This window comes from Oceaniovalibus sp. ACAM 378 (assembly GCF_008085915.1).
Classification (GTDB): Bacteria; Pseudomonadota; Alphaproteobacteria; order Rhodobacterales; family Rhodobacteraceae; genus Oceaniglobus.
In genome coordinates this window covers 1-42,257 of record NZ_VSJK01000025.1, presented here as the reverse complement: position 1 = coordinate 42,257, position 42,257 = coordinate 1, and the positions used below count along the sequence as shown (strand labels likewise).

Here is a 42,257-nt window from a genome sequence, read left to right as displayed (position 1 = left end):
TTGCCAAGTCGACACCGATAATAGTAACTTCGGACATGGATGCTCCTTCCTTTTGTGATGGCTTTAACACTCACCACAATGGCACATTGCGATGCCGTCGGGAGGGGCATCCACGCCATCAACAGAGCCGTTGTGCACGCAAAAACTGCGCTGAACTTCCGCTCGTCGCGTTGAAGCCACCCACTCTGTCCGTCGTCGGATAAAATGGAACAGCGGCTTGACTTTGATGTTGCAAGCGGTGTTGTTGGATTGTCTGTTTCTTGATCTTATCCCTTTTTCCGAGAATGGCTTTGTCCCGTCGGAAGCAGACGTCTGCCGGTGTGACGATGTTCAGGCTCTCGTGGTAGCGCTGGATGTTGTAGTAATCGACGAACGCATCGGCCCGCACAGATAGTTCTCGTAGGGATCGACCATCCAGTCGCCCGGCAGGCGTGGGCATTTCGTCGGAATTTCCCAGCCACGCTCGAGATTTCTCCGCGCCGTCTTCCTGTCGTATCCGCTGCACCTCTTGATCCCCTCTGGTCGCTGCAAGCAGCGACCAGAGGGGATCAAGGCTGAAGGTGAAGGCGAGTGCAACGCGCGCAAACATGGTGGTCCCAAACGCCGCCTTTGGCGCAAGATACATATAGGGATCGACGAGGAAACGCTGGAGATACGGGCAGTCGAGGTCAACAGCAGAGGGATCGGGGACGCACCCATGTTGCCTGACTTGCTCAATCAGATCCCACCGGATCCAGACCTCGGCAGTGTCACTGCCCCCTCTCATGCATGTAAACATGCACTGCCGGGCAGTGGATGGTGCTTACGACACCCGAAAATCCCACGATGCGATCGCAGCCCGAAATGCCCATGCTGTCATACCGCCGCGTCAGAACGCCAAGCTATGGAAGCCAGATACACCCGGGGCCAGAGCACGAAACGAAGCCGTGCGATCATCAAAGTATCTGGGTCGGGCACTGTGGCGACAGTTGACTGGATATCACCGCCGAAGCCGCGTCGAAACCAAGATGCACTGCATAAAATTACTCGGGCAGCGCCTCGCAGCCCGTGACTTTGATCGGCAGGTTGCGGAGATACAAATCCGCGCCGCGATCTTAAACGGCTTCACAGCGCTTGGCATACCACGCACCGTGGCCGCAGACTAAATCCGTCTGGGGGAAGGGGAAGCCCAGCCTCAAACTGATTTGTGCAACAAAGCCGATCAGGACCCCTTTTTCTTTGGCATGGCGATGATGATTCCGTAATTTTGGGCCCCTGTCGGAATGCTCTATGCGCTGGCGCGGATCAATAACTCGACCTTCCTTTCCCTGATCAGCTCACAACGTTACAATTTACGTGACTTGGTGTGATCACAGCGCGGTTGTCGAATGCGGCAATTCTGCCGGTCATCATGGTGGCGGGTATCGTTGGTGGTTTTGCCACCCTCAACCGAGGACGGAAGCCTTGCCATCGTCTATGCGGTGTTCATCGGGTTACATGTGGCTACCGCTGGCATTCGGATTGTAGCGGCACGATAGTTCGGTTGTTTTAGTCGCGAATGCTTGTTGATGCCTGCCATTAACCTCGAGCAAATTGGTTCCGGGTGATCCCGATCACGGCAATCTCGACCCGGGGGACCAGTACGATGTGCTGTTCGATGCCGGGCTAGGAATGTCCCCATGCGACGTTTGCGAAGCCGGGACGACTGGCGCCCCGGCTTCACCGAAATCACTTTACCAGACGGTCCCAGAATCGCAGGGCGGCGCAGGATCTGACGAAGGCTTTGGCATCTTCGGCGGCTCCAAGAGTCATCACACCGCCATCTGCGTCGACACCGGCGCGTTTCAAAAGCGCCTGCGCCTCTTTCGAGACGCCGATAAATTTGGCGTGGGCATGGGCGTCGGCCACAAAGCTGCGGGCCGGGTGCATGTCCGTCAGTTTCTCTGCCCCATCGGCTGTCGCGAGGATTGCGACCGCGTCATAAAGGACCGAAGGTGCGCCATCGATTTTCTGATCCGCCGGAATCCTAGAGCCGCCTTCGGTCACGACACCGCCGACGCGGGGTGCGACGATTTCGACGGTTCCGCCCGCCGCCTCAACCGCATCGATAAGGGCCGTGAGCACTTTATCATCGATGCCATCCGTAACAAGAAGGCCAAGTTTGCGGCCGGCAAAGCCGTCGGGGCCGTTCTTCAGGATCGATAGCGCGTCGGACGGGGCGAGATCGGTGATGGGATCGCGGGCCGCCTGATGCGGGTCCGGGACATGTTCCAAGCCAAGCCCGTCTGCGACCTTCTTTGCCAGATCCTTGTCAATATGAGGCAGGTGCGCGACCAGCCGTTCACGCACGGCCAAAGTCTCAACCTTGGACAGTTCAAAGACCAGCGCGTCGGCGATATGTCCCTGCTCGACCTTGGTCTGGCTGTGGTAGAACTGTCCTGCCTGACTGTAGTGATCGGCAAAAGTCTCGCTGCGGATCTTGCGTTTCTCGCCCGAAATCTCTTCGGGGAACGAATGGAAGCCGACCTTGGGATCGGCGCGGGGGCCGCCCTTGGCCCAACCGTTCGGTTCGTAATTTGCGCGCCCCTTGGGATTGTGCATCGCCATATGCCCGTCCTGCTGGAAATGATGCATCGGACAGCGCGGCGCGTTGATCGGGATGTGGGTGAAGTTTGGCCCGCCCAGACGTTTCGTCTGGGTGTCGAGATAGGAAAAGTTGCGCCCCTGAAGCAAGGGATCGTTGGTAAAATCGATGCCCGGCACGATGTTCTGGGTGCAGAACGCCACCTGCTCAGTTTCGGCAAAGAAATTATCGACCACGCGTTCGAGAACCATGCGCCCGATGATCCGCACAGGCAGGTCTTCTTCGGGGATCAGCTTGGTCGCGTCCAATACGTCAAAGGGAAAGCTGTCGGCGAAAGCGTCGTCGAAGATCTGCACGCCCAGTTCCCATTCAGGGAAATCGCCTTTCTGGATCGCGTCCCACATGTCGCGGCGGTGGAAATCGGGATCGGCACCGTTGATCTTGACCGCCTCGTCCCAGAGCACCGATTGCAATCCGCCCTTGGGTTTCCAATGGAACTTGACGAAAGTGCCGACGCCCTCGGCATTTACGAACCGGAAGGTGTGAACGCCGAACCCCTCCATGAACCGAAATGATCGTGGGATTGCGCGGTCCGACATGATCCACATGATCATATGCATCGCCTCGGGCATCAGCGAGATGAAATCCCAGAAGTTGTCATGGGCCGACTGCGCCTGCGGGAAGCCGCGATCGGGTGCTTCCTTGACGGCGTGGACAAGGTCGGGAAACTTCATTGCATCCTGAATGAAAAAGACGGGCATGTTATTGCCCACCAGATCCCAGTTGCCCTGTTCGGTATAGAACTTGACGGCAAATCCGCGCACATCACGGGCCAGGTCGAACGACCCCTTGTTGCCCGCGACGGTGGAAAACCGGGCAAAGACCGGCACCCGGCGACCGGTTTCGCCGAACAGATGCGCCGCCGTCAGATCAGGAATCGCGTCGGTCGTCTCGAAATAGCCATGCGCGCCGTAGCCGCGGGCGTGAACAACCCGTTCGGGGATACGCTCATGATCGAAGTGGAAGATCTTTTCGCGAAAATGGAAATCCTCTAGCAGCGCCGGACCGCGCGCGCCCGCCTTCAGCGTGTTCTGGTTGTCGGCGACGGGGATGCCTTGTGCCGTGGTAAGGCGCGTTCCATCGGCATCGGGGCGTTGATGCGTTTCGCCTCCGGTGCCCGGATGGCGCTTGCGCTCCGCAGTATCACCCGAGGACTGCGTGTCGGCGGTGGGTGGGTTGAATGGCAATTTCTGGTCCATGGGATTTCTCATTGATCTGAAGAAGGGACACCCCGGCCAACAGGCGCCGGGCACTTTGCGGTTTGGCCTATTTAAACGCGGATATGCTGTAGATGCGCTTGGCCTGCGCGTTTGCAGACAGGAGGATCTGCGGCTTTTGGAGATCGTGGGCTGTCAATTTATCCATGGTTTTAACCTATTCTCTGAGCCAGTCAGTGAAGGAGTCGCTTTAGGAGACGGGAGCGCATGTCGGACCAACGCCCGGATCGCCATCAAGGCCGAGGGAAGAAAACGGACGCGAAAGATCACCCCGAATATCGGGATGAGCAGAGAGCATAGAATTCCCAGCGCCATGGGCAGGACGACCGGCATGGTTCACCCCTAGGTGTTATTCATCTGTGATGTTCTGAAGCGAAAGCGCTTTGCTTCAGTGCATAAACCGCGCAGCATTGCAGAGGTTCCCGTCGAAGATTAAGTTTTCCGAAAGCCTGCGGGACACCGCTCAGAGGCTTGTGAATCAAGTAGATCGGGCCAGTCACGCCTAACTTCGGGTGGATCCTTCTCAGAAGTTTGTGCGTTGGTTGTTTGACGTCAATATTTCAAGGAAACTTCAAATGGCCCGTCGCGCACTCTGGAAAGGTCAGCTTCGCCTCTCGCTGGTCTCGATCCCCGTGGAATTATACGCAGCGCATGACTCATCGGCCCGCGTTTCGTTTCGCCAGATCCACAAGCCCAGCGGCAAGCGTATCCACTATGACAAGACGGTTTCCGGGATCGGGCCGGTGAAATCCGACGACATCGTCAAGGGCTATGAGATTGATGGAGATTACATTCTGCTCGACCCCGATGAGATTGATGCGATCAAGCTAGAGACCAAAAAGACGGTCGAATTGGTTCAGTTCGTCGGTGCCTGCGAGATACCACCACTGTATTTCGACAAGCCCTATTACCTCGTGCCAACCGACGATCTGGCCGAAGATGCCTACCGCGTGATCCGCGATGCCTTGCGGGCAAGCGAAAAGATCGGGCTCGGGCAGATGACGATGCGGGGCAAAGAGTACCTTGTCGCGATCAAGCCTTGCGGCGACGGTCTGCTGCTGGAAACGCTCTATTATGCGGATGAATTGCACGACAGCGAGCCGATGTTTTCCGAGATCAAGGACGCCAAGGCCGACGATGAGTTGCTCGACCTCGCCACTGCCCTGATCGAGAAGAAAACCGCGCCGTTCGACGCCGAGAACTTCACCGACCATTATGCCGAGGCGCTGACCGAGCTGATCGAGGCGAAGAAAAAGAACCGCAAGACACCGCGTGTCAGTGCCGATGAAGAGGATCGTCCGGCCGGAGAGAATGTGGTCGACCTGATGGCGGCGCTAAAGCAGAGCCTTGGCAGCGCTGGCACGAAGAAAAAGCCTGCCGGAAAGTCTGGCACAAAGACCGCCCCGAAAGGGCGGAAGAAAGCGTCCTGAATGTCCGGGCCGGGTGACAAACTGGCCGATTACAACGCGCGGCGCGATTTCTCACGCACCGCCGAGCCAGCGGGCGCGTCGGAAGGGACAAATGCCGCGGGTCTGCGGTTTTTGGTCCAGAAACATGACGCCACACGCCTGCACTACGATTTCCGGTTGGAGTGGAAGGGCGTGCTGCTCAGCTGGGCCGTGACCAAGGGGCCAAGTGCTGACCCGTCACAAAAGCGTCTCGCGGTGCGGACCGAAGATCATCCGCTTGATTACGGCAAATTCGAAGGCACCATTCCGAAAGGCGAATATGGCGGTGGAACAGTCATGCTGTGGGATGAAGGCGTTTGGCTGCCAAAGGGTGACCCTGACGAAGGGCTGGCATCCGGGAATCTCAAGGTTGTTTTGCACGGGGCTCGGATGCGGGGCGCGTGGGTTCTGGTGCGAATGAAACGCCGCAAGGGGGAAAAGCGCGAGAATTGGTTGCTGATCAAAGAGCGTGACAACCTGACCTCAGACGATCCTGACGGGCTGACTGAGGGGCACGCAGTTTCTGTTCGCACCGGTCGCACGATGGCGGAGATCGCGGCGGGTGCCAAGGCCAAGAAGCTGCGGCCAGCCGGGCAATCAGGCACGCGCCCCGCCTTTCGCAAGGTGCAGCTTGCCAAGCTGTATGACGAGGCGCCGGCGGGTGACGACTGGATCCACGAGACAAAGTTCGATGGCTATCGCTGCCTTGCCGCCTTGGGCAAGGGGGGCACGCGGCTCTATACCCGCAACGGCAACGACTGGACCGACAGGTTCGCGGCGTTGGGCAACGTATTCAATACGCTGCTCTGCAAATCGGCGTTGATCGACGGCGAGGTGATGGCGGCGCGAAGTTCCGGTTCGGCCTTTTCGTCCTTGCAGGGTGCACTGAAGGATGGTGGCCCACTGGTGTTCTATGCATTCGATTTGCTGTCGCTTGACGGAACCGATCTGACGAAACAGGATCAGATCGAACGCCGCGCGCGGCTTGCCGACCTTCTGGCCGGGGTGCCCGAAGGTGGTGTCTTGCGGATCAGTGAATATGTGCAGGGTCAGGGCCGCGAGGTCTTTGCCGCCGCATGCAAGGCTGGTGCGGAGGGGATCATCAGCAAACGTATCGATGCGCCTTATCGCGGTGCGCGCACCGGCGCATGGCGCAAGGTCAAATGCACGCGGCGACAGGAGTTCGTGGTTGGCGGATATTCCCCGTCTGACAAGCGTGGCCGCCCCTTTGCCTCGCTGCTGCTGGGTCAATTCGGTCCGGACGGGTTTGGGTATCGCGGGCGCGTCGGCACGGGGTTTACCGATACCGATTTCGACCAACTGACCAAGGCGCTGCGCACCCGCAAGACAAGTCCGTTCGATGCGGTTCCGAGCGACATTGCCCGCGACGCCACTTGGGTGACGCCAAATCTGGTCGTCGAGATCGACTTTGCCGAGTTCACCGCAGATGGGCACATCCGTCACGGAAGTTATTTGGGAATGCGCGAGGACAAGGAAGCAGACGCCGTGACACCCGAGAAACCCGAATCCAACGCGTCCAAGGTGGCAGGCATGGCGATCAGCAACCCGGATCGGCTGGTGTTCGACGCTTCGGGCCATACCAAGCTTGATGTCGCGCGTTACTACGAGAGGGCTGGCGAAAGACTGACCGAAATTGCCGGGCACCGGCCCCTGTCCTTGCTGCGGTGTCCCAGCGGTATCGCAGGCGAGTGTTTTTTCCAAAAGCACGGAAATGGCGCGATGCCCGCCGCGTTGCAGCGTATCTCGATTGAGGAAAGCGACGGCAAACACGCGGATTATCTCTATGCGACGCGCCCGCAATCTTTCGTTGCAGCGGCTCAGATGGGCACCATCGAATTCCATATCTGGGGGGCGCGCACCGACAGGTTAGAGCGGCCTGACAGGCTGGTTTTTGATCTGGACCCTGACGAAGGTCTGGGATGGAGCGACGTGCGCAAGGCCGCGCTGGACCTGCGCGGCTGGCTGTCCAATATCGGGCTGGAAAGCGGTGCGCTGGTGACCGGCGGCAAAGGCGTCCACGTCTGGGTGCCGCTGCGCCGCACACAAGGCTGGGACGCGGTGCGCGACTTTGCCAAGACAATCGCGCATGTTCTTGAGGAAAAGGAACCGAAGCGGTTCACTGCATCAATGTCGAAAGCGCGGCGCAAGGGGCGGATATTCGTCGACTGGTTGCGCAACGAACGCGGCTCCACCGCTGTCGCGCCATGGTCGCTGCGCGCACGTGCGGGGGCACCGGTCGCGGTGCCGGTCCCGTGGGACGAGTTGAAACAGCTCAAGACCGCAGCCGCGTTCACGCTTGCCAATATTAATGAACGGCTTGCCGCACCCTGTCCTTACCTTGCACAGGCACAACGCCACCAGACGCTCGATGCAGACACGGCGAAACGGCTTCAGGACTGGATCGACACCTAGGGGTTATCCGGTTGCGCCGGCGCCGCAATTGTCCAGGCCGTGCCGCCACACTGTCTGCAAGTGGCCGGGGTCTTGGCAACGCCTTCGACGATAGCTCCGCAATCGCAACACACCAGCTTTCCCGCATCGATCTCCGTCCCGGGACCGAGCATCCTCGGCGCGGAGACATCCCAGGCAGGTTCGATAGGCAGGCCGGGGCGTGCGGGTTTGGCCCGAAAAAAACTGAAGCGGCCAGAGGATTCCAGATAGGCCTGCCGCACTTCGCCAAGGTGGACATAGCCCTGTTCACGCAGGCTTTCGAACAGTTCGCTCTTACCGATCTTGTTGTCCCGCAGCGTTTTCGTGTTGATGACCCCGTCCGAAATGACTTCGGCCGTCTTGCCATCGAGAGCCTTTTCCATGGATTTGAACCGGTAGATCAAAATATCCAGCACCTTGTTGATTAAGACCACAACAGTGATGACCAGCATGGCATGAAGCAAAGGCACCTCGGGATAGAACATCGCGTCGCCCACTGCTGACCCCAAGGCGATGACAAGCAGGAATTCAACGGTCGACATCTGCGCGATGCCACGCCCGCCCACCCAACGGATCAACAACAGCGCATAGGTATAGACCACACAGGTCCGAACTACGATTTCGAGGTAGAACAATGCCGGATCGGTTCCGAAAAACATACGCGTTAGTTCAAGGGGAACGATGGGGTCTTCCATTGGGCGCAATCCTTCGGTGCAGTCCAAAAAACGCAATATTGTCGATTTTGTTCCTCAGCCGCATGGCTTTTTCCGCCACGACAAGTTTGCCGCAAGTCCCTGACCCGACAGCAATACTCATATAAGTGGTCGGCACACTTACGCATGCCGACCATGTCATTTGCAAAACTTCGAGATCGTTTAGTGGTGATGCTCGGGCAAGTCTTTCAACTGGTCCTTGGTCATCGTGGTCGTCGCATGCACCTTACCGTTCTCGTCCCGCATAAAGTTCAGACTTGAAACAGCCAAAGCGACCGACTTGGCTCCGAGTCCAAGGAAACCGCCGACATCCAAAACAGCCTGCGCGCTTTGACCCGTGCCATGCAGGTGGGACACATTGCCGATATCGTTGTCGTCCGGACCGTAAACATTCGCGCCTTCGACGTTGGAAGCATTCAGTTCGTCAGGACGCAGAGGAGTATGTTTTGAGTGATCCATGGGTAGCCTCACTTTGGTTGAAGTTTCCGATTGATTGTCCAACCATGTCGCGAACCCTCAGGTTCCACAGGCCGAAGTTGAAGGCTTTCACCGGGCGGAAAGCCGCGCAGTCCTGAGGACGGGCCCGGAGCATCGGAAGGTGCAAAAATGCGCCCGTCTGACCGCAATCCGTCAACCCCGCAAACCCCTGTCATTGGTTGATCGCGGCAGGCTGTGAAAAACACCCCTGCATCGCGGTTGATCTTCACGGTTTTGGACTATCTTGGATCGAGTAGTGTCAAAACAGCCGGGAAAAATCTGTGGAACACGTTTCAATCGACCTCTGGGCGGCCAATCTTGAGCCGGTGGTGCAGGATCTACCAACCTGGCTTGCCGGTCTGGAAGCGCGGGTCGCACAGACAGCGGCGCGGGGCGGGCATATGCTTGTCCTTCCCGAATTTGCCTGTGCCCAATGGCTGAGCTTTGCGCCGTTGGATTTGCCAAAGGCCAATATCATGGGGTGGCTGTTTGAGTGTGGAGAGATTGCGTTGGATGCGATCGCTGCCATGTCTGCCAAATATGGCATTTCGATTCTGGCGGGCACCATTCCTTTCGCCGCCGCGCCGATAGATGGCATCGCGACCTATCTGAATCGCGCGTGGCTGCTAACCCCCGACGGCATGCGCCATGCGCAGGACAAGTTGAGCCTGACCCCTCTTGAGGCCCATGGCGCAGGCGGTATCACCGTTCACGGCGAGACGATAAATGTCATCGAGTGGAATGGCTTGCGGATCGCCATGATCATCTGTCTGGACAGCGAATTTACGCATCTGTGGTCGCGGTTGGGAAAGCTTGATCTCGATCTGATCATCATTCCGGCCAAAACCGATATGATCACCGGTTATAACCGGGTTTTCAGCTGTGCGCGTGCGCGGGCGATCGAGCTTCAGACGGTTGTCTGCGTTTTGGGTGCGGTCGGCGTGCCTTTCGGTCAGGCTTTGACGGATACCGGAGTGGGCGGTGCCAGTGTCTTTCTGCCTTGTGACGTCAGCGTATCACTTGACGGGATTCACGCGAGTTTGCCGCCGCAGTCCGCCGCGATGATGACCGATCACGTTCTGATCGCGGCCGATATCCCGGTCGGAGCGTGTCGCCGGTTGCGCAACGGACATGCCGAGGCCGAGGTTTGTCCGGCCCAGTGGAGTGCGGATCATCTGACCGTGCGTGATCCCGGTGGCGTGCAAAGTTAAACGTGAATTGCTGTTCGGCTGACCTGTGATCGAAGTCAATTTCTGTTTGAACCGCTATGCCGGGGTCGCGCCGCTTGGTAATGCGAGAACGCAGGAAAGGGCGAACTATCTCGCGAAATGCATCCGGACCAGTGTAGGATCCGGCAGATTTTCCGCCAAGGCTTTCGGGCGCGCGGCAAAGTGCCTTTCCCAGCGTCTGCCCGGTAAGCTCTCAACCTTGTCGACCCATATTCCTGCTCAATATTTCGCGCGCCACAACCCGGCCAAGCTCGTCACAGTTTGGCAAGCCTTGGGAGAAGGGATGGCGCGTCAGAATTTGTGGCATTGCAAGGCAATAGACTGTGCCCGCGCCAGCGGTGAGCAATTCAAGCCTGAATGGTTCTGCAAGGTCACCTTCAGGGTCAAGAAGCGCGCGGCACAGGGCGGGAAACGGCAGATCGCGAAGGGGTGCTGCGGCCTGACCACGCGCATCAATCAACGCGTCAAAATCAACCTCGCCGTCGATTGTCATCACCGACACGCCATCGGAGTGTCGGTTTCTGAATGATGCGCCAGGGCCGGTTGGAACGATTTTCAGGACCCCCGCATCATAAAGTGCCAGCACCCGCAAAACGGAAATATGCGGGATTGCGGCGTAACAATCACCGAACACCGGCATCAGCTTGTCGCTGAAAACCCTCCAATCCCGGTCGTCGAGATGCTCCAGGATCAATGCGAAATTCTCGTGGCCGCGCAGAAGAGCATAGCGATGATGTTGCGTCTCTTTGTCCTTCTTGGACTGGACCGCGGCATTCAATGTCTCGCGCAGCGCCCGCAGCCCGCCCATCTTTTCGCGGTGATCAAAATAGGCCTCGGAAAACCCATCAATAGTCTGCGCACCCTCGCCAAGATCGGCCATATAGTCCGGCGCAACCTGATGCAGCTCGGATAACAAAAGCGTAAAAACGCGGTCCAAAAGGGTCTCTGGCCCCTTCGCCACCTCGGCCAAGACTGCTTCAGCGGTCACGTGCAGCAAGGGTTCATAGGGGTAGGGATAGTAAAAATCCGGCTCGGGCATGATCCCCTTGTGAGAGACCATGGTGATCGAAAGCGCATCCCGCCCCTCGTGAGGGAACCAGCGAATTCTGTCGCCTTTTTCGGTGAATGTACCGTGTTCCTGACCAAGGGCTACGATCACGTCGATCGCGGATAAGGACGAACCCAGTATCCCGATTTCGCCGGCTGGCAGGGCCGTGATATTGGTATAGGGCCATGGCGAAACAAGATCGGCCGTTCCGACCTGAGGCGCCGTCGGCCATTGGTGCCCGGTCGCCAACACGACGTCACTGAACGAAAATGTTGATTTTCCGTCCGGGTGCAAAACGTCCAGTGTGACAGTCTCATCGGTTGGAATGACGTCAACGACACGGTGATTTTGAAGCACGCGGATGGTATGCCCGGCATGTCGACCAGCCTCGCAGAGATCCCTGAACTCCGATGTCAGAAACTCCCCGAGCAGAACACGAGGGTAAAAATCCCGTGCATCAATGTCCGTGCGATCAAGGTCCCAGCCTGCAAGAAACTCGTCATCCTGATCATGCAGCCATGTTGCAAGACGTCGGGTGATCGGCGGGATCTCTTTACTGAATGCGTTGCAATACATGTAATCCGCATTCAACCCGACCCGGTAGGGCATTCCACAGCCGGTCCGCCCCGCGGATTCGAAGATCGTGAGGTCGAGCGGGACCTCGCTCTTGAGCAGACTCTTGACGGTATACACGGCCATTGGCCCCGCGCCGACAATAGCAATTTTCCTGTCGCTCTTCATAGTGACGTAACCTTTGGCTCAATTACGATGTGATGGGCTCTTCGCATTCCAAGAAGAACGGTTTGGTTCCAATCGTTCCGTCCCACCGCAAAGATCCAGGATGACCGACGTGGACGTGGGCATGCGACAGCAGGAGGTGGCGTTCAGCTTTAGGAGTTTCCGCCCCTTCGTTTTCGCCATGCCAGCCAACCCAGATAGCCCACCAGTGCGACCCCGGCGACCAAAGCCAGATGTCGCGGGCGCAGACCCTCTCCTGCCGACGTCGCCTGACCCGGCAAATAGCGCGGATCAAGCAGACGGGTGTTGGCGAGAAACTCGCCTATCACACCTTCTGTCTGAGGTTCTATCTTGCGCAGACCGCGCCCCTCGGGCGGGTTCAGCCTCTCGATTGTGGCGATCAGCGTCTTTGCCTCTTGCAATGTCTCGTCGAAAACTTCGGGCGAGACCCCAAGGTGCTCGGACAGCAGGCGGGTGCGAAATTTGGTAATCAACGACTCCGGCCCTTCAATGGCCACGTCGCATTCCGTGTCAAAGCCCATGGAGCGGTCGTTAAGATTGCTCGACCCGAGGCGCAGGATGCGGTCATCGACGATCATGATCTTGGCGTGAACATAGATCGGCTCTCCGGCGGTGGTCGCAGGATAAAAGATGCGGAAACGATCCTGATGATCGATGGCTTTCAGGCGCTGGATCATCCGCCCGCGCAGAACATGCATGGCGTCATCCTCAAGCTGCGAGAGGGCAGCGTAGGGATTGATGACGACAATTTCAGGGCCATCGCTTTCTCTCAGGCGCAGTTCCAGCGCTGCACATACGGTTTCAGCCGCAAAGTACTGCGACTCGATATAGATCGTATCCACCGCCGCCTCGATGCTGCGGATACAGAGCCGTTCGATCTCGTTTATCAGCGGCTCGTCGTCATAGGGCGGCTCTGTGCGCGCGATGGCGACCTCGACATTCTCGGCGTCGGCCTTGAGGTCATCCGGCCAGACGGAAGTGACTGCGCCCAGCGGTCGATCCAGCGTATCCCCTGTCGCGCGATGCCAGCGGGTGCGCGACAAATCCGCCAGCGCGGCGGCCGCCGGCCCGGTCAGCGCCGAAGTCGCGTCGTGCCATGGACCGGAAGGGGAGCCATCCTTGCGCACCCGGCGTGGATCGTCGGGCAGATGTTCGGAGGTGTCCCATCGGTCCTCGGTCGCATCGATCCCGCCGCAAAAGGCAAGACTGTCATCGGCCACGACGATCTTTTGGTGGTGGCAGGCCCCGAAGGGATGATGCCCGTCGAGGGCAAAATGTACACGTTCACTGCCGAAAATATCCAGTGTGAGCGCGGGCATCAGACGCCCCGGCGCCGCGAGGACCGCGCCATTCCATTTGAGCAGATAGACATGAAGCTCGGGTGAATGCTCAACGATGGCTTCGATGAACGGGCCCAATTGGTTCGGGAACCCGTCTGGGGCACGCCCGTCACCGTCGCTTTCTCCGGGCAGCATTTCCAGCTCGAAATCGAAGTCCCAGCCGATCAGTAACAATTCCCGCTGTGCAGTGATGAACACTTTACGCAGGATCCGGAAATAATCGGCGGCATCGACGATCAGGGCAATCTTGTCGGCGCAAGCCACACGCCAGCAGTTTTCATCGGCCTGAAATAGCGATCGGTTCGCATCTGACCCCGGCGTTTCAGTTTTCATTGGCTCAGGCTCCCTATCGGTGCAACTCGACTTCATGTGATTCCCCGCAAAAAGTAAAACGCCAAGACGGATCGCATGAAGATGCTGACTTACCCGGTCCCGTCAAACCCGGTCTCTCCCTTCAATAAACGCTCCTTCAGCGCTGGTCATGCGGCTACCGAGACGTCGCCGATCATTCCGCTTTCGATGATGTATTGATCCATCCGTTTGTGCAGGATCGTGCGGTTGTAACGCTTGATGCAAGCGTTCGGTTGCGGCTGGCCCGGTTGAATGTGCAGGAGCGTAACCGCTTGGTCCTCGGCCCATTTCATTAGCTTTTGAACGGCTAAAACCGACCTACAATTGGGGGATGACCATACTGACCACTTCACCGCCATCCGGTCTTGGCGTGAATTCCAGCTGACCGCCAAGACGCTTGACCGCTGTTTCGACAATGGCGAGACCTAACCCGCTCCCATCTCCATTCGAACCAGCGCCTCGAAAGAACCTGTCGGTGATCCTTGCGCGATCGCAATCCGCAATGCCGGGTCCACGATCCATCACGCGGATTTGCAGCCGAGCTTCGAACATTTCGATCTTGATTTCAACTTTACTCCCGTCCGGGGCCACGGCGATGGCATTGTCGATGACGTTGCGCAGCGCCAGTGCCAGCAGGATCGGGTCGCTTTGGATTGGTATTGTTCCGCTTTCGGATATCTCTAGTGAAACGCCCTTCGCGGCAGCCAGGCGCGTCAGGTCGTCCGCGACGTCCCGCACAATTGCCACGATATTGACATCGACTTTCTGCCCCACCTCGGCGCCGTCCACCGATGCCAGCGAAAGAAGCTGGCGCACCATCCTGTCGGTTCGATCAACTCCGTGCTGAATACGCCGAAGGGCGCTGGTGCGCGTCGCGTCGTCGGATGCCATCATCGCCACCTGGGCCTGTGTCTTGATCCCGGCCAGTGGCGTCTTCAGCTCATGCGCGGCAAATGACGTGAACGCCTTTTCCCTTTCCCGCACGGCACCGACGCGGCTGAACAGACCATTGAGCGCTGTTCCCACCGGTCTGATTTCGCGCGGCATCGTCCACACCGCGACCGGATTCAGGTCGTCCGCCGAACGCCGTGACAACCCGTTCGCCAATCTGTCCAGCGGAAGCAACCCGCGTTGCACCGAGAGCCAGATCAAGCCCGCAAGAATTGGCAGGACCATCAGCGCAGGCAGGACAAGACCGGTCGTCACGTCGCGCACCAAGCGGTCGCGCACCGTATGGCTGTCGCCGACCATGACACGCACGCCGAGATCTTCGTTGATGACGGTGTAAACCCGCCATTCCTCACCATCGACGATATTGCTGCTGAAACCCGCGTCCTGCCCGGAAAGACTTTCTGCCGGGGCACTGCCTGATTTGCCGACAAGCACACCATCCAGCGACCAGATTTGACAAGACAGCCTGTGGGAATATCCCGCCGTAGGGCCATCTTCGGCAAACTCAAATTCCGGAACGACCGTCGCCGCTCTGGCAACATCTATTCGCCGGTCTGAGATCAGCGACGATACCATTTGTCCGGACTCGGCCAGTCGGGCATCGAGAACACGCTCGACCTCGGCACGGGTGGACTGCTGAATCCACAGGAAGGCCGAAAGCCACACAACACCGGTAGCCAGCAGCAGGATCAGGAAGAGACGGATGCGGATCGAGTTCATGATGCGTCTTTCGCCAGTTTGTATCCTGCGCCGCGTATTGTCTGAATGAAATCCGCGCCGAGCTTGGCGCGCAGCTTGTGAATGTGAACCTCGACCGCGTTGCTTTCAACGCCATCCTGCCAGCCGTAGAGGCGATCTTCGAGCGCAGAACGAGACAGAATTGCACCGGGGCGTTCGAGCAATGCACGCAGAATGGCGAACTCCCGCGGTGAAAACTCGATATCGCGGTCGTTGTGCCGTCCGTTCATTCTGGCCGGATCGACACTCAGACCGTTCCACTGCAGATCAGCCTGCGCGCGCCCCTCGGCGCGGCGCACGATGGACCGCAGGCGGGCCGTCACCTCATCCAGATCGAACGGCTTGCCAAGATAATCATCGGCGCCAAGATCGAGGCCCGCGATCCGGTCGCGCACCTGATCAAGCGCGGTCAGTAAAAGGATTGGCGTGCGGTCATCCTTGCCGCGCATCCGTGAAAGAACATCAAGCCCGGACCCATCCGGCAGCATGATATCCAGCACGACGGCGGCAAACCCACCCTGCGCCAGCGCCTCGTCTGCGTCGGCGCAGGTCGTGACAAGTTCGGGCGTGAAACCCGAAAGGCGTAGGCCCACCGACAGACCATCGGCAAGCGTCGCGTCGTCTTCGACAATGAGTATGCGCATTACACGAAATCCTTTCCGCAACGTCACTCGCTTAGGCTGCTTACCTTAATCCCCGCTTAAGGTTCGGGCGCGAGTCGTGCCATCATGAGCAGAGCTACAGAACCTTTCCGCCGGGCGGTCCGATCCATCGTCACTGCAATGACAGTGCTGTTTATCGTCATGTCCGCATGGCCCGCAACAGCGCAACTTTTGACAGGTTCTGGCAACGCCCCTCTGCCTGCATCCGACGCTTTTCAGATCAGTGTTGCCGATCAGGATGACGGAACGCGGATTCTGTCGTGGGATATCGCCGACGGATATTATCTCTATCGCGATAAACTGGCGGCAGACACCGCTGACGGTATCGCAGTGCCGTTGCAAACCGGTCCCGGCAAAGAAATGGATGACCTGACCTTCGGAGCGGTCGAGGTCTATTTCGATACCGCGCGCGCCGTGATGGGGGCGGTCAATGGACCTGTGACTGTGACATGGCAGGGCTGTCAGGATGGCGGCATCTGCTATCCCCCGGTCAAGCAAACCCTGACGGCACTTGACGGCGCGACGAGCCCCGTATCGGCAGCGCCTGCCGCCGAAAAAATCGTCCTGGCGCAAGAACAGGGGTTGATCGACTCCCTGCGCGCGCGTGGCGGGACACTGCTGGTTTTGGCAGGGTTTCTGGGGTTCGGATTGCTGCTGGCGTTTACGCCCTGCGTATTTCCGATGTTCCCGATCCTTGCGGGATTGCTGTCACGGCAAGGCGACACCCTGACCGCCCGACGTGGCGCGGCGCTGTCGGGCGTCTATGTTCTGGCGATGGCATCGGCTTTCGGGTTGCTTGGCATCGCTGCCGCCTGGTCGGGACAGAACCTTCAGATGGTGCTGCAATCACCGGCAGCAATCTATGGTGTGGCGGCGATCTTTGTCGCGCTGGCCCTGTCGATGTTTGGTCTGTTTGAACTCCAGCTTCCGCAAGCGTGGACGCGCCGCCTTTCATCGGCGGGATCGGGGCGGCGCGGCACTTTTGGCGGTGCGGCGGTGCTTGGGTTTACATCGGCTTTGATCGTCGGACCCTGCGTGACGGCACCCTTGGCCGGTGCGTTGCTCTATATTGCCGGGACCGGAGATTTGATGCTCGGCGCCGGTGCGCTGTTTGCCTTGGGGCTGGGTCAGGGTATTCCGCTTCTGATCGCCGGAACACTTGGCGCACGGGTGTTGCCGCGCGCTGGTGCGTGGATGGACGGGGTGAAACGGCTGTTCGGCTTCGTCTTCCTTGGCATGGCGATCTGGCTGATTGGCCGGTTGGTTCCCGGTCCTGCGATCCTCGCGCTTTGGGCCGGTCTGCTGGTCAGCGCAGGTATATTTTCAGGCGCCATGGACCTGTTGCCAGGCGACGCCGGGTCAGCACGGCGAGGGATCAAAAGCGTCGGGGTTCTGTCCCTGATCGCCGGTGCGATCATGGCCGTGGGCGCCGCGCTGGGCGGCAGCGATCCGCTGCGCCCGTTCGCAACGCTGCAAGGCGTGGCGGGCAAGGCCGGGGCGACAACCGGCACCGTGGAGTTTGACACCGTTATCAACGCCAGCGCTCTTGATGCCGCCATTTCCGCAAAGCCCGGCGTGCCAGCGATGATCTATGTCACCGCCGACTGGTGCGTTACCTGCCGGGTCATTGAACGCAATGTCTGGCCCGATGCAGGCGTGCAGGCGGCCCTGTCAGGGCTGAATGTGATTGCGGCTGACGTGTCGGATTTTGACGCGGAGGGGCAGGAGATGCTTGAACGGCTTGGTGCTGTCGGCCCACCAACGATGGTGTTTTTGGATCGCAACAGGACCGAAGCGCCGGGAACACGTATCGTGGGCGATACCGGCGCGGACGCTGTGCAGAAATCGGCGGAGGTCATCCGGTGAATGCCATCGCTATCGGCCCGTCGGACTTCTCGGCCTGCCAAACACGCTCTTTTTCGCAGCCGATGGCAGCCTGCAATCGGTTCAAACCGCAGAGATCTCGCGCGCGGCCTTGCTCGCGGACATCAAGAAACGGAAACGCACCGAGAATGGCAGTTAGGACAGACGCGCCAGTCCCCACCCTGACGGGTGAATGGCCGCCACGGACGCCGCGATAATCGCGTCAACGCCAATAAAATCGAACACGATGGAGAACCGTAATGAGCATCATTACACGAAGAAATCTGTTGATCAGCGGCCTCGGGACAAGCACGGCCATAGTCCTCGGCGCGACGCTTGTTCCGACAGCGGGCCGGGCCCAGGACCTGACCGTCGAAGACGTCCTGTTTGATCCGGACAATCCGGTGCTGGGAAATCCCGATGGCGATGTCACCATCGTCGAATTCTTCGATTATCAATGTCCCTATTGCAAGGCGAACCATCCGGATCTGACGAAAGCCGTTGCTGAGGATGGGAATGTCCGCCTTGTAATGAAGGACTGGCCGATCCTCGGCGCGCCCTCGATCCGCGCCAGCCAATTGGCGCTGGGCGCTGTTGATACCGGCACCTATGAAACCGCTGTTGAGGCGCTCATGGCGACCGAGGGTCGGCTTTCTGATGCCGTCATCAAGTCTGCACTGGAAAAAGTTGGTCTTGATATCCCTGAACTGGACGCCGCATACCGGGCCAATCGCAGCAAATGGGATGGGTTGATGTCACGCAATGGCGCGCAGGCGGCACAGCTCGGCTTGCGTGGAACACCCGCATTCATTGTCGGAACATCGATCTATCCGGGGTCGATGAACCGCACAGAGCTGAGGGACGCGATCGCGAAAAGCCGGGGATGAATCCCAATTCCACCATGACAACCAAAGGAGACTCCATGCTTACCCGACGCTCTTTCGTCGCCCTTGCCGGAGCGGGCGGTCTTGCCGCTTGCGCACGCCCACCGGCCGAACCGGTGTCACGCGCCATCATGGCGCCTGCCCCGATCCATCCGCCGATGCCGGATTTCTATGACGCCATCACCACCGAGCCATGGCCGATCCCGGCCATTCCCGATGGCTCGATCGACCCGCGTCTGTGGCGGCAGGAGGTGGCAAATCCTTTCCCCACCCGCGCCCGAGGCACCATCGTGATCGACCCGGATGCCGCGATGCTCCATTTCGTCCAGAATCCGGACAAGGCCATGCGCTATGGCGTCAGTGTCGGCGCAGCGGGATTTGCGTGGGATGGTGAGGCCCGGCTTCAGTTTCGCCGCGAATGGCCGCGTTGGAAGGTTCCCGCCAACATGATCAAGCGCCAGCCGGAACTGGAACCCTATTCGGTCGCAAACGGCGGGATGGATCCAGGGCCGGACAATCCGATGGGTGCGCGCGCCCTGTATCTGTTCAAGGACGGCAAGGACACGCTTTATCGCATCCACGGCAGCGCATCACCGCAAGAATTGGGCAAGGCCGTCTCGTCGGGATGCATCAGAATGCTGAACCAGGACGCGATCGACCTCTATGAACGCGCGATCCACGGGTCGTCGGTTGTCGTTCTGCCGTCAATGAAGCCGGGCGTTACAGATCAGATGTATTGAGGCACCGCATGCCGCGACATGCGACAATCGAGCGGGCAACCAAGCACGCTTGGCCGCATCGAAATGGTTTTCATCGTGAGAACAGCGCCTGAGGCGGGGGCGGACGATCAGGCTGCTTTCCAAGTGTCGGCGTTTCGCTGCCTTAACGCGCCTTCTTGGAAAGCAGGTATCGTCGCCCGGTATCCTGACATTTAGTGCGTCCGGACCCATGGCATAGATCAAACCATCTATGCATTTAGCGATCGCCGACGCAGAGTATGTCCAATGGGGAGCTAAAACCTCGGTGGTCTCAGGCTCCCGCCGTCAAGTAAGAACGCGATACCAAACGCTTAAAGTCGGGCCTAAATCGTCGGGCTTTTGTTGGTCCAAAACAGGTTAACGCCACATCAACGTTTGACGAGTCGTCGAGGGAAGGTGGAAACCTTTCATCTGGCGGCGAGAAACGCCGCGGCGATTTCAACCTTGTTCGGCGATAAGTCCTCTAACCAGCCATGCGTAGTTCCTGCGCAAATGGGCTAAGTCCGAGCCACTCCTGCATCATGGATGCAATCACACGGGAGCCGGTCAACACCAAGCGACTGGCATCTTCCGCCTTTGCCACAGTGTCCACACCCATCCAAATATCTGTCATCGTTCGCAAACTGCATTCCGCGTACAGATCCACGTCATGGCCCGGATCTGCATAGCAGGCCTCCACCCCTGTTTCTGGATCCACCAGCAGCCAATAGTTCCGTTTTGCGGTAGGAAGGTTGTCGAATACGAACTGAAAGCACAGCCGCTTTTTCGGCAAAGGATCGATGTTCAAGCCCCGATGCATGTCCCATATCAGCAGCTCCGGGTCGAGATTGTCCGAAGAAAGCCCGCTCTCGACCCATCTTTGCCCCCAAACGCCGATCCCCATGACAAGCGGGCGCAGCTCTTCGCCCGCGGTTGTCAGCCGGTACTCTACCGCACCATTTGCGCCCTTTACGGATTGAATCACATCGGCCGCTTCCAGTTCTTTCAACCGCTTTGACAGCAGCGTCGGGGACATACGCGGAAGACCACGTCTCAAATCATTGAACCGGGTGCTCCCACAAAGAAATTCCCGAATCAACAGTGGCGTCCAGCGTGCGCACAAGATTTCCGCGGCCATCGCAATTGGGCAAAACTGTCCATAACCGCCGCGCATAATGTGGCTCCTACGCCTCTGAAAAATTTTCGCTTCTTGTTCAGGATGGGGTCTCGCGCCGATCCAGTACAGTTTCTGGACTATCACAAATCAGAAGATTTCGCGACTCTGGCAGCATATTCTGAAACAAGGAGATAGGTACATGGACCAGGCACTTGACCCAGAAGTTGCCGTTTTAGATGTCAAAAAGTCCGCCAAAAGGCTCGCGAAAATATTTGCGACGAGGGCTGTGGCGAATGATGAAAATGACAGATTTGTCGAAGAACACTATGCGGATTTGAAAAGTGCCGGATTGATCGCCGCCGGCGTCCCGACGGAACTTGGCGGTGGCGGTGCCAGTGTCCGCGAACTTTGCGAGATGCTGCGCATCATCGCGGGGGCCTGTGGTTCGACCGGGCTTGCGCTGTCGATGCATACCCATCAAGTTGCGATCCCTGCATGGCGCTGGCACCATCAGAACGCCGCGCGCCCGATGGTCGAACCGCTTTTGCGACGTGTCGCAGATGAAGACCTTGTGCTGCTGAGTTCCGGTGGTTCCGACTGGATCGGCGGCTCTGGCAAGGCTGAAAAGGTCAAAGGCGGCTATCGGATTACGGCACGCAAGGTGTTCACGTCAGGGGCACCCGCCGGTGACCTTTTGATGACCGGCGCGATCAGCGAAGAGGACGGCGAACGCACAGTGCTGCATTTCGGCGTACCGCTTGGCGCGCCAGAGGTAACCGTTCTGGACACCTGGCGCACCATGGGGATGCGAAGCACCGGTTCGCACGATATTCTGATCGACGGGTTGTTCATCGCGGATGACAAAATCCCCCTCCGCCGTAAGGCGGGCCAATGGCATCCGGCGTTTCAGATGATTGCCACAATCGCGTTTCCGCTGATCTATTCTGCCTATCTTGGCATTGCAGAAAGTGCGCGCGAGATTGCGGTGGGTATTGCCGGTATGAAACCGACCTCTCACCGTACACAATCGATTGCTGGGCGGATGGACACGGCGCTAACAGCGGCACGGCTGGCCCAGAACTTTATGATTGAGGTCGTTGAACGAAACGCACCCTCTGCCGAAACCGTAAATGATGTGATGATCGGTCGCCGCCTGGTCGAAGAGAACACGATCCAGGTCGTTGAACTGGCCATGGAACTGGCAGGTGGGGCCAGCTTCTACCGCAAAACTGAACTTGAGCGCAGGTTCCGCGACATTCAAGCCGCGCGCTATCACCCACTGCAAAAGGAGGCGCAGGCCGAATATGCCGGGGCGATGGCGCTTGGCCATCCTGTTGATCGGATATTCTGAAAATTCGTAAATGCCAGGGCTTTCGGCGGGCAAAACCTTTCGGAAGCGAACAGAAAGGAATTCAGGATGAAAATCGCAGTTGTTCAAGAACCGCCCGTCTATCTGGACCTTGCCGCCAGTATGGAGCGCGCCGTCAATCTCGTCACGCAAGCCGCCAGTGACGGCGCCAAACTGATCGTCTTCCCCGAAGCCTGGCTTCCCGGCTATCCAACGTTTTGTTGGCGTCTTTCCCCAGGCGCTGACATGGGCAAGATGGACGAATTATTCGCTCTGACCCAAGCCAATTCGATCGATCTTACCCGCAAGGGCATGGCCCCGCTGCAAGAGGCAGCAGCGGAGAACGAAATAGTTGTTGTGGTGGGCTATCAGGAAATTGACGGCGAAGTTTCAGGCTCCACTCTCTACAACTCCTGCGCGATCATCGACGCCGACGGGCGGATCGTCAACAACCACCGCAAGCTGATGCCGACCAATCCGGAACGCATGATTTGGGGCTTTGGCGACGGATCGGGCCTAAACGTGGTTGATACTGCGGTCGGCCGCATCGGGGCTCTGATCTGCTGGGAAAACTATATGCCGTTGGCACGCTTTGCACTGTATGCTCAGAATATCGATATCTATGTCGCACCAACGTGGGACAGCGGCGACTCTTGGCTCGCCACGATGCAGCACATCGCGCGGGAGGGTGGATGTTGGGTCATCGGATGTGCAACCGCGCTCGAAGCGTCCGACATTCCAACGAGCATCCCGTATCGTGAAATCCTGTTCCCGGACCAAGATGAATGGGTAAACCCGGGCGACGCCGTCGTCTACAAACCGTTTGGCGGGGCCGCTGCTGGACCAATGCACCGTGAAAAGGGGCTGCTCTGGGCTGAGATTGATGTATCCGCCTCCCGATCTTCACGCCGAAAGTTCGATGTGAGCGGGCATTATGCCCGGCCAGACGTGTTTACGCTTGCGGTCGACAGGCGACGTAAGGAACCAGTTTTGTTTCACTGACTGCTGGCTGTTCGTTGAAGCCAATCCTTCTGGCCCACAGATCATCGCTCGGATGGGCCTACATCCTCCTCACAGATCTATATAGGTGGCCAAAGAGATGACCGAAAACCTTGGGGGGTCATTCTGCACTCTCCGGTTTCAGACCCCTACGTGAGGAACCAAAAGTAATGGCCAAGATTCCAACGTCTCGCGTCGACAAGCTCCTGTCCTCCATGGGCTACGGCTCGCGCAACGAAATCGCGCGAATGGCCAGGGCTGGTGGTATCATTCTGGACTCTGCCGAGCTTCGGGACGCCACCCAACGCATCCCCGTCACTCCGGATTTGCCGACCCACATGGAGATCGACGGCAAGGCGCTCGACCCCGTCGCCGGCATGGTCATCCTTTTGAACAAGCCCTTGGGCATGACCTGTTCGCACAAGGAAGACGGCGCATTGGTCTATGACATCCTGCCCGAGCGCTGGAAACAGCGCAAACCGGCGATCTCGACCATCGGCCGTCTGGACAAACAGACGTCCGGCCTTTTGTTGCTGACCGATGATGGTGACCTGCTGCACCGTGTCATCAGCCCCAAGCGCCACGTCAAAAAGACCTATCGCGCCAAGCTGGCCCGCCCGCTCGATGGCACCGAAGGGGATCTGTTCGCCTCGGGCCATTTGATGCTGGAGAGAGATAACAAGCCACTGGCTCCTGCCGAACTGGACGTGGTCTCAGAAACCGAAGCATTGCTCAGTGTTACCGAGGGCCGATACCATCAGGTGCGCCGCATGTTTGCTGCCACCGGCAACCACGTCGAGGAACTGCACCGCGAACGTCTGGGCGATCTTTCACTGCCTGATGACATGCTCCCCGGTCAGTGGAAACTGCTGACTGAAGAAGAGACCGCCTTGATCTTTCAGTAGGTTGAAGGCGGTGCGAACTCAGCATGACAGCGCGTGGGCGTTGTTGCAGAAGTCAGCCTGACGACGCGACTGCCCCTTTCCCCTTTGGGGTCAGGCAACGCGTTCGATCTCGGCGGTGCCTAGTGCATTGAAGCGATTCATGAGGACTACACGGATCTGGATTTCTGCGGTTTGGCGGTCGGGGTCTCGTGAAGCGATCCGTTCTCCGAACGCTTTGAGACATCGCATCCTGGCCTCTATCCGACTTCTGACGTGATAGCCGGACCAGCGTTTCCAGATGGCCCTACCCAATCGGAGTGTCGCCCTGAGGATGTCGTTGCGGGCTCGGGCAGCGGGACAATTCTCTTTCCAACGGCGGCCGTTCTTGCGGATGGGAATGATCGTGGTGCCACCGCGATCATGGATCGCGGTGCGGCAACGGCGGGTGTCGAAGGCGCCATCACCGGTTACGGTGCCGATCTGTTCATCGGGTGGGATCTGGTCCAGAAGATGAGGCAGAACGGGGCTGTCACCCTGATCGCTTGAGGTGAACTCCACCGCCCGAATGTCGCCAGTGGCCGTATCCATCGCCAGATGCACCTTGCGATACTGGCGGCGGCGGTGTGTGCCAAGCTTGCGCGCAAGCCATTCCCCATCGCCGAGGAACTTGATCCCCGTGCTGTCCCTCGCCCGGCAGGGGATTGCGCAGCAATGCCCGAGAGGGGACCAGCAGATTCAGAGGCCCCGGCGCACGGCGGTTCGACATCTGCACCGTGATGAGGCTTTGTCGCACAAATCAGTTTGAGGCTGGGCTTTCCCTTCCCCCAGACGGATTTAGTCTACGGCCACGGTGCGTGGTATGCCAAGCGCTGTGAAGCCGTTTAAGATCGCGGCGCGGATTTGTATCTCCGCAACCTGCCGATCAAAGTCACGGGCTGAGAGGCGCTGCCCGCGTAATTTTATGCAGTGCATCTTGGTTTCGACGCGGCTTCGGCGGTGATATCCAGTCAACTGTCGCCACAGTGCCCGACCCAGATACTTTGATGATCGCACGGCTTCGTCTCGTGCTCTGGCCCCGGGTGTATCTGGCTTCCATAGCTTGGCGTTCTTACGCGGCGGTATGACAGCATGGGCATTTCGGGCTGCGATCGCATCGTGGCATTTTCGGGTGTCGTAAGCACCATCCACTGTCCGGCAGTGCATGTTTACATGCATGAGAGCGGGCAGTGACACTGCAGTGGTCTCGATCCGGTGGGATCTGATTGAGCAAGTCAGGCAACATGGGTGCGTCCCCGATCCCGCTGCTGGTGACCTTAACTGCCCGTATCTCCAGCGTTTCCTCGTCGATCCCTATATGTATCTTGCGCCAAAGGCGGCGTTTGGGACCACCATGTTTGCGCGCGTTCCACTCGCCTTCACCTTCAGCCTTGATGCCCGTACTGTCCACTGCCCGGCAGTCGCTGCTTGCAGCGACGAGAGGGGATCAAGAGGTGCAGCGGCCCTGCTGACCCCTTGTACGGGATGGCAACAGACAACGTTCTTTGCCGCCGACACAAGGTGCTAAAGTCTGGCACTGACCAATCCAATCCGACAAGCTTCAGAAGACTTTCTACAAATCCAGTCGTCTGCCGGAACGGTAGCCCGAACAGCACTTTGAGGGTCAGGCAGGCTTGTGTCGCCGCATCGCTATAGGCCTGCTGGCGACCTCGGCGGCCAGAACGCACTGCCTCCCACACCATCTCAGCATCAAACCAGATCGACAGCGATCCTCGTTGCTTCAGTGAAACGGTATACTCTGCCCAGTTCCGGGTCTTATACTTCGTAGGGATACAGTTGCTCATAAAAGCCAGCTATCACGCTGGATTCAGGCAGTGAATCCCGCCACGCGGCGATTTGTGCAACAAAGCCCGGCTTGGTTACAACAGATCAGAAACAATCTTCCATTGAATACTGCTATTTGGATTCCATACGCGTTGACGTCAGACAGGACGTCTTGCAACATCTGGAGCAGGCGAGCGCGATTGACACTCGTTTGACGCTGGTTAATGGTCGAAATCTGTCCATGTCGTGGTCTGTCGTTTGAAAGCGTCGCCACGACCGGGCCGGGTGATCCGGGAGGAGATGGATCGCGCCAGCAAAGCGGCCGCAGGGTGCAAGATCCGGCGGTCACCCTTTGAGAAATTCTGTGGAGGAATATATGCAAAGACGACACATGATCGCCCTCGGCGCACTTCTGGCATCTGCCGGCATGCTGCCCGCGTTGTCCGTGGCGGCGCAGGACTATCCCGAGCGCCCGATTCAGATGATCGTTCCGTGGGGCGCTGGTGGCGGCACCGACGCGGTGGGCCGCGTCTTCGCGTCGCTGTTGCAGGAAAGTCTGGGCACGCCCGTCAACGTGGTGAACCGCACCGGCGGATCGGGCGTGGTCGGCCATAGCGCCATCGCGAATTCCGCGCCCGATGGATACACCATCGGCATCATGACGATCGAAATCGACATGATGCATTGGCAGGGCCTGACGGAACTGACCTATGAGGATTACGACATCCTGGCGCTGGTGAACTCGGATCCCGGCGGATTGATGGTGTCCACCGAAAGCGAATACCAGGACGTTGAATCGCTTCTGGCGGCGATCAAATCCGAACCCAAGGGCACTTTCAAGGCGTCGGGCACGGGGCAGGGCGGTATCTGGCACCTTGGTCTGGCCGGGTGGCTCATGGCCGAAGGTCTGGCGCCCGATCAGGTGACATGGGTGCCCAGCGAAGGAGCCGCCCCCGGCATCACCGATATGGTCGCCGGTGGCGTCGATCTGGTGCCCTCGTCGCTGGCCGAGGGCCGCTCGATGATCGAAGCAGAGCGGGTGAAGGCGCTGGCGACAATGTCGGACGACCGTCAGGATCTGTTCCCCGACGCGCCAACGATCAAGGAAGCGACCGGAACCGATTACACCCACGCCGTGTGGCGGTCCATCGCAGCGCCCAAGGGCCTGCCCGATGACGTGAAGGCGAAACTGGGCGAGGCGATCAAGCAGGCTTACGACAGCGAAGAATACCAGACCTTCATGAAAGATCGCGGGTTTGGACTTCGCTGGGCCGACGCTGCCGAGGCGACCAAAGTTGTCGCCGCCGACGACGAAAGACTCGGCAAGGTGATGAAAGAAGCCGGGTTCGCCGCGAACTGACCGGTAAGGGCGCCGTCCGAAAGGGCGGCGCCTTTTGCGTCTTGCACACCTCAGCGGGGTCGAAAGTGAAGCTGAACGACATGTTCCTCGGGCTGCTGCTGGTCGCGGCGGCGATCGGCATATGGATATCGGCGCAGAGTTTTTCGCGCCTGCCGAACCAGTCCTACGGGTCCGAAACCATGCCACTGGCTCTGTCTGGGGTGGCGATGTTGCTGGGCGTGTTCATGATCGTGCGCAGTGTCATGACCGGAACTGCGCTGCCCCGTGCCACGCTGCCCGAATGGGCCGAAACGCCCGGTGCAATGGTGGCTCTGCTGGTCACGCTGGCGCTGATCGTCGGCTATATCGTGCTGTCGGGGCGGATCGGGTTCGTGCCCGTCGCAATCGGTCTGGTGACGATCCTGATGCTGGTGATGCAGGTGCGCTGGTGGATGGCGCTGCCGCTGGCGGTGGTGGCCACCATCGTGGTCCAACAGGCCTTCGCCCGTCTTCTTCTGGTGCCGCTGCCACGCAGCGGATTTCTGTCCTTTCTCTGGTAGGCGCCCATGCCCGTCATCATCGAGGCGCTCGGCCTTGTCTTTCAGCCCTATGTCCTGATCGTCATTATCGCCTCGGCGGCGTTCGGAATGTTCGTCGGCTCGATCCCCGGACTGACCGCCACCATGGCCACCGCGCTGCTGGTGCCGATCACGTTTTTCATGGATCCGGTGCCCGCCATCGCCGCCATCGTCACCGCGACGGGCATGGCGATCTTCGCCGGCGACATTCCCGGCGCGTTGCTGCGAATGCCCGGCACCCCGGCCAGCGCGGCCTATGTCGAAGACGCCTATGCCATGACCCGCAAGGGCCGATCCCAGGAAGCCTTGGGCGCAGCGTTGGTCTTCTCGTCCATTGGCGGCATTTTCGGCACCATCGTTCTGATGACCGCCTCGCCGATATTGGCCGAAGTGGCGTTGAAATTCTCGTCGTTTGAATATTTCTGGCTGGTCGTTCTCGGCCTGTCCTGCGCGATCTTCGTGTCGCCCGGAGCGGTGTCGAAGGGGCTGATCGCGTTGCTGATCGGGCTGTTCGCCGCCACCGTCGGTATCGACAATCCCGCCGGTCAGCCGCGCTATACCTTCGGAAACGTCGAATTGCTGGCCGGGGTGCAGTTCATTCCGGCGATGATCGGCCTGTTCGCGGTCAGCGAGGTGCTGCGCGCCGTGGTCAATCGCGACAGTCCCCGCCCGCCGATTCCCGAGAATCTTGGCGGTGGCATCTTCCGCGACCAGTGGCGCAACCTGCGCCGCTATCCGGTGCAGGTGCTGCGCGGCAGCGCCCTTGGCACCGCCATCGGGGCCTTGCCGGGGGCGGGCGCCGACATCGCAGCCTGGATTTCATACGCGGTGTCCAAGCGGTTCTCGCGCGAGAAGGAGAAATTCGGCACCGGCCACGTCGAGGGTCTGGTCGAGGCGGGCGCGTCTAACAACGCCGCCGTCAGCGGCGCGTGGATCCCGGCGCTGGTGTTCGGCATTCCCGGCGACAGCATCACCGCCATCGTGATCGGCGTGCTGTACATCAAGGGCATCAATCCCGGCCCGACAGTGTTCATCAACGATCCGCAACTGATCTATGCGGTGTTCATCGTCTTCCTGCTGGCCAACGTCATCATGCTGCCATTGGGCTGGATCGCGATCAAGGCGGCGGGCACGGTGCTTTCGGTGCCGAGCAAGGTATTGATGCCGATCATCCTGCTGTTCTGCATCGTCGGGTCCTTCGCGATCAACAACACCCCATTTGGCGTGGTGCTGATGCTGATCTTCGGCGTGCTCGGCTTTTTGATGGACGAAAACGACATCCCCATCGCGCCTGCGATTCTAGGACTGGTGCTGGGTCCGATGCTGGAGCAGAACTTCATCACCTCGATGATCAAGGCCGACGGCAGTTTCCTTGCCTTCTTTGAACGTCCTATCGCGGCCGGGCTGGGCCTGTTCACCATCGCGATCTGGTGTATCCCGCTGATCATCTGGGCCATCGGGCGGGCTCGCCGCACGGTGTGAGATCGAGCGTGACGTCTGGCGAAAGATCCTGACGCGGGAGCGGTCCCGGGCGATGTCGGAGGCGCGCAAGCTTGGCTTGCTTTACCACGCGATCGTCGAAGGGCTGCGCCGCCCGGGCTTGCAGGCGAAACTGCTAAAGATGGGGGCCGGGTTGGTGACGTCGGCCTCAAATCGGCGGCTCCTGCACAAACACCGGTGTGCCTTCACCCGTATCTTGCCGAGCTTTATCATTGCAAGTTCCGCATGTTGTCAGAGACACTGGCCGATCCGGAGATCCGGCCACGGCATTGCCAAGTTATTCCTCTTGCCTGTTCAGGCTTTGGTCCGCCATGAGAATTCCAACCGATATGCCGCGCCTGAAGGGCTTTCGATATCCATCTGAGATCATTGCTTATGCTGTTTGGGAACAAGGCCATGATCGCAATCGCGCGACAGCCGGCGGTCCTCCTCCGTCGCATGCGGTTTAATGGCACAGAATTTTGCTGGACGGCGGAGACCATACCGACCTGATCTCGCAAAAAGGTCCACTTGAAGTGGAAGAACGTCCACCCAGCAAAAATGTACAAGTTGCTCCGGTCATCACTTTGTAAAAACGAGTGTCCGCCTGATTGATGAGGCGGGTTCGCTACACCGCCACCTGAGAACCCAATTCGACGACCCGGTCACGCGGCAAGTGGTAAAAATCGGACGGATCGGCCGCCAAGCGCGACATGAAGATGTAAAGGTGATCCTGCCAGATCGGCATCCCGATGTCGGCTTTGGCGACAAGCTTGCGGCGACCAAGGAAGAAAGTGGTCTTCATGCCTTCGAACTGCAGGCCCTGCTTGCGGCACGACCCCAACGCTCGGTTGACGTTCGGGGTTTCCATGAAGCCGAACCGCAGACTGATCCGTTCGAACCGATCGTTGAGGCGCTCGATGACCGCGCGTTCGTTCTCTGGCACGCGAGGCACGTCACGTGTCTCGACGGTCAAGACGATAATATGCGCGTGCAGGACATGATTGTGTTTGAGGTTGTGCAAGAGCGCCGGTGGCGTGGCGGAGACATCGCTGGTCAGAAAGACGGCTGTTCCGGGCGCATGAAGTGTTGAACTGTTTTCGATCTTTGGAATGAAATCAACCAGCGGCACCGAGAGTTTGCGGGACTGCTCAAACAGCTGCTGCGTGCCGCGCGCCCAGGTCCACATCATGATCACCAGCGTTGCCCCCAGCAGAAGCGGGACGTAACCCCCGTCCGGAACTTTCGCGAGATTGGCAGCAAGGAATGCGGCCTCGATCAGCAAGATGGGGGCAAGGGCCACCATGGCAATGGTCTTTGGCAGGCCCCAGACCCGATGCAGCATGAGGTAGGCGAGCGCCGTCGTGACGATCATCGTGCCACTGACGGCGATCCCGTAAGCCGCGGCCAAGGCCGTCGATGTCTGAAAGGCAAGGACGAGGATCACAACGCCCACGAGCAACAGAGCGTTGATGACAGGCAGGAAAATCTGTCCTGTCTCGGTGGTTGATGTGTGACGGATCACGAGGCGGGGGAGAAGCCCAAGTTGTATCGCCTGACGCGTCATCGAAAACGCGCCCGTTATGACGGCCTGGCTCGCGATTACCGTGGCGATGGTCGCCAGCACGACCAGACCGGGCAAAGCCCAGGGCGGAACCATCAGAAAGAACGGGTCCGACACTGCGGAGGGCGTCTGCAAGACCAATGCGCCCTGACCAAGGTAGTTCAGCGCCAATGCCGGAAGAACCAGCAGGAACCAGGCAAGCTGGATAGGCTTGCGGCCAAAGTGTCCCAAATCGGCGTAAAGCGCCTCGGCACCAGTGACCGACAGAAACACGGCGCCCAGCACGACGAAGCCTACACTGCCATGCTCTGTCATGAACGACAGCGCATAGCGCGGATCGAAGGCCCACAGGATGCCCGGCGCGGCCGCGATCTGGGCAACACCTGCGGCGCCCATTGCCAGAAACCAGATTGCGGTGATCGGGCCGAACCACCGGGCAAGTGGGCCGGTGCCACGGCTTTGCACCATGAACAGAGAAACGAGGATTCCGATGGAAATCGGCAGAACGTAAGCTTCGAGCACGGGAGTGATGAGCTTCAGTCCCTCGACTGCGGACAGAACGGAGATGGCGGGCGTGATGATTGCATCTCCGAAGAACAGGGCTGCCCCGGAAACACCCAGAACAAAGACCACGCCGGAGCGTCTGGGATGGTCCTGAACAAGCGCAACAAGGGACAATATCCCACCTTCGCCGCGGTTGTCCGCACGCAACAGGAACAGGACATATTTCAGGGTGACGATCAGGATCAGCGCCCAGAGCAGCAAGGACACGACGCCAAAGACCTCCGCTTCGGACAGACCGTCGGCGGCGGCGGGCCGAATGGCCTCGCGAAAGGCATAAAGCGGGCTTGTCCCGATGTCGCCATAGACGATGCCCACGGCACCGAGCGACAAGGCAGCGGTCCGTCCAGGACGTGATGCGTTTGCGTCATGACCTTGGAGAACTGCCGCATCACATGAGCTTTGCATGGCAATCGTCCTCAAAAGAAACTGAATATTGCGAAGGTGCCTGCGGCGAAAATGGCAACGACGATCGCAGTTGAAGCCAGACTGGCAACCACGCCGCCCGCAAGCCACAAGCCATCATGTTCCCCCAGACCAAGCGCCAAAGTGATCACGGACACGGCTGGCAAAGAATTGGCAAAAGGAATGGGGAGGAACATGAAAATAGCCATCACGAGACTGGTCAGTCCGACGATCCTTTCCGCCACGACGCGCGAAAACGGCCAATATCGCGGTCGCGCCATGCGCTCCACCCATTCGATCCAAGGAACGGCATGGGTGACAACCCGGGTGAACGCCCCGTGCTCTATCGAACGTTCGTTCAGCACCTTAGGCAACCAGACCGCAGGGCGTCCAAGGACCAGCTGAGAAGCGATGAAGATAAGCGGCAATCCCGTAATGACCGATGATCCCGGCACGAAGAAGAACACGTTTGGCAGCGCGAACAGGATCATCAGAGGCACGAAACTTCGGTCCCCCAGCGCGGTGATCAGATCGCCAAGCGAAATGCGTTTCCCCGTGCCCTGATCGAGTTCCCGCAGGACATCAGAAAGCTTCTTTGCGGGTGCGCCTTTGCCAAGGGGCAGTCTGGAGGACAGAGTGTTCATTCGGCTTTGACCCGCACAATGGGGGCAGAAGCAGAACCAACATCCGTTGCACGGGTGCGCCACAAAGACACGACGATACCGCCAATCAGAATGGTCATCGTTATTCCCAGTGAAATCGAAGCAGGTATCTTTTCCAGCCCCAGAACCTCGGCTGCAATGACTTTGCCGCCAATGAAGATCAGGACCAGCGACAATGCTGTCGGAAGGTAGGTAAAGCGATGGATCATGGCGGACAAAGCAAAATACAGCGCCCGAAGACCGAGGATGGCAAAGATGTTCGATGTGTAGATGATGTAGGGATCCTGCGTGATGGCAAAGATTGCGGGGATCGAGTCGACGGCGAAGATCACATCGGCCAGTTCGACCATCACAAGCGCCAGAAAGAGCGGCGTCACATACAAGGCCACTTTGCCGGTTTTGGCGTGCGGCACGCGGACAAAGAAGCGTTCGCCGTGCAGGTCATCGGTCACCGGGAACCTGGCCCGCATGAACCGCAGCACGGGATTGGCCGCGACATCGTATTCGCCGCCACCCGACATCAGCATCTTGATGCCGGTAAAGATCAGAAACGCCGCAAAGACTAAAAGAACCCAGTCGAAACGCGCGACCACCGCAGCCCCAAGGCCGATCATAATGCCGCGCAAGATGACGACACCGATGATGCCATAGACCAGCAGCCGGTGCTGATAGGCGCGCGGCACTCCGAAATATCCAAATATCATCGCGATTACGAAAATGTTGTCCAATGCGAGGCTTTTCTCGACCACAAAGCCGGTCAGATACTGAAGTGCGGACGCTTCGCCCAGAAAGTACCAGACCCAGAGCGAGAACAGCACGCCGATGCTGATGTAGAAGGCTGACAGAAACAGGCTTTCGCGTACCCCGATTTCGTGGGATTTGCGTTGCAACACGCCCAGGTCGAAGATCAGAAGCGCCAGAACAAGCACAAGAAAACCAATCCAGCTCCAGACAGGTTTTCCAAGGAAATCGACGAAAATAAGGTCCACGTTGCCAAAGCTCCGAAAAGGGCGATTGACGAGTACTCGAAAGTCTCATTCACCCAACGCGCCGCAGTTTCAGGAGCAAACCCGGACCCGACCTGACCTAAGTGGCGTGCCGCGAATTGGCGAGCAACACCTGCCCGAAAAATCTATTATTTCAGTTCGATCTTGAATTTTTTGTGCCGCCACAGGGATCGGTCAGTCCCATCGCGGCGGGCAATTAATCGCCGATTCACAACTTCGGCAATCGCAATGTTCGGGATGAATGTCTGGGGGCGGGGCAGCACACTAGCCGGTGGATAGTTCGTCAGCCCAAGCGCGTCACCAGAAGCTTGTCGATGCGGCGACCATCCAGATCGACAACCTCGATGGACCAGTTCTGCAGATCAAGCCGTTCCGCGATCTCTGGCAACCTGCCGATCTTCTCAAGGACAAATCCGGCTGCCGTCTCGTAATCACGATCATCCTCAAGCTCCAGCGACAGCAGATCGGCGAATTCGTCCACGGGCATCCAGCCTGCGACAAGGTATGATCCGTCGGCACGGGTGATGACTTTGGGCTCGTCAGTCTCGCTGTCCGGGAAATCGCCGGTTATGGCCTCCAGAACGTCCATCGGCGTGATGATACCTTCGAAATGGCCATATTCGTCATAGACCAGCACCAAATGCGCGGGCGCCGTGCGCAAACGGTCGATGACCTCCAGCGCACTTTGTCCACCCTGGACGACGGGTGCTTCGCGCAGCAGGGCGCGCAGATCGAATGGCCCGCTCATCAGGGCGGGACCAAGGATGTCACGTGTGATCAGCACGCCGATGATGTCGTCTGCATCGCCGTCCTGCACCGGCAGTCTGGACCGGCTCATACCGCGAAGTTGTGTGAGGATCTGTGCCTTGCTGCTGGATACGTCGAGCGTTTCGACCTCGTGGCGTGGTGTCATCAGCCCGCGCGCAGTGCGGTCGGCCACGCGCATGACGCCCGCGATCATCCCGCTTTCGGCGCGGTGCATGGCCCCGGTGTTTTCGGCCTCGGCGACGATCAGGCGCACTTCTTCATCGCTTACCTTGCGTGACTGAGCGCCGGACTGACCGAGCAGACGCAATACCAGTTTGCCGGACCGATCAAGCACCCAGATCAGCGGTGCCGCGACGCGCGCGATAAGCCCCATCATCGGGGCCATGCGGGCGGCGACCTTTTCAGGCGCACGCAAGGCAATCTGTTTGGGAACAAGTTCGCCCACGATCAGCGACAGATAGGTGATCGCCACAACCACGGTACCCACGCCAAGAGGTTGAGCGACGTTTGCCGCCAAACCCGACTCGATCAACGATGTGGACAGACGCGCACCAAGTGTCGCACCCGAGAAGGCGCCCGCCAGCACCCCCACCAGCGTGATCCCGATCTGAACACTGGACAGGAACCGACCGGGGTCCTTGGCAAGCGTGAGGGCCATCGCGGCCCCCCTGCTCCCCTTGGCGGCCATCAGTTTCAGCCGGGCGGGACGGGCAGAGACGATGGCAAGTTCAGACATCGCCAGCGCGCCATTGATCAGCGTGAGCAGGATGACGATTGCGATTTCTAAGACCATGTTCTCCAACTTTTACCGGACAGTTCCGAAATCTATTTTACAGGTTTTGTGTCAAATACCACGGTGCGAGGCCATGAAGCAGCGGGTTAATTCCGAAAGAGCCGAAATGCGCTGCCGACGACATCCCAAAGATCGAGCAGCCGCGCATAATAGTGTTCGCGTACGGCGAAAGGCCTGTCGCCGGGCCCGCAAAGCTCAACCTCAAGCGTGTCGATGAGGCGCATGAGACGACGGTGGTGAATGCCAAGACGGCTCTGGACCGGATCGGCCAGCACACCTGCAAACGCGGCAAAGACCGACCCAATCATGACAAGGAACACGACACTTGCCGTGACGAGCAGTGGTGATGCGCCCGGCGGGAACAGGCCGTACCATAGGCCTCCGATGGTCTGACCCATCGGAAACTCCGCAATCGCGGTGGTGCGTGCCAGGGCGCCCGCAACGCCGGGTGCCATCGAGATCACGCCGGGGGTCAGAGCCTGGAACACAAGCGCGCCCACGGCCAGCGTGACCAGACCCGTGGTCATCTCTGCCACCGCCGACCTTGTTCCCGCGTAGTCACCAAGCGCATCCGCAATCCTCTGACCCAGAACCTGCGCCTCTGCCGCGTCTGCGCGTTGGCGGATCAACTCGCGAAACTGGGGGGCCGCAAGAACGGCGCGGGACAGCGCACCCGGGTCACGAGCCGCTGATCCCTGCGGCAGAGGCAGGTCCAGAAGATCAGTCGCAATCAGAACCTCTACCCGATGCGAAACCGCTGTCGGCAGCAGGATACGCCGCGCTGCCAGCCAATCGGCGATCCCATACAACCTGATCTGCCGACAAAGAAAGGCGGCGATCCGGGTCAGGACAAGGACCGGAGACAGCATCACGTTGATCGGCGCACGCAGGAAATCCCAGCCCAACGCGGCGTTGTGAAGATGCAAGGTTCCGGGCCAGGTAAAGTGCTGTTCGACAAACCGGTTAACTCTGGTCCGTCGACTAGCAAAGTATGCTTGGCCGTTTGGCAGGCCGGTGTCGCCGCCTTTTGGCGTGGGATTCGATGATGAGATCATGGTGGTGATCCACCATCTCCTTCATTTCTGCGGGGGCGCGTTCTTATTTTGGCCGGGACTTTTAATACTATCCCGCATCAGGATCCAAGACCAGAGGGCATGTCGCCACAGCTTTCCTTCAGGGTTTGCGACAAAGAAACTTTGTGCGACTTGTCCGTTCGTGAATTATCTTTGCGCTGCCCTTGCAAGCGCCCGGCTTCATTCACAACTTCCCGTGAGGGTAGATCGTTTTGCCCTTTGGAGCCTCGATTTGGACTATTTCTACCTGTTCGTCGGACTGATCGGTCTGTTCTTCGGCGGCGAGGCGCTTGTGCGTGGCAGCGTCGGCATCGCCCGGCGCATGTCGATCCCGCCGCTGCTGATCGGCTTGACGGTGGTGGGCTTCGGTACGTCGACGCCTGAACTTCTGGTATCGGTCGACGCAGCCTGGCGCGGCGTTCCCGATATTGCATTGGGCAACATCGTCGGATCCAACATTGCCAACATCCTGCTGATCGTAGGCATTTCGGCGCTGGTCTGGCCGATCAAGGTCATGGGCGCTACCCTGCGGCGTGACACGGCCGTCATGATGGCCGCGGCACTTTTTCTGGTCCCGATTTTCGCCTTGGGCCAGATGACGCGCCTGTCCGGGCTGGTTTTGTTTTCAGGGTTGGTGGCCTATCTTGTCCGGGCCTATCTGAAGCCCGGTGAGGCAGAAGCAGAGGACGAAAGTCTAAAACCTCCGGCCTCGACCCTTGTGTCGGTGCTCTGGGTCATCGGCGGACTTGTCGCCTTGATGGTCGGCGCGCGGTTTCTGGTAGACGGCGCAGTATCGATCGCGCGCGGCTATGGCATATCGGAGGCGTTCATCGGCCTGACCATTGTCGCCATCGGAACGTCCCTGCCGGAACTGGCCACATCGCTAATCGCGGCCTTCCGCCGCCAGTCCGAAATCGCCATCGGCAATATCATCGGATCGAACATCTTTAACGTTCTGGGAATTCTTGGGGTGACGGCGCTGATCACGCCGATCCCGGTCGCGTCGCGGTTCCTGACCTTCGACCTTCCCGTGATGATTGCCGTCTCGCTGGTGCTGACCGGGCTTCTGCTGACCCGGTCGGTGATCGGACGCGGTGTCGGGCTCGTGATGCTGGCGGGCTACGCCTTCTATGTCTGGGCGGCGCAAGGATGACACGCTGGCGCGGGCACACAGGAACGGGAATCGCCGGGGTTCTCTCGCGGCTGATCCTTATGCTGGCGCTCGCGCTGTTCGGCGCGCATGCAAGTGACGCGGGCAGGGCGGTCACGAACGCCGGCCCGGTTGCGGCAAATGAGACTGTGTTTGCGCCGATCATCCTGACGGCCCAAATCCAACTGATGCGGGTGCAATTGCCCGAGGGTGACACCCCGCACGCCGCCACGCCCGCACCAGAAAGCCCAGCGCCGACACAAACGACGGCGGCGCGGATTTCGTGGGAACAGGCAGCATCCCAATCTCCCTTTGCGATCCATATCCTTCCCCCGGTCCGGGGTCCGCCTGTGGTCTGACCTATCGACGTCAGATCAAACACTCAGGCACCAAAGGATACCGAAAATGCGCCGACCAGCATGGGTCGTGATGACCTATGCCGTCCTCCTGCTTCTGGCAGTTGCGACGGCACTACCCAACTTTCTTTCCAAGGACATGCGTGACAAGCTGCCGCCCTGGGCGACGAGCCAGACAGTTTCTCTCGGCCTAGATCTGCAGGGTGGCGCGCATCTGCTGCTGGCCGTGGATCGCGCGGATCTGGCAACCGCGCGCCTTCAGGAGTTGCGTCAAATCCTTGTTTCCGAGATGCGCGCGCAGAACCTGAACCCGGCGACGATCCGGGCCAGCGACACTGACCTGTCGGTCCCCGCAAGTGCGGCGCTGGTGGCGGCCCTGCAGGCGACAGCGTCGGCCAGCAGCGGACCCGGTATCGCGCCGGACTTTACCGTCGACCTGTCTGACGGCGTCGCACGGCTGTCGCTGACCGATACCGGGCTTGAGCGAGCCGCAAGCGATGCCGCCGATGCCAGCCTTGAAGTGATTCGCCACCGGGTCGATCAGGTCGGCGTGTCCGAACCGGTGATCAGCCGGGTCGGCGATGACCGCATCCTCGTCCAGATGCCGGGCGTCGAGAATCCGGCCCAATTGCGCGCACTTCTCGGATCAACCGCGAAGATGAGTTTTCAGATGGTCGCACCGGGTCCGGGCCCCGGAGTGTCGCTGCTGCCGCTCCGGGACGGCACGGGCGAGATCCCGGTTGAAGACCGTGTGGCACTGTCGGGTGATCGGCTGGATGCGGCGGCCTCGGGGTTCGAACCCGACACCGGCCAACCGATGGTCACCTTCGATTTCGACAGGCAAGGCGGCGCTGCCTTCGCCGAGATCACTGCCGCCAATATCGGTCAAAGGTTTGCGGTCGTTCTGGATGGCGAGGTTCTGACCGCCCCGGTCATCCAGCAGGCCATTCCGGGCGGTCAGGGTCAGATCACCGGTAACTTTACAGTTGAAGAGGCGCAGACGTTGGCGGTGCTGCTGACCTCCGGCGCGCTGCCTGCGTCGCTTGACGTGATCGAGGAACGCAGCGTGGGCGCAGCATTGGGTGCGGATTCCATCCGCGCGGGGTTGGTCACGGGCGCCATCGGTCTTGCGCTGGTGGTGGCGATCATGGTCGGGCTTTACGGCGCATGGGGCCTTCTGGCCAGCGCCATTCTCGGGCTGAACGTGATGCTCACGCTGACCGCCTTGGGACTTTTGGGGGCGACGCTGACGTTGCCGGGGATTGCCGGGATCATCCTGTGCCTTGGCATTGCGGTGGACAGCAACATCCTGATCTTCAGCCGTATCCGCGAAGAAACCGCGAAGGGTGCGGTTGCGATCAAAGCGCTCACGCTTGGCTATGGGCGGGCCTGGGCGACAATCCTTGACGCAAACATCACCACGCTTCTGGCGATGGTGTTGCTGTTCATGTTTGGCGCTGGGGCGATCCGGGGATTTGCCGTCACGATGAGCCTTGGCATCGTCATTTCGATGTTCACGGCCGTCGCGCTGATGCGGTTCATGATGGAGACGCTGGTACGTCGCCGCAAACTCAAACGGTTGGAAATCAAACCGCTGATCGGCGGGGTGCCGGCGCCGGGGAAACTGTCCTTTATGCGGCGCGGACGGCTGGCGCTTGCGGTATCGGCGGTGCTTTCCGTTGGTTCGCTTGGCCTGCTCGTGATGCCGGGGCCGAACCTTGGGATTGATTTCACCGGTGGGGTGCAGATGGTCCTGCGCTCGGACGCGCCCGTCCCGTTGTCCGAACTGCGTGCCGCCATCGCGGCACAGGTTCCGGGTGACGCGAGCCTGCAGGCCTTCGGTGACCCCAATGAAGCGCTGATCCGGGTGCAGGGAGAGGTCGGACAGGCCACTGTTGCCGCTGTCGAACGTGCAGCAACAGACGTGATACCTGATGCCGTGTTCAACCAGATCGATCTTGTCGGCCCGACGATCAGCGGGGAACTGGCAACCACCGGCCTGCTGGCCCTGGGCCTCGCCGTTCTGGCGATGCTGGCCTATATCTGGGTCCGGTTCGAGTGGCACTTTGCCGCCGGGGCCATCGCGGTGCTGTTCCTCGACGTGACGAAGACCTTTGGCGTCATCGCTCTGATGGGATGGGAGGTGAACCTGACCACGATCGTCGCCCTGCTGACGCTGATCGGCTATTCGGTCAACGACAAGGTCGTGGTCTATGACCGAATCCGCGAACACCTTGCTGGTGGGTGTGACGAACCCTTGGCCGATGTGATCGACCACAGCCTCAATCAGGTTCTGGCACGGTGCATCTTCACCTCTGGCACGACGCTCGCTGCCATCGTGCCGATGGCGATCTGGGGCGGGCCAGCGGTATCAGGTTTTGCCTGGCCGATGATCGCGGGCGTGACCATCGCCACCGCGTCTTCGTTGTTCGTGGCGGGGCCGGTCCTTGCCTGGCTCGCACAGCGCAACAAGGTTGCAATCATGCCGGATGCCTTAAGCAATCAGACCTGAAAGCGGCTGGCGCCGGGGAGCACAACCTCCCCGGCGAGATACTTCCTATCCCAGTCGACTGCGTAATCTCACCCTGACCGATTCTTGCACGGGAATGTATGGTCAGACAACAAGGCTAGGGTTCTTGTCGGGGAAACCTGAACCCAAGCCGCCACCGGCCCAACGGAGCCTGATCACATCATGGCATACGAGCTTGTAACACTGGCACCCTACGCCGCCGTAATTTTGTTGCTCGGCGTTTTCGCGGCCTTTGTTCTGGAACTGCGATCCCCGGATGTTGTCGCCTTTTGCGGGGCGGCAACAGCTCTTGCCATCGGTCTTGTCAAACCGGACGATGTCCTGGCCGCGCTCGCCAATCCTGCACCGGCAACCATCGGCGCGATGTTCGTCCTTAGCGCGGCCCTGGTTCGGACTGGCGTATTGGAGGCCGTCAGCGATGTCCTTGGACGATATGCGTCGGCCCGTCCGGTCCTGACTCTCGCGCTGTTTTTCAGTGCTGCTGCCGGGGCCTCAGCCGTCATGAACAACACACCGGTCGTCATCGTGCTGATCCCGGTGGTGATCACCCTTGCGCGTCAGATGAACCTTGCCGCGTCGCACCTGCTGATCCCGCTGTCCTACATGGTCATTCTTGGCGGGACCTGTTCGCTGATCGGAACCTCGACGAACCTGCTGGTGGATGGCATTGCGCGCGATCTGGGGATGGCACCGTTCAGTCTGTTCGAGATTGCTCCTGTGGGAATCGTCGTGGCCATCGTTGGCGGAGCTTTTCTGACAATCGCCGCCCCGCGCCTTCTCCCCGTGCGACAGACGGTCGGCGAGGTTCAGTCCAAGCGCGACGGGCGCACCTGGCTGGTTGAACTGTTCATCCCCGCGGGCTCGCCCCTGATCGGCAAGACCGTGCTGGAAGTGGACGCGTTCAAGAAGGCCGGAAGCCGGGTCGTTGATCTGGTCTCTGGGGACGTGTCCCTGCGCGCAACCCTTACCACATCGACGATGGCGGCTGGCGATGTTGTGGTTGTGAAGACCACGGATACAGAGATCATGGGTTTTCGCGACGGCTCGGCGGTGGGCAACGCCGTTCTGGGCACCGAGCCGTCGACCGCCCGGCGCACGTCGGTCGTCGAGGTCCTGATCGGCCCAAATTCGAAAGCGCTACACAGAATGGTCGGGCGCTTGCAGTGGCGTCGCCGTTTTGGGGTCTATCCGGTCGCACTCCACCGAAAGGGAGCAGCGGTCGACATGCGCCTTGCGATGATGAAACTGGAGGTCGGAGATACCCTGCTGCTTGACGGTGCGCCGGAAGATATTGCGCGGCTTGCCGATGAAGAACAGTTGATTGAACTGTCCTCAGTCACCTCTCGGGGCTTTCGGCGCAAGAAAGCTCCCATTGCGATTGCCACCATGGTTGCCGTCGTCGTTCTGGCGGCCCTGAATGTGGCGCCGATCCTGACTCTTGCGCTGATCGGCGTTGCAGTCGTTTTGCTGACAAATTGCATCGATGCGGATGAAGGCGTGGGGTCGATCGACGGCCGGCTGCTGCTACTGATCGTCTCGATGCTGACCTTGGGGAGTGCGCTGGACAATTCGGGGGCGCTTGCGCTGATTGTCGCCAAGGTATCGCCTCTGTTGGCAACGGTCCAACCGATCGTCGCCCTTGCGCTGGTCTACGCCCTGACGTCTATCCTGACGGAACTGGTCACCAACAACGCCGTCGCGGTCCTGCTGGCACCGATCGCTGCGGGCGTGGCAACCCAGCTTGGCCTTGATCCGCGCCCTTTTGTGGTGGCCGTGATGTTCGGTGCAAGCGCAAGTTTTGCGACGCCAATCGGCTACCAGACCAACACGCTTGTCTACAATGCCGGTGGGTACAGATTTACTGATTTCCTCAAGATAGGTATTCCGATGAACATCATTATCGGCGCAGCGACGGTGTTGCTGATCCCGCTCATCTGGCCATTGGTATCCTAAAAAACTTATCTCGCCATCCAACAAGCTTGTCTTGGCTCAAAGCGAAATTTTGGTCCCGCAACAATGGGTGAAACAGAGTTTCCGGGATCAGCAAAACAACTCCGACGCGCCGGTGAAGTCATTGAAATTGAGAGAGCAGCAGCCACTTAGATCAGTGAAAAGCGCCGGGGCTTTGTTGCACAAATCCCATGAAGGATTCATCTCGCGAAGCCAGCGTGGTAGCTGGGATGGATGAGCAGACCTTCGCCCCCAACCTACAAGACCAGAAACTGGCCGGCCTACAATGAAGCGCTCAAGCGCCGTGGCTCGCTAACGATCCACTGCCCGGCAGTCGCTGCTTGTAGCGATGAGAGGGTGGTTTGACCCAGAGATGATCTGG

29 protein-coding genes and 4 pseudogenes are annotated in these 42,257 nt (G+C 59.4%); 17 read left to right on the top strand and 16 right to left on the bottom strand.

The genetic code is table 11. From position 1 onward, the window contains the following. Positions 1-211: 211 nt before the first annotated feature. A pseudogene (locus tag FQ320_RS26660) lies at positions 212-379 on the bottom strand (IS3 family transposase); the annotation flags it as partial. 117 nt (positions 380-496) lie between these two features. On the opposite strand from FQ320_RS26660, the pseudogene FQ320_RS22595 reads away from it, so the two are divergent. After that, positions 497-1,145 (top strand): annotated as a pseudogene (locus tag FQ320_RS22595) (IS5 family transposase); the annotation flags it as partial. A 562-nt stretch (positions 1,146-1,707) separates the two neighbouring features. Here FQ320_RS22595 and FQ320_RS22590 read toward each other — a convergent pair. Next, positions 1,708-3,822 carry a catalase gene (locus FQ320_RS22590; protein WP_187394041.1) on the bottom strand — a complete coding sequence of 705 codons (2,115 nt, stop codon included), beginning with the start codon at positions 3,820-3,822 and terminating at the stop codon, positions 1,708-1,710. A gap of 593 nt (positions 3,823-4,415) precedes the next feature. Between FQ320_RS22590 and FQ320_RS22585 the strand changes: the two genes are divergently transcribed. Next, on the top strand, positions 4,416-5,270 hold the full coding sequence (locus tag FQ320_RS22585) for a Ku protein (protein ID WP_148475561.1): 855 nt from the start codon (positions 4,416-4,418) through the stop codon (positions 5,268-5,270). Then, the gene (gene ligD / locus FQ320_RS22580) at positions 5,271-7,721 is read left to right on the top strand and encodes a DNA ligase D (RefSeq protein WP_148475560.1); all 2,451 of its coding nucleotides are present in this window, start codon (positions 5,271-5,273) and stop codon (positions 7,719-7,721) included. On the opposite strand, the gene FQ320_RS22575 is transcribed toward ligD, so the two are convergent. After that, positions 7,718-8,434, bottom strand: a complete 717-nt coding sequence (locus FQ320_RS22575; protein WP_148475559.1) for a DUF421 domain-containing protein — start codon at positions 8,432-8,434, stop codon at positions 7,718-7,720. The two genes, ligD and FQ320_RS22575, sit on opposite strands and share 4 nt — an antisense overlap. Before the next feature lie 180 nt (positions 8,435-8,614). Further along, complete coding sequence (locus tag FQ320_RS22570) at positions 8,615-8,911, bottom strand: PRC-barrel domain-containing protein (protein WP_148475558.1); 297 nt, start codon at positions 8,909-8,911, stop codon at positions 8,615-8,617. Between the two features lie 299 nt (positions 8,912-9,210). Between FQ320_RS22570 and FQ320_RS22565 the strand changes: the two genes are divergently transcribed. Beyond that, positions 9,211-10,140 carry a nitrilase-related carbon-nitrogen hydrolase gene (locus tag FQ320_RS22565; protein WP_148475557.1) on the top strand — a complete coding sequence of 310 codons (930 nt, stop codon included), beginning with the start codon at positions 9,211-9,213 and terminating at the stop codon, positions 10,138-10,140. A gap of 211 nt (positions 10,141-10,351) precedes the next feature. On the opposite strand, the gene FQ320_RS22560 is transcribed toward FQ320_RS22565, so the two are convergent. The 4 genes from FQ320_RS22560 to FQ320_RS22545 form a co-directional block, all read right to left on the bottom strand. Next, positions 10,352-11,947 carry an FAD/NAD(P)-binding protein gene (locus tag FQ320_RS22560; RefSeq protein WP_148475556.1) on the bottom strand — a complete coding sequence of 532 codons (1,596 nt, stop codon included), beginning with the start codon at positions 11,945-11,947 and terminating at the stop codon, positions 10,352-10,354. 149 nt (positions 11,948-12,096) lie between these two features. Then, positions 12,097-13,638 carry a phospholipase D-like domain-containing protein gene (locus FQ320_RS22555; RefSeq protein ID WP_148475555.1) on the bottom strand — a complete coding sequence of 514 codons (1,542 nt, stop codon included), beginning with the start codon at positions 13,636-13,638 and terminating at the stop codon, positions 12,097-12,099. A gap of 336 nt (positions 13,639-13,974) precedes the next feature. Further along, on the bottom strand, positions 13,975-15,327 hold the full coding sequence (locus tag FQ320_RS22550) for a sensor histidine kinase (RefSeq protein WP_148475554.1): 1,353 nt from the start codon (positions 15,325-15,327) through the stop codon (positions 13,975-13,977). Then, positions 15,324-15,989, bottom strand: coding sequence for a response regulator transcription factor (locus FQ320_RS22545; protein ID WP_148475553.1), 666 nt, complete (start codon positions 15,987-15,989; stop codon positions 15,324-15,326). Before FQ320_RS22545 ends, FQ320_RS22550 begins: the two co-directional genes overlap by 4 nt. 84 nt (positions 15,990-16,073) lie before the next feature. On the opposite strand from FQ320_RS22545, the gene dsbD reads away from it, so the two are divergent. From dsbD to FQ320_RS22530, 3 genes are all read left to right on the top strand, one after another. Continuing rightward, entirely contained in the window at positions 16,074-17,873 is a 1,800-nt protein-coding gene (gene dsbD / locus FQ320_RS22540; protein ID WP_148475552.1) for a protein-disulfide reductase DsbD, read from the top strand. Positions 17,874-18,130: 257 nt separating this feature from the next. Further along, on the top strand, positions 18,131-18,757 hold the full coding sequence (locus FQ320_RS22535) for a DsbA family protein (protein WP_148475551.1): 627 nt from the start codon (positions 18,131-18,133) through the stop codon (positions 18,755-18,757). Positions 18,758-18,792: 35 nt separating this feature from the next. Next, positions 18,793-19,494: a L,D-transpeptidase gene (locus FQ320_RS22530; protein WP_148475550.1), complete on the top strand. Its 702-nt coding sequence runs from the start codon at positions 18,793-18,795 to the stop codon at positions 19,492-19,494. Positions 19,495-19,975: 481 nt separating this feature from the next. Here FQ320_RS22530 and FQ320_RS22525 read toward each other — a convergent pair whose 3' ends face one another. Next, positions 19,976-20,665: a helix-turn-helix domain-containing protein gene (locus tag FQ320_RS22525; protein ID WP_148475549.1), complete on the bottom strand. Its 690-nt coding sequence runs from the start codon at positions 20,663-20,665 to the stop codon at positions 19,976-19,978. A gap of 142 nt (positions 20,666-20,807) precedes the next feature. Between FQ320_RS22525 and FQ320_RS22520 the strand changes: the two genes are divergently transcribed. From FQ320_RS22520 to FQ320_RS22510, 3 genes are all read left to right on the top strand, one after another. After that, a complete protein-coding gene (locus FQ320_RS22520) occupies positions 20,808-21,959 on the top strand; it encodes an acyl-CoA dehydrogenase family protein (RefSeq protein ID WP_148475548.1) in 1,152 nt (383 codons plus the stop codon). 66 nt (positions 21,960-22,025) lie between these two features. Next, complete coding sequence (locus FQ320_RS22515; RefSeq protein ID WP_148475547.1) at positions 22,026-22,958, top strand: carbon-nitrogen hydrolase family protein; 933 nt, start codon at positions 22,026-22,028, stop codon at positions 22,956-22,958. A 167-nt stretch (positions 22,959-23,125) separates the two neighbouring features. Then, positions 23,126-23,860, top strand: coding sequence for a pseudouridine synthase (locus tag FQ320_RS22510; protein ID WP_148475546.1), 735 nt, complete (start codon positions 23,126-23,128; stop codon positions 23,858-23,860). Positions 23,861-23,950: 90 nt separating this feature from the next. Here the strand turns inward: FQ320_RS22510 and FQ320_RS22505 are convergent. Both FQ320_RS22505 and FQ320_RS22500 read right to left on the bottom strand, forming a co-directional pair. Then, a pseudogene (locus tag FQ320_RS22505) lies at positions 23,951-24,629 on the bottom strand (IS5 family transposase); the annotation flags it as partial. A gap of 44 nt (positions 24,630-24,673) precedes the next feature. Then, positions 24,674-25,680 (bottom strand): annotated as a pseudogene (locus FQ320_RS22500) (IS5 family transposase). 356 nt (positions 25,681-26,036) lie between these two features. Between FQ320_RS22500 and FQ320_RS22495 the strand changes: the two are divergent. The 3 genes from FQ320_RS22495 (at position 26,037) to FQ320_RS22485 (ending at position 29,059) form a co-directional block, all read left to right on the top strand. Beyond that, complete coding sequence (locus FQ320_RS22495; protein ID WP_148475545.1) at positions 26,037-27,020, top strand: tripartite tricarboxylate transporter substrate binding protein; 984 nt, start codon at positions 26,037-26,039, stop codon at positions 27,018-27,020. Positions 27,021-27,085: 65 nt separating this feature from the next. Next, positions 27,086-27,559, top strand: coding sequence for a tripartite tricarboxylate transporter TctB family protein (locus FQ320_RS22490; RefSeq protein ID WP_148475544.1), 474 nt, complete (start codon positions 27,086-27,088; stop codon positions 27,557-27,559). Between the two features lie 6 nt (positions 27,560-27,565). Continuing rightward, complete coding sequence (locus FQ320_RS22485; RefSeq protein WP_148475543.1) at positions 27,566-29,059, top strand: tripartite tricarboxylate transporter permease; 1,494 nt, start codon at positions 27,566-27,568, stop codon at positions 29,057-29,059. 625 nt (positions 29,060-29,684) lie between these two features. Here the strand turns inward: FQ320_RS22485 and FQ320_RS22480 are convergent. The 5 genes from FQ320_RS22480 to FQ320_RS22460 all read right to left on the bottom strand — a co-directional run bounded on the left by FQ320_RS22480 (position 29,685) and on the right by FQ320_RS22460 (position 35,871). Next, positions 29,685-31,514 carry a potassium transporter Kup gene (locus FQ320_RS22480; protein WP_255509672.1) on the bottom strand — a complete coding sequence of 610 codons (1,830 nt, stop codon included), beginning with the start codon at positions 31,512-31,514 and terminating at the stop codon, positions 29,685-29,687. Positions 31,515-31,600: 86 nt separating this feature from the next. Continuing rightward, positions 31,601-32,230: an exopolysaccharide biosynthesis protein gene (locus tag FQ320_RS22475; RefSeq protein WP_148475541.1), complete on the bottom strand. Its 630-nt coding sequence runs from the start codon at positions 32,228-32,230 to the stop codon at positions 31,601-31,603. After that, entirely contained in the window at positions 32,227-33,237 is a 1,011-nt protein-coding gene (locus FQ320_RS22470) for a TerC family protein (RefSeq protein ID WP_148475540.1), read from the bottom strand. The genes FQ320_RS22475 and FQ320_RS22470 overlap by 4 nt, the downstream gene beginning before the upstream one ends. Before the next feature lie 301 nt (positions 33,238-33,538). Next, the gene (locus FQ320_RS22465) at positions 33,539-34,816 is read right to left on the bottom strand and encodes a hemolysin family protein (RefSeq protein ID WP_148475539.1); all 1,278 of its coding nucleotides are present in this window, start codon (positions 34,814-34,816) and stop codon (positions 33,539-33,541) included. A gap of 86 nt (positions 34,817-34,902) precedes the next feature. Continuing rightward, complete coding sequence (locus tag FQ320_RS22460; RefSeq protein WP_148475538.1) at positions 34,903-35,871, bottom strand: DUF6635 family protein; 969 nt, start codon at positions 35,869-35,871, stop codon at positions 34,903-34,905. A gap of 250 nt (positions 35,872-36,121) precedes the next feature. Here FQ320_RS22460 and FQ320_RS22455 point away from each other — a divergent pair, with 250 nt between their 5' ends. From FQ320_RS22455 to FQ320_RS22440, 4 genes are all read left to right on the top strand, one after another. After that, complete coding sequence (locus tag FQ320_RS22455) at positions 36,122-37,042, top strand: calcium/sodium antiporter (RefSeq protein WP_148475537.1); 921 nt, start codon at positions 36,122-36,124, stop codon at positions 37,040-37,042. Then, positions 37,039-37,398: a hypothetical protein gene (locus FQ320_RS22450; protein WP_148475536.1), complete on the top strand. Its 360-nt coding sequence runs from the start codon at positions 37,039-37,041 to the stop codon at positions 37,396-37,398. The genes FQ320_RS22455 and FQ320_RS22450 overlap by 4 nt, the downstream gene beginning before the upstream one ends. A gap of 46 nt (positions 37,399-37,444) precedes the next feature. Beyond that, positions 37,445-39,907, top strand: coding sequence for a protein translocase subunit SecD (gene secD / locus FQ320_RS22445; protein ID WP_148475535.1), 2,463 nt, complete (start codon positions 37,445-37,447; stop codon positions 39,905-39,907). 180 nt (positions 39,908-40,087) lie between these two features. Continuing rightward, positions 40,088-41,878 (top strand): SLC13 family permease, encoded by a 1,791-nt coding sequence (locus tag FQ320_RS22440; protein ID WP_148475534.1) that lies wholly within the window; start codon positions 40,088-40,090, stop codon positions 41,876-41,878. Positions 41,879-42,257: the final 379 nt, after the last annotated feature.

Coding starts and splice junctions, on each gene's coding strand:
- FQ320_RS22590 (WP_187394041.1), bottom strand. CDS start 3,822: ATGGACCAGAAATTGCCATTCAACCCACCCACCGCCGACACGCAGTCC.
- FQ320_RS22585 (WP_148475561.1), top strand. CDS start 4,416: ATGGCCCGTCGCGCACTCTGGAAAGGTCAGCTTCGCCTCTCGCTGGTC.
- ligD (WP_148475560.1), top strand. CDS start 5,271: ATGTCCGGGCCGGGTGACAAACTGGCCGATTACAACGCGCGGCGCGAT.
- FQ320_RS22575 (WP_148475559.1), bottom strand. CDS start 8,434: ATGGAAGACCCCATCGTTCCCCTTGAACTAACGCGTATGTTTTTCGGA.
- FQ320_RS22570 (WP_148475558.1), bottom strand. CDS start 8,911: ATGGATCACTCAAAACATACTCCTCTGCGTCCTGACGAACTGAATGCT.
- FQ320_RS22560 (WP_148475556.1), bottom strand. CDS start 11,947: ATGAAGAGCGACAGGAAAATTGCTATTGTCGGCGCGGGGCCAATGGCC.
- FQ320_RS22555 (WP_148475555.1), bottom strand. CDS start 13,638: ATGAAAACTGAAACGCCGGGGTCAGATGCGAACCGATCGCTATTTCAG.
- FQ320_RS22550 (WP_148475554.1), bottom strand. CDS start 15,327: ATGAACTCGATCCGCATCCGTCTCTTCCTGATCCTGCTGCTGGCTACC.
- FQ320_RS22545 (WP_148475553.1), bottom strand. CDS start 15,989: ATGCGCATACTCATTGTCGAAGACGACGCGACGCTTGCCGATGGTCTG.
- dsbD (WP_148475552.1), top strand. CDS start 16,074: ATGAGCAGAGCTACAGAACCTTTCCGCCGGGCGGTCCGATCCATCGTC.
- FQ320_RS22535 (WP_148475551.1), top strand. CDS start 18,131: ATGAGCATCATTACACGAAGAAATCTGTTGATCAGCGGCCTCGGGACA.
- FQ320_RS22530 (WP_148475550.1), top strand. CDS start 18,793: ATGCTTACCCGACGCTCTTTCGTCGCCCTTGCCGGAGCGGGCGGTCTT.
- FQ320_RS22525 (WP_148475549.1), bottom strand. CDS start 20,665: ATGCGCGGCGGTTATGGACAGTTTTGCCCAATTGCGATGGCCGCGGAA.
- FQ320_RS22520 (WP_148475548.1), top strand. CDS start 20,808: ATGGACCAGGCACTTGACCCAGAAGTTGCCGTTTTAGATGTCAAAAAG.
- FQ320_RS22515 (WP_148475547.1), top strand. CDS start 22,026: ATGAAAATCGCAGTTGTTCAAGAACCGCCCGTCTATCTGGACCTTGCC.
- FQ320_RS22510 (WP_148475546.1), top strand. CDS start 23,126: ATGGCCAAGATTCCAACGTCTCGCGTCGACAAGCTCCTGTCCTCCATG.
- FQ320_RS22495 (WP_148475545.1), top strand. CDS start 26,037: ATGCAAAGACGACACATGATCGCCCTCGGCGCACTTCTGGCATCTGCC.
- FQ320_RS22485 (WP_148475543.1), top strand. CDS start 27,566: ATGCCCGTCATCATCGAGGCGCTCGGCCTTGTCTTTCAGCCCTATGTC.
- FQ320_RS22475 (WP_148475541.1), bottom strand. CDS start 32,230: ATGAACACTCTGTCCTCCAGACTGCCCCTTGGCAAAGGCGCACCCGCA.
- FQ320_RS22465 (WP_148475539.1), bottom strand. CDS start 34,816: ATGGTCTTAGAAATCGCAATCGTCATCCTGCTCACGCTGATCAATGGC.
- FQ320_RS22460 (WP_148475538.1), bottom strand. CDS start 35,871: ATGATCTCATCATCGAATCCCACGCCAAAAGGCGGCGACACCGGCCTG.
- FQ320_RS22450 (WP_148475536.1), top strand. CDS start 37,039: ATGACACGCTGGCGCGGGCACACAGGAACGGGAATCGCCGGGGTTCTC.
- secD (WP_148475535.1), top strand. CDS start 37,445: ATGCGCCGACCAGCATGGGTCGTGATGACCTATGCCGTCCTCCTGCTT.
- FQ320_RS22440 (WP_148475534.1), top strand. CDS start 40,088: ATGGCATACGAGCTTGTAACACTGGCACCCTACGCCGCCGTAATTTTG.